We start from the raw sequence: 57,671 nt of genomic DNA on the forward strand, positions 1-57,671 counted from the left end.
GAGAAGGCCGCCGTTGCCGGTATTCGGCCCCAGAATTCGGCCAAGTTCGATGCTGCTGGCCAGCTCATTTTGTGACAACAGCGCCGCCACTGGCCGCACATCGCTCGCAGCACGCAGCTCTGCCGAGACATAGGGACTAGGTGCAGGATTGCGCTGCGCGTTTGCCGGCGCGGCGAATGCCAGCAGAGTCGCCGCCACCAGAGCGGTGGCGGCGAGGCGCGACCCGCGCTTACCGGAAGCGCGCGGCATATTCGTTGAAGTTCGCGAGGAAGGCCTGGCGCAGATCGGCATCGGCCGCTTCACGCTGCTCAGGGGTTTCCGGCGGGAACTGGGTCAGCCCGTTGCCGCCGCGCCCGCGAACCATCTGCGCCTGCGTGACGCCGTTGCGGAAATCCTTGAAGATGAACCGGTTGTTGAGCGAGCGTCCATAAATCGGCCGCTTGAGGTACAGGTTCTGCGTGACGATCAGCTCGGCATAGCAGGCGTGCGTGCTCTGCGTCAGCCGGGTGCGCACCTCGGTGGTGATGTCCCGGTCCGCGATCGGCTGTTCATAGGTGACTTGCGTTCCGGCCGGCAGGTTGAGCGCTGCAACAAGGTCGATCGACTGGAACGCTGCCACCTGGAACTGCGGCCCCAGCGCATCGCGCAGATAGTCCGCGTCGGAGACATTGCGATTGGCGTTGGCGGCAGCATCGGCGACCGCGCCGACCACACCGAATCCAGACAGCCAGCCACTCGACTGGGCCTGACCTTCCAACGTCGGGAACACGCGCAATTCGCATACGGCCGGCGCAGCCGGCTGTGCGGCGGCAGGCGTCGAGACGACCGGCGCGGCGGTCGATTCGGTTACCGCCACGGGCGGCGGTGTCGGCGAGGTATCGACAGGTTGCGCAGCAGCACCGCTGGCCCCAGCCTCTGTCGTTTGTGCATGCAGTGGCATCGCTGCAGCCGTAGCCAACAGAAACACCGCAGAAACTCTGGACATCGACATTGTATGAATGCTCCCCTTTAGACCCTTGGCCCTGCAGAATATCGCTCAGCTTGTGCTGAACTTGCTTCTGCCAACCTGTCGATTGTGATTGCACCGACAATGTTGCGAGACAAGTCGAAATTGCTCGAGTCTCGTCGCGCTTGCTTCCGCCCCCCTCCTGACCTCCACCCCTTGCCCTAGCCCCACCCCCTGCTATAGAGCCGCCCGACCGACGGACCGCCGCGGTGTCCAGTGGGTGGATTGGCGGGCGTGGCGGAATTGGTAGACGCGCTGGTTTTAGGTACCAGTATCGCAAGATGTGGGGGTTCGAGTCCCTTCGCCCGCACCAATCGCCAGCCCGGCTGATGCACCCTACCCGCAAGGGGCGGTCCTGACCCTAGTTTCCCTGCACCTTTGCAGACAGTTTGAAGAAAGCGCCGGATACAGCAATGAAGCATGTCGAGACGTTGAACGATGGCCTGAAGCGCGCCTACACGTTGACCATCACCGCCAAGGATATCGATGCCCGCATCGATAGCGAGCTCAAGGCGATCGCGCCGACCGTGCGCATGCCCGGCTTCCGCCCCGGCAAGGTGCCCGCCAATCTCGTCCGCAAGATGCACGGCCCCGCGCTGGCGCAGGACGCGCTGCAGAAGAGCGTGCAGGAAGGCGTCGATACGCTGATGCGCAAGGAAAAGCTGCGCCCCGCCATGCAGCCCTCGGTCGAGCTGGCCGATGGCTATGAGACGGGCAAGGACGCCGAGGTTAAGGTCGAGCTCGAGGTGCTGCCCGAGTTCACGCTGCCCAGCCTCGACAATCTGACGCTCGAGCGCCTGACCGTGCCCGCTGACGATGCCGCGGTCGACGCACAGATCGAGCGCCTGCTCGGCCAGTCGAAGCGGTTCGAGGATGCCAAGGCCAGCCACAAGGCCAAGACCGGCGATCAGCTGATCATCGATTTCGTCGGCAGCGTCGACGGCCTCGAGTTCGATGGCGGCAAGGGCGAGGACATGGCGGTCGAGCTCGGCTCGGGCATGCTCATCCCCGGCTTCGAAGACCAGCTGGTCGGCGCCAAGACCGGCGAAGAGCGCACCATCGACGTCACCTTCCCGGACGATTATCCGGCCGAGAACCTCAAGGGCAAGGCGGCGCAGTTCGCGATCACCGTCAAGCAGGTCAAGGTCGCCGCCGAAGCCAAGGCCGATGACGATTTCGCCAAGCAGCTCGGTCTGCAGAGCCTCGACCAGCTCAAGGACATCCTGAAGGGCCAGGTCGAGCAGGAACTGAACGGCCTGACGCGCACCCACATGAAGCGCAAGCTGCTCGACCAGCTCGCCGCATCGCATGATTTCCCGGTGCCGCCGACCATGGTCGAAGCCGAATTCGCCCAGATCTGGCAGCAGCTTGAGCAGGAAGCCGCGCGCGAAGCCGATCCCGAAGCCGCCAAGGCGGAGCTGGAGCGGGACCGCGACGATTACCGCAACATCGCCGAGCGCCGCGTGCGCCTCGGCCTGCTGCTCTCGGAAATCGGCCAGGCCAACAATGTCACGGTCAGCCAGGCGGAAATGAACCGCCTGACCGCGCAGGCCGCGCAGCAGTATCGCCCGGAGGACCGCCAGCGCTTCGTCGAATATATCAACAACACCCCGCTCGCCGCGGCCCAGCTGCGCGCGCCGCTGTTCGAGGACAAGGTGGTCGACTTCCTGTTCGACAAGGCGTCGATCACCGACCGCGAAGTGACCCGCGAGGAGCTGGAAGCCGCGATCGAGGCGGAAGACGGCGATGCCGGCCACGTCCATGGCCCGGGCTGCGGCCACGACCATGGCGAAGACAAGCCCAAGGCCAAGAAGCCTGCCGCCAAGAAGGCCAAGGCCGAAGACGCTCCGGCTGCCGAAGCCGAAGCCAAGCCTGCCAAGAAGGCTGCACCGAAAAAGGCCAAGGCCGAAGACGCTCCGGCTGAAGACGCCGCCCCGGCCAAGCCCAAGAAGGCCCCGGCCAAGAAGGCTGCCAAGTAAGTTGGGATTCGATCGCCGCCGGCCGCTGCCAGACAGCGGCCGGCGCTTTTGTATCTCCACAGTCTCTCTGGTTGCCGGCGCCCGGCCCATTGTGCCGTGTGGCGTTGGTGCCGCCTACCGTCGGGCTGCTGGGACCGGCGTGCCATCCGGCCGAATCCCCTCCAGCCAGCGCCGCGTCCGCGGATCCTGCGCCGACTGCAGATCATAGTAGCCGATCATATTGTCGTTGGTGAGCGGACCGGGCCTCGCAAACATTACCCAGCGCTTGCCTGCGGCAAATTCAGGCGGGCCGTAGTCGCAGCTGGTCTGGGGCAGGGGGTAGCGCAAAGTGAAGACGCGTTCGCGGGCAGCCTGCCCGGATCGGTCGATGATGCGAAACCGGGTCACCTCGAAATCGCCGCGGGTCCTGCTACCCAGACTTTCTGCCAGCACGATCTGGTCAGACTCCCATCGTGCCGATTCTTCCGCCAGGAGTGCCGCCCGTCGACGAATCTGACTTCGTTCATACGCTGCCTCATAGGCGCGCTGATGCGCCGTTTGCCACGATGCCAAACGCGTCGCGTAGTCGGCATCACTTTCTCCGGAGTTCCGGCCAGGAGGCGCGACGGAGAGGGTTTCCCAGCTGTTTGGCCAGGAACCGGCTACGATCCGGTCATAGAACGCCTCGGTAGTCTCGCCAGGCATGGGTGTGATCTGGACGGGTGGCGGAGGGACGCAGGCCGCTGCCGGTGTACCCCAAAGCATTGGGCCGGCCAAAATCGCCCCCATTATGGCATGCTTAGCCATGTCTTTGTCTCCTTCTGCCAGACGTCAGCATAAGCGGCCTTCGCCCTCAACTACTCGCGCCTCTCACGCGAAAAGGACAGATGCATACGAAAAACTTGCTGTTTGCTGCGCAACCGGCTGGTTGCGCGCCGCCTTGGATGATAGCCATGTCTCTCTCCGGTCGTTGGCCGGTCGAAACAGGGTGGGGCCATGGGCGACAGCGGATTTCGCGACCTTCTGCCGATGCGCGAGCGGCTGCTCGACATCTTGATCCATCGCATCGGCAAGGACGAGCATGCCGCCAAGCCGCATGACTGGTTCGCCGCCACTGCGCTTGCGGTGCGTGACCAGATCATCGAACAATGGATGCAGTCGACCCGGCAGACCACCGTCGCTGGCGACAAGCGCGTCTATTATCTCAGCCTCGAATTTCTCATCGGCCGCCTGCTGCGCGACGCGATCAGCAACCTTGGCCTCACCCGGGAGGTCGAGCAGGCGCTCGCATCCTATGGTGTCGATCTTGCCGCCATCGAGGAGATCGAGCCCGATGCCGCGCTCGGCAATGGCGGCCTCGGCCGGCTCGCCGCCTGCTTCATGGAAAGCTTGGCTACCCTCGGCATCCCTGCCTATGGCTATGGCATCCGCTATGTGAACGGCATGTTCCGCCAGCATATCGAGGATGGCTGGCAGATCGAGCTGCCCGAAAACTGGCTGGCGCACGGCAACCCGTGGGAGTTCGAGCGGCGCGAATCGAGTTACCGCGTCGGTTTCGGCGGAGAAGTCGTCGGCACCGCCAGCGGCGGGGTGGTGTGGAACCCGGCCGAGCAGGTCGAGGCCATCGCCATGGATACGCCGGTGGTCGGCTGGCGCGGCAAGCGGGTCAACACGCTGCGTCTGTGGACCGCGCTCGCACTCGATCCGATCAGCCTCGATGCCTTCAACGCCGGCGACCATGTCGGCGCGCTGGCTGCACAGGTGCGCGCCGAAAGCCTGGTGCGCGTGCTCTATCCCGCCGATTCCACCGCTGCCGGGCAGGAGCTGCGGCTGCGGCAGGAATATTTCTTCTCCTCCGCCTCGATCCAGGACATCGTCCGCCGCCACGTCCAATATCATGGCGACATCCGCACCTTGCCCGACAAGGTGGCGATCCAGCTCAACGATACCCACCCGGCGGTGTCGGTGGCCGAACTGATGCGGCTGCTGATCGATCATCATGAACTGGATTTCGATGAAGCCTGGGGCATCACCTGCCGCACCTTCGGCTACACCAACCACACGCTGCTGCCAGAGGCGCTGGAAAGCTGGCCGCTGCCGCTGTTCGAGCGGCTGCTGCCGCGCCACATGCAACTGGTCTATGCCATCAACTCGCGTCTGCTGCGCGCCACCCATCGCGTGCGCGGCATCGACGCTGCGGCCATCGCCGCGATTTCGCTGATCGACGAGGGCGGCGAGCGGCGGGTGCGCATGGCCAATCTCGCCTTCGCCGGCGCGCACAGCGTCAACGGCGTCGCCGCGCTGCACACCGATCTGATGAAGCAGACGGTGTTTGCCGATCTCAACCGCTTGTTCCCCGATCGCATCAACAACAAGACCAACGGCGTCACCCCGCGCCGCTGGCTGCACCAGTGCAATCCTGCGCTGACCAGCCTGATCCGCGACGCGATCGGCGACGAATTTCTCGACGATGCCGGCAAGCTCGCCGCTCTCAATGCGCTGGCTGACGATGCCCAGCTCGGCGAGCGGGTGGCGGAAGTGAAACGCGCCAACAAGGTCGCGCTGGTCCGCCACTTACGCGAACAGCTCGGCGTGCGGCTCGATCCCGACGCGCTGTTCGACGTCCAGATCAAGCGCATCCACGAATATAAGCGCCAGCTGCTCAACCTCGTCGAGACAGTCGCGCTCTATGACGAGATCCGCAGCCATCCCGAACGCAACTGGGTGCCGCGCGTCAAGATTTTCGGGGGCAAGGCCGCTTCAAGCTACCACAATGCCAAGCTGATCATCAAACTGGCCAACGACATCGCGCGGCGGGTCAATAGCGACCCGGCGGTCGGCGGACTGCTCAAGGTGGTGTTCGTCCCCAATTATAATGTCAGCATGGCCGAACGGATCATCCCCGCAGCCGATCTCAGCGAGCAGATTTCGACCGCCGGCATGGAAGCCTCGGGCACCGGCAACATGAAGTTCGCATTGAACGGCGCGCTGACCATCGGCACGCTCGATGGCGCCAACATCGAGATCAAGGACCGGGTGGGCGACGAGAATATCGTCATCTTCGGCCTGACCGCGGACGAGGTCGCCGAACGGCGCGCCAATGGCTATACCCCCCGTGCGATCATCGAAAGCTCTCGCGCGCTGCAACAGGCGGTCTCCGGCATCGCGTCCGGCGTCTTCTCGCCCGACGATCCGCACCGCTATGCCGGGCTGATGGGCGGGCTCTACGACCATGACTGGTTCATGGTCGCCGCCGATTTCGAAGCCTATGCCGCGGCGCAGCGCAGCGTCGACGCGCGTTGGCTCGATCAGGCCGGCTGGCGCGCCTCGGCGATCAGGAACATCGCCAATGTCGGATGGTTCTCCTCTGACCGCACAATCGGCGAATATGCGAAAGAGATTTGGGGCGTGATGTGAAAATTCATCGATCGTCATTGCGAGCGGAGCGAAGCAATCCAGGGTTGCGCCGCGCCGCACTGGATTGCTTCGCTCGGCTTGCAATGACGCGTAGCGGCAAATGAAGCCGCCCAAGCGCGCCATCGAAGCCCTGCTGGCAGGCACACACGCCGATCCCTTCTCATTGCTCGGCGTGTTCGATGGGCCCAAGGGCGTCTTTGCCCGCGTTCTCGTCCTCGGCGCAGAGACTGCCGAGGCGCATGATCTGGCGGGCCGGTCGCTCGGCCTGCTCAAGCGCATCGACGATCGCGGCCTGTTCGAAGGCCCGGTCAGCGGACCGCGCCAGCCGGTGCGCTATCGCGCCACTGGCGGCGGCGCGGAATGGTGGGTGGCCGATGCCTACAGTTTCGGGCCGGTGCTGGGTCCGGTGGACGATCTGCTGATCGCAGAGGGCAATCATTTTCGCCTGTTCGACAAACTCGGCGCGCACCTCATCCAGCATGAGGGCGCGGAGGGGGTGCATTTCGCGCTATGGGCACCCAATGCCCGCCGGGTCAGCGTGGTCGGCGATTTCAACGACTGGAACGGCCTGCGCCACCCGATGCGCAAGCGGCTCGACATCGGCGTGTGGGAGATTTTCATCCCCGACATCGGCATCGGCCGCGCCTACAAATATGAGATCGTCGGCCCGGATGGCGTCGTGCTGCCGCTCAAGGCCGATCCCTTCGCCTTTGCCTCCGAACTGCGCCCCGCCACCGCCTCGCTGACCGCGCTGCCCGCTAAACCCGATTGGGGCGATGCCGCGCACCGTGCGCATTGGGCCGGCGTCGATCCGCGGCGTGAGCCGATCAGCATCTATGAAGTTCACCCCGGCTCGTGGGACCGCGACGACAATGGCTGGTTCCTGACGTGGGACGTGCTGGCCGATCGGCTGATCCCCTATGTGGTCGAGATGGGCTTCACCCATATCGAGTTCCTGCCGGTCAGCGAACATCCCTATGACCCGAGCTGGGGGTATCAGACCACCGGCCTTTACGCGCCCTCGGCCCGCTTCGGCGACCCCGCCGGCTTCGCGCGCTTCGTCGATGGCGCGCACCGCGCCGGCATCGGCGTCCTCATCGACTGGGTGCCCGCGCATTTCCCCACCGACGCGCACGGCCTCGCCCGTTTCGATGGCACCGCGCTCTACGAGCATGAGGACCCGCGCCTCGGCTTTCACCCGGACTGGAACACCGCCATCTACAATTTCGGGCGGCGGGAGGTCTCGTCCTTCCTCGTCAACAACGCGCTGTTCTGGGCGGAGCGCTATCATGTCGACGGGCTGCGCGTCGATGCGGTCGCCTCGATGCTCTACCGCGACTACTCGCGCGAGCCGGGCGAATGGATCCCCAATGCCGATGGCGGGCGGGAGAATTGGGAGGCGGTCGAATTCCTCCGCGCGATGAACAGGGCGGTCTATGGATCGCACCCCGGGATCCTTACCGTCGCCGAGGAATCGACCAGTTGGCCCAAGGTGACGCAACCGGTGCACGAAGGCGGGCTCGGCTTCGGCTTCAAATGGAACATGGGGTTCATGAACGACACGCTGCGCTACATGGCGCGCGACCCCATTCACCGCCGCCACCATCATGACGAGATCACCTTCGGCCTGATGTACGCCTTCAGCGAGAATTTCGTGCTGCCGATCAGCCACGACGAGGTGGTGCACGGCAAGGGCTCGATGCTCGGCAAGATGCCGGGCGATGCCTGGCAGAAATTCGCCAATCTGCGCGCCTATTACGGCCTGATGTGGGGCTATCCCGGCAAGAAGCTGCTGTTCATGGGGCAGGAGTTTGCGCAAGGGCGGGAGTGGAGCGAGGAACGCGCGCTCGACTGGCATCAGCGCGGCGACGCAAGCCATGAAGGCGTGCGCAGCCTCGTCCGCGATCTCAACCGCCTCTACCGGCAAAAGCCCGCGCTGCACGCCCGCGATTGCGAGGGCGATGGGTTCGAATGGCTGGTGGTCGACGATGCCGCCCAGTCGGTGTTCGCCTGGCTGCGCAAGGCGCCGGATGCGCGGCCGGTCGCGGTGGTCTGCAACCTGACCCCGGCGGTGCGCGAAGGCTATCGGCTGCCGCTGCCGCATGACGGGCGCTGGGCGGAGATACTGAACAGCGACGCGGCGCTTTATGGTGGCAGCGGCATCGGCAACATGGGTGGAGTCGAGGCGCGGGACGGGGGTGCCGTGATGACGCTGCCGCCGCTCGCCTGTGTGATGTTGGAGTGGGTCGAGTGAGGAAGTGAACTGCACCTTGTGTCATTCCCGCGAAAGCGGGAATCCAGGAGCGACATAGAGCGATGCTTCGTTCCGCCCCTGGATTCCCGCTTTCGCGGGAATGACAAGGAGACGAAGCAATAACGGGAGAGAGCGATGGCAGAACGGACAGGACAGCCGCTGGCGCGTGACGCCATGGCCTATGTGCTTGCGGGCGGGCGCGGCAGCCGGCTCAAGGAACTGACGGACTCGCGCGCCAAGCCGGCGGTCTATTTCGGCGGCAAGACGCGGATCATCGATTTCGCGCTGTCGAACGCAATCAACTCGGGCATCCGCCGCATCGGCGTCGCCACGCAGTACAAGGCGCACAGCCTGATCCGCCATCTGCAGCGCGGCTGGAACTTCCTGCGCCCGGAACGCAACGAAAGCTTCGACATCCTGCCGGCATCGCAGCGCGTGTCTGAATCGCAATGGTATGAAGGAACCGCCGATGCCGTGTTCCAGAATATCGACATCATCGAAAGCTATGCGCCCAAATATATGGTCATCCTGGCCGGCGACCATATCTACAAGATGGACTATGAGCTGATGCTGCAACAGCATGTGCAGCAGGGCGCAGACGTCACCGTCGGTTGCCTCGAAGTGCCCTGTGCCGACGCCACCGGCTTCGGCGTGATGGCGGTGGATGCCGCCGACCGGATCACCGCCTTTGTCGAAAAGCCCGCCAATCCGCCCGCCATCCCCGGCAAGCCTGGCATGTCGCTGGCGTCGATGGGCATCTATGTCTTCAACACCGATTTCCTTGTCGAGCAACTCCGCCGTGACGCCGCCGATCCGGGCAGCAAGCGCGACTTCGGGGGGGACATGATCCCCTATATCGTCAAGCATGGCAAAGCGGTGGCGCACCGCTTCTCCGCCTCCTGCATCCGCGCGGCGCAGGAGATAGAGGAATATTGGCGCGATGTCGGCACCATCGACGCCTATTGGGAAGCCAATATCGACCTCACCGATACCGTGCCCAAGCTCAATCTGTACGACCGCGACTGGCCGATCTGGACCTATTCGGAGATCACCGCGCCGGCCAAGTTCGTGCATGACGAGGACGGCCGGCGTGGCATGGCCATTTCCTCGCTGGTATCGGGCGATTGCATCGTCTCGGGCTCGGCGGTGTCGCGCAGCCTGCTGTTCACCGGGGTCAAGACCGGCAGCTACTCCTCGCTGCACGAAGCGGTGGTGCTCCCCTATTGCAACATCGGCCGCCACGCCCGGCTGCGCAAAGTCGTGGTCGACCGCGGCGTGCGCATTCCCGAAGGGCTGGTGGTGGGTGAGGACCCGGTGCTGGATGCGCAGCGCTTCAATCGCTCGGAGAATGGCGTGTGCCTGATCACCAAGGCGATGATCGACCGGCTGTGAGACGCTTTTTCGTCATTGCGAGCGCAGCGAAGCAATCCAGGGCGGTTCGCGCACACTCTGGATTGCTTCGCTGCGCTCGCAATGACAGCAGCGGCTGTAAGGCGTTCATGCGATGACCCTCTCCGTCCTCTCCGTCGCGTCCGAGGCTGTGCCGCTGATCAAGACCGGCGGCCTCGCCGATGTCGCCGGTGCGCTGCCGACGGCGGTCGCGCCACATGGCATCGGCGCCACCACGCTGCTGCCCGGCTATCCCAAGGTTCTGGCCGGGTTGGGCAAGGGCAGGGCGGTCCACCGCTGGGACAGCCTGCTCGGCACCCCCGCCCGCCTGCTCAAGGGCCATCTCGGCGATCAGCCGCTGTTGGTGCTCGATGCCCCGGCGCTCTACGACCGGCCGGGCGGCCCCTATGCCGATGCCGCGGGCAAGGATTGGGCCGACAATTGGCGTCGCTTTGCCGCACTCGCCAGAGCCGCCGCGGACCTCGCCAGCGGCGCGGTCAAGGGGCAGCGCTTCGATGTTTGCCACGCGCATGACTGGCAGGCGGCGATGGCGCCGGCCTATCTGCGCTATGCACCCGGTCCGGGGCGTGCGGCGCGCAGCATCATCACCATCCACAACATGGCCTTTCAGGGCCAATATGGCGCGGACATTTTCCCCGCACTCGGCCTGCCGGCCAGCGCCTGGGGCATCGACGGCGTCGAATATCATGGCGGCGTCGGCTTCCTCAAAGCCGGCATGGCGGCGGCGGACGCGATCACCACGGTCAGCCCCAGCTATGCCGCGGAAATTGCTACAGCCGAATTCGGCATGGGGCTGGAAGGGCTGGTCCGCGCCCGTGCCGACCGGGTCACCGGCATCGTCAACGGCATCGATCCGGCGGTGTGGAACCCGTCCATCGATGGCGATCTCGCCCAGCGCTTCACCGCCCGCACTCTGGGTAGCCGCGCCGCCAACAGGCGCGCTGTGGAAGCCGCTTTCGGGCTGGAGGCGGGCGACGGGCCGCTGTTCATCGTCGTCAGCCGGCTGACCTGGCAGAAGGGCATGGATCTGCTGCTCGGGGCCATCGATCATCTCGCCGGGCTCGGCGGCCGCCTTGCACTGCTCGGCACCGGCGATGCCGCGCTGGAGGATGGCTTCCGCGCCGCAGCCGCGCGCCATCCTGGCCGCATCGGCGTGCGCATCGGCTATGACGAGGCGCTGTCGCATCTGTTGCAGGGCGGCGGCGATGCCATCCTGATCCCGTCGCGCTTCGAACCCTGCGGCCTGACGCAGCTTTACGGCCTCGCCTACGCCTGTGTGCCGGTCGTCGCGCGTACCGGCGGCCTCGCCGACACGGTGATCGACGCCAATGTCGCCGCGCTGGCCACCGGGGTCGCCACCGGCGTGCAGCACGGGCCGGGCGAGGAGGCGCTGCGCCACGCCATCAGCCGCACCATCGCGCTCCATGCCAATCGGTCGACATGGCGGCGGCTGCAGCGCAACGGCATGGCCGCCGATTTTTCATGGGCCCGCAGCGGCGCAGCCTATGCGGAGCTTTACGCGCAACTGGCAGGACAGGCATGACAGGCATCATCTCGCACCCGACGCAGCCCTTCGAAGGGCAGAAGCCCGGCACCTCGGGCCTGCGCAAGAAAGTCCGGCTGTTCCAGCAGCCGAACTACGCCGAGAATTTCATCCAGTCGGTGTTCGACAGCATCGACGGCAAGGCTGGCGCGACCCTCGTGATCGGCGGAGACGGGCGTTACCACAACCGCACCGTCATCCAGACGGCGATCCGCATGGCCGCGGCGAACGGCTTTGGCCGGGTGCTGGTCGGACAGGGCGGCATCCTCTCCACCCCCGCCGCCAGCCACATCATCCGCCTGCACAAGGCGCTGGGCGGGCTGATCCTGTCCGCCAGCCACAATCCCGGCGGCCCGGACGAGGATTTCGGCATCAAATATAATATCGCCAACGGCGGGCCTTCTCCCGAGGCGGTGACCGAGGCGATCTACCAGCGCACGCTGACCATCGACCGCTGGCTGACCGTCGAGGCCGACGATGTCGATCTCGACAGTATCGGCACCAGCAGCGTCGCCGGGATGACCGTCGAGGTGATCGACGCGGTCGCGGACTATGCCGCGCTGATGGAAAGCCTGTTCGATTTCGGCGCGATCCGCGCGGCGCGGGAGGGCGGCCTCACCATCGCGTTCGATGCGATGCACGCGGTCACCGGGCCCTACGCGACCGAGATACTGGAACGGCGGCTCGGCTTCGCCCCCGGCACGGTGCGCAACGGCGTGCCGCTGGAGGATTTCGGCGGCCATCACCCCGACCCCAATCTGGTCTACGCCAAAACGCTCCATGACGACATGATGGCTGCGGACGCACCCGATTTCGGTGCGGCGTCGGACGGGGACGGGGACCGAAACCTGATCATCGGGCGGCACCGCTTCATCAACCCGTCTGACAGTCTGGCGATGCTCGCCGCCAACGCGCATCTCGCCCCCGCCTACGCCGCCGGGCTCAGCGGCATCGCCCGTTCGATGCCGACCAGCGGCGCGGCGGACCGGGTTGCGACCGCGCTCGGCATCCCGCTGTTCGAGACGCCGACGGGGTGGAAGTTCTTCGGCACCCTGCTCGACGCCGGCATGGCGACCATCTGCGGGGAGGAAAGCGCGGGAACCGGCAGCGATCATGTCCGCGAGAAGGACGGGCTGTGGGCGGTGCTGCTGTGGCTCAACATATTGGCGGTGCGCGGCATTTCCGTCGACGCGCTGGCGCGCGATCACTGGGCCCGGTTCGGCCGCAACTATTACGCCCGCCACGATTATGAGGCGGTCGACAGCGCGCGTGCCGACGCGCTGATGGCGGAACTCAACGCCGCGCTGCCTGCCCTCGCCGGGCAGCGGTTCGGCACGCTCACCGTCGCTGCGGCGGACAATTTCGCCTACACCGATCCGGTCGACCACTCGGTCAGCCGCAACCAGGGCGTGCGCATCCTGTTCGCCTGCGGCTCGCGCATCGTCGTCCGCCTCTCGGGAACCGGAACGCAAGGCGCGACGTTGCGCCTGTATCTGGAGCGTTATGAACCGGCCGACGGTACGCTCGATGCGGAGACGAATGCGATGCTGGCCAGTCTGGTCGAAGCGGCGGAAGCCATAATCGGGATCACCCGGCACACCGGCCGGCAAGCACCAGACGTCGTTACGTGAGCCAGACTTATGGGGCGTCAGCGCATGACGCCGGCGTACGCTTCAGGGTCCGCTCGCCCGAGGCCGACCTCGTCGAACTGTGCCTGTTCGATGGCGACATCGAACAGCGGGTGGCGATGCAACGCGACGGCGAGGACTGGGTCGCCGATGTGCCGGATATCGGCCCCGGGCAGCGCTACGGCTATCGCGCGCATGGCGAGTGGAATCCGGACGCCGGCCGCTGGTTCGATGCCAACAAGCTGCTGGTTGATCCCTATGCCGTCGAACTCGACGGGCCGTTCGCGCACAATCCCAAGCATAGCTGGGAAGGGCAGGACGACACCCACAAGGTGCCGCGCGCCATCGTGCCCGCTGCCATGGTCCACACCCCGCCACCCCCGCTGCAGTTCCAGCGCGGCGGTCTGGTCTATGAGGTCAATGTCCGCGGCTTCACCATGCTGCATCCCGATGTGCCGGTCGAACAGCGCGGCACCATCGCCGCGCTCGCGCACCCCGCGATCATCGCGCACCTCAAGACATTGCATGTCACCGCCATCGAGCTGATGCCGGCCACAGCATGGATCGACGAAGCGCATCTGCCGCCGCTCGGCCTCTCCAACGCCTGGGGCTATAATCCCGTCACCTTCATGGCGCTCGACCCGCGCCTCGCGCCCGGCGGCGTCGCCGAGTTGCGCGACACGGTGACGGCGCTGCACGACGCAGGGATCGGCGTCATCCTCGATCTCGTGTTCAACCATACGGGAGAGAGCGACATCGGCGGGCCGGTGCTGAGCTTGCGCGGGCTCGACAACAAGAGCGCCTATGCCCATGCCGACGATGGTTCGCTGATCAACGACACCGGCTGCGGCAATACCGTGCGCACCGGCCATCCGGCGATCCGCCGGTTGATCCTCGACAGCCTGCGCCATTTCGTCGGCCAGTGCGGCGTCGATGGCTTCCGCTTCGATCTTGCGCCGGTGCTCGCGCGCGATCCCGGCTTCGATCCGGCGGCGCCGATCTTTGCCGACATCGCTGCCGACCCGCTGCTGGCCGACCGCATCATGATCGCGGAACCGTGGGACATCGGCCCCGGCGGCTATCAGCTCGGCAATTTCCCCGCCGACTGGCTCGAATGGAACGACCGCTACCGCGACGACATTCGCCGCTTCTGGAAAGGGGAGGCCGGGGTGGCGGCGCTTGCGACCCGCCTCGCCGGGTCGAGCGACATTTTTGGGCAGCAGACCCGCAGCGTCAATTTCCTCGCCGCGCATGACGGTTTCACGCTGGCCGATACCGTTGCCTATGAAGATCGGCACAATGAGGCCAATGGCGAGGAAAACCGCGATGGGCACAGCGACAACAACAGCTGGAACAATGGCGTCGAGGGGCCGACCGACGACCCGGAAATCCTTTCGCGCCGCCGCGCCGATGTGAAGGCGCTGCTCGGCACGCTGTTCGCGTCGGCCGGGACCATCATGCTGACCGCGGGCGACGAATTCGGCCGCACCCAGCATGGCAACAACAATGCCTATGCGCAGGACAATGCCGATTTCTGGATCGACTGGGCGGGACTAGACGAGGATCTGCTCGCACACACCGCCGCGCTCTCAGCCGCGCGCTCCGGGCGGCTGGAGGCTTTTGCCAGTTTCGATCATGATGCCCGCTGGCTGCGGCTCGATGGGGAGCCGATGCAGGAAAGCGACTGGCAGTCGCCGGATACGCCGGGCTTCGTGCTGGCAACGAAGGGCTATCGTGTGACGGTGGACCGGGCAGCGCGGGTGGTCTGTCTGGACTGAGCGCCCCCGAGGACCGCCGTCATTGCGAGCGTAGCGACGCAATCCAGCGTCGGCGTTAACCGTTCTGGATTGCTTCGCTGCGCTCGCAATGACGAGTAAAGGCAGGCCCTCAGATCCGCTCGATGATGATCGCCGGGGCCATGCCGCCGGCCGCGCACATCGTCACCAGCCCGTAGCGCCCGCCCGAGCGCTCCAGCTCGTCGAGCGCTGTGCCGATCAGGATCGAACCAGTCGCGCCGATGGGATGGCCCAGCGCCATCGCCCCGCCGTTGATGTTGACCTTCTCTCTGTCGAGGTCGAGGTCGCGGATGAACTTCTCGGCGACCACCGAAAACGCCTCATTGATTTCCCAGACGTCGATGTCCTCCTTGGTCAGGCCGGCCTTTTCCAGCACCTTCTTGGCGGCCGGTACCGGCGCGTTGAGCATCAGCGTCGGGCAGTCGCCCTGGTTGGCATAGGCGACGATGCGCGCACGCGGCTTCAGGCCATGCTTGTCGGCATAGTCTTTGGAGGTGATCAGCAGCGCGGCCGCGCCATCGACCACGCCGGACGAGTTGCCGGCATGGTGGAAATGCTGGATCTCGAGATCGGGATAGACGCGGTTGATCTGCTTGCGGAAGGTCGTGCCGCCGATGTCGAAATCGGCAATGCCGGCAAAGCTCGGCTTCAGCGCCGCCAGACCCTCGGCGGTGGTTTCGGGCCGCGGGAATTCCTCGCGATCGAGCGCGACGCTGCCGTCGGTGTTGAGCACCGGCACCACCGACTTGGCGAAGCGGCCTTCCTTGATCGCCCGGTCTGCACGCTGCTGGCTGACCAGCGCCAGGGCGTCCAGCGCCTCGCGGTCGATCCCTTCCATCGTCGCGATGGCATCGCCACACACGCCCTGATGGCTCTGCGGGTGCAGTTCGTCGAGCGCCTCATGGCCCGATCCCATCAGCCGCGGCGGCAGTCCGGCGTTGGCCTGCTCGGCGGCATAGGCGGTGGTATAGCTCATCATCTCCGTCCCGCCGGCGATGACGCAATCTTCCATGCCGGCCATCACCGTCGCCGCAGCGAGGTTGACCGAGGTGATGCCGCCACCGCAGAAACGGTCGAGCGTCGTGCCGCTGGCGCTGATGTCGAAACCGGCGGACAGTGCCGCCATCCGGCCCAGATCGCCGCCCTGCTTGCCGTTCTGCGAGGATGTCGACCAGATGATGTCGTCGACGCTCTTGGTGTCGAGATGGTTGCGCTCGCGCAGCGCCTTGAGCACGGTCGCGGCCAGATGCTGCGGATGCAGGTGGCTCAGCGCGCCCTTGCCGGGCTTGCCCACCCCGCGCGGGGTGCGGACGGCGTCGATGATATAGGCTTCGGGCATCTTCTTCTCCTGAGTTCATCCCGTCATTGCGAGCGTAGCGAAGCAATCCAGTGCTGCGCAGGGCTGCACTGGATTGCTTCGCTACGCTCGCAATGACGATTGAAGGGTTTGGCTAGCATTATCGCGGCGCCATCCGGATCGCGCCATCCAGTCGCACCGCCTGGCCGTTGAAATAGCCGTTGCGGACCATTTCCAGCGCCAGGCTGGCATATTCGCTTGCGCGGCCCAGCCGCTTGGGGAAGGGCACGGACGCTTCCAGGCTTTCCTTGACCTTGGGGTTCATGTTGCCGAGCAGCGGCGTTTCGAACACGCCGGGCATGATCGCGTTGACGCGGATGCCGAGGTCCATCATGTCGCGCGCCATCGGCAGCACCAGCCCGTTGACCCCGGCCTTGGCCGACCCGTAGATCACCTGGCCGATCTGCGCATCCTGCGCGGCCACCGACGCGGTGAAGATGATTACCCCGCGCTCGCCGTCCTCGAGCCCGTCGAGCGTCGCCATCCCCTCGGCGGAGATCGAGCCGATGCGGTAGCTCGCGGTCAGGATGCCGGCGACGCCATAGGCATAATCCTCGGTCGGCGTGCGGCGGAAGCGGCCGGTCTCCTTGTCATATGCCAGCGTCTTGCCGCGCCGCGATGTCATCGCGCAGTGCACGCACACCCGCTCCTGCCCGTGCGCCGCGCGGGCCTTGGCAAAGCCGTCGAGGCAGCTCTGCTCGTCGGTGATGTCGACCCGCACGAACAGCCCGCCGATGCTCGCCGCGACCTCCTCGCCCAGCGCCTCGTTGATGTCGAAGATGGCGACCTTGGCGCCCTGCGCCGCCAGTGCCTCGGCAGTCGCCCGGCCTAGCCCCGATGCGCCGCCGGTGACGACGGCGGCGATGCTGTTGTCGATGTTCATTGCTGTCTCCCGAAATTCTCTTTCGTCATTGCGAGCGTAGCGAAGCAATCCAGGGCGGTTTACGCGACTCTGGATTGCGTCGCTTCGCTCGCAATGACGGTTGGCTGAAACGACATTGCGCTACGCCGGTATCATGTTGAACGGCACGCCCTTGTCCGGCCGATGATCCTGCGGCAGTCCCAGGATGCGCTCGGCAATCGTATTGAGCAGCGTCTCGTCGGACCCGCCGGCGATGCGCCCGGTCGGCGCGTTCAGCCAGCTGAAGGTCCAGTCCTCCTTGCCGAACGCCTGATCGTCATAGGCGATGCCCGCCGCACCCTGCAGGTCGATGGCGAGTTCCGACAGCTTCTGGCGGGATCGCACCGCCACCAGCTTGTTGAGGCTGCCCTCCGGCCCCGGCGCCATCCCGGCCTGCATGAGTCGCATGGCGCGCGCCGTGATCGCGTCGAGCCCGGCGCGCATCGCATAGTTGCGCGCGATCGCGCTGCGGATGCGCCCGTCGGCGATCGCCGGTTTCCCGTTGATGTCGACGTCCTTGGCGAGATCGACGAACAGGTCGAGATGCGGACCGAAGCCGGCGCTGTCGGTGGCGATATAGCGTTCGATCATCAGCGTGGTGATCGACAGGCTGAAGCCTTCGCCGACCTCGCCCATGCGCTGCTCGTCCTCCAGCCGCACATTGTCGAAGAACACTTCGTTGACGTGGCTGTCACCGCCCGCCAGCTTGATCGGGCGAACCTCGACGCCCGGCGCCTTCATGTCGACCCAGAAGAAGGTCAGCCCCTTGTGCTTGGCCACCGTGGGGTCGGTGCGCGCGACGATGATGCCATAGTCGCTGTAGTGCGCCCAGCTGGTCCACACCTTCTGCCCGTTCATCCGCCAGCCGTTGCCATCGACCTCGGCCTTGGTCCGCAAGCCGGCCAGATCGGTGCCGCCCGATGGTTCGGAGAAAAGCTGGCACCAGATTTCCTCGCCCTTCAGCGCCGCGATCACCCGCTCGCGCGCGAATGCCTTGTCGCTGGCATAGCGCATGATCATCGGCACCGGCATGCCCAGCGAGATGCCGAAATAGACGTTCGGCATGCCGAAATGCATTTCCTCGGTGTCGAACAGCAGCTTCTCGATATGGCTCAGCCCCTGGCCGCCGAATTCGACCGGCCAGTTGATGCCGGCATAGCCCGCATCGAACTTGGCGCGCTGGTAGCGGCGACCGAGCGCCAGATCTTCCTCATGGCTAAGCCCGCGCCGCGCCTCGCGGCCGAAGGTGGGGGCTGCGGCTTCGAGCCATGCGCGGGCGCTGGCCGAATAGGTTGCGTGGTCGGTCATGCGCAGCTCCTCCCCGGAACGGGGAGGGGAACCATCCGCAGGATGGTGGAGGGGCAGGGGCTAGGCGCAAAGGCAGCAGCAGGACCCTGCCCCTCCACCACTTCGTGGTTCCCCTCCCCGTCCCGGGGAGGACCTGTCCGCTCGCTCATGCCATTTCTCCCGTGAGTTCATCGACCAGCACATCTTCCCAGAACAGCGCATTGCCCTGTTCGATCGACAGCGTCCGCGCCCGCCGCTGGTGCAGGTGCAGGCCCGCTTCCCAGGTCACGCCGATGCCGCCGTGGAGCTGGATGCAGTCGCGCGCCGCCGTATCATAGGCCTCGCAGGCGGAAAGCCGCGCGGCGGCGGCATGGCGCACCAGTTCGGGCCCCTCGGCGTGGGCGGCAGCATGCAGCGCGTTGGCACGGGCGATCTCGATCAGCCCATAAAGCTCTGCGATGCGGTGCTTGACCGCCTGGAACGCGCCGATTGGCTGGCCGAACGCCTTGCGCGTGTTGGCATAGTCGCGTGTGCGCAGCATCAGCGCCTCCGCGCCGCCGATCTGCTCATGCGCCGTGACGATCGCCTGCCGCGCCAGGATCGCCAGCGCGGCGCCATGCGCATCGGCTGCGGCCAGCGGCGTCGCCGGGGTGTCGGAGAACAGCAGATCGGCGGTGCAGCGGCTGTTGTCGAAGCTCGGGATCACGCGCCGCTCGACCCCGGCAAGGTCGGCCACCACCAGCACCGGCCCGTCCGCACCCTGCGCCCAGACGATGGCGACATCGGCCTTGGCCCCGCCGCTCACGGCCGGCTTGGTGCCGCTCAGCCGTCCGCGCTCGAACCGCGCCTCGGGCCTGCCCGGCAGCGGCGACGGTCCTTCGCTGAACGCGACCGCGCCGATCGCCTCGCCGCTCGCCAGCGGCGCCAGCCAGCGCGCCTGCGTCGCTGCGTCGCCATGCCGCATGATGGCATCGGTCGCGCCATAGCCCGCTGTCAGGAAGGGTGCGCCGGCCAGATTGGCGCCGACGGCCAGCGCCACCTGACCCAGCTCGACCAGACCCAGTCCCAGCCCGCCGGCATCCTCGGGCGCGGCCAGCGCCGTCCAGCCCTGCTCGCGCGCCATCGCCCACCAGCTTTCGTCATAGGCACCGGTGGTTTCGAGCAGGCTGAGCGCCCGCGCCTGATCGGCCCGGGCGTCGGCCACCCGCCGCGATTCGGTAGCGATCGCCTGCTGGTCGTCGTCGAGCAGAATCGACATAGCTTCTCCCAAGTTTTTTTCGTCTGTTATCCCGCCAGTGAACGCGACGTTGACGTAAACGTCAAGTCGTTTCGCGCCATCCTGACGCAAAGCGTCTGTCCAGCGCTTGACCTATGCCGGTCGATGGGCTTTCGCAGAAAAGCCGGGGAGAGCGAGAGCAAGGACGAACGATGGCCAGCATGCGTTTCAGGGGGTTTGGCGGGGTGCGCATCGAAGGCGCAACCACGGGGGAGGACGATGCGCCTCCGCTGCTGCTGATCCACGCGCCCGGCCACACCCGCGGCCAATGGTCGGATGTCGCGGAGCCGCTCGCCATGGCCGGCCGGCGGGTCATGACCATCGATCTGCGCGGCCACGGCATCAGCGAATGGCCCAATGATGGCCGCTATGATTTCGACAGCTATGTCGAAGACGTGAAGGCAGTGCTCGCCCAGCTCGATGTCCGCCCGGTCATCGTCGCCAGCGGCATCGCCGGCTGGATGGCGATGGCGGCGCTGGGGGAGGGCGGCACGCACCTCGCCGCCGGCCTCGTGCTGGTCGGCCTGCCCATGCTCGGCGAAGGCGAGGCCGCCGGATCGCTGGCAGACCGGATGCGCGCCACCGGCGCCGAGCGCATCTCGCCCGACTGGGACCCGCGCGTGCCCGAAACGCTGCATCTGTCGCCGGTGCCCGAACGGCTGCTCGCCTGCGCCGCCCGTATCGCGCTGCCGGTGATCGAGCTTCGCCCCGATGCGCTGCAACCGGCCGGTCTGGACGTCGCCGCAGCGGTTCCCGGCATCGAGCGCGCGGATGTGGCGGAAGTCGGCAGCGACGAATTCAACGCGCTGCTGCTCGATTTCCTCGAACGCCGCGTGCCGCTGGCCGCGCCGGAATTTCGCGAAGGCAGCGACGCGCGCACCTTCCGCGATGCGCTGGGCTGCTTCGCCACCGGCGTCACCATCGTCACCGCGATGAGCGAGGACGGTCAGCCGATCGGCCTCACCGCCAACAGCTTCACCTCGGTCTCGCTCGATCCGCCGCTGCTGCTGGTGTGCATCGCCAACAGCGCCGGCAGCGCCACGGTGCTCGAAAGTGCGGACCGTTTTGCCGTCAACGTGCTGCAGATCGGCCAGCAGCCGACCTCCAACCGGTTCGCCGGCCGCGGGGAGGATCGCTTCGCCGCCACGCCGTGGGAAGCCGGCGAATTCGGCACGCCGCTGCTCACCGGCAGCCTCGCCAGCTTCGAATGCGCCCGCCATGCGGTGCATGAGGGCGGGGACCATTTCATCCTCGTCGGCCGCGTGCTCAAGGCCCGCTTCGAGCCGCGCCGCGACCCGCTGCTCTACTTCCGCGGCAAGTACCGGCGGCTGCATTTTGCCTGAGCGTTGATCGAAGTTATGGACAGGCGGGGCGTGAGAACATAAAATGAACGCATGGCCCGCCTCTCCACCACCGAAAAGCTCGAAATCCTTGCCGATGCTGCAAAATATGACGCCTCCTGCGCGTCGTCCGGCGGCGCCAAACGCCATTCGCGCGATGGCAAGGGGCTGGGCTCGACCACCGGCTCGGGCATCTGCCACGCCTATGCGCCGGACGGCCGGTGCATTTCGCTGCTCAAGCTGCTGCTGACCAACAGCTGCATCTTCGACTGCCATTATTGCATCAACCGCAGGAGCAGCAACGTCCGCCGCGCGCGCTTCACCCCTGAGGAGGTGGTCGGCCTCACGCTCGATTTCTACCGCCGCAACTATATCGAGGGGCTGTTCCTCTCCTCAGGCATCATCCGCTCGTCGGACTATACGATGGAGCAGCTGGTGCGGGTGGCGCGGTCGCTGCGCGTCGAGCATGGCTTTCGCGGTTACATCCACCTCAAGACCATCCCCGATGCCGACCCGGAACTGATCCGGCAGGCCGGGCTGTTCGCCGACCGCATCTCGATCAATGTCGAGCTGCCGACCGTCGCCGGGCTCACCCGCCTCGCGCCCGACAAATCGGCCCGGCGCATCGACAGCGCGATGGCGGACATGCGCGACGCCATCGTCGATACCGCCGACGCCCGCCGTCGCTATCGCCATGCCCCGCGCTTCGCCCCCGCCGGCCAGTCGACGCAGATGATCGTCGGCGCCGATGCCGCGACCGATACCGACATCATCGCGCGCGCCGATGGTCTCTACGGCCGGCACAGCCTGCGCCGCGTCTATTACAGCGCCTTCTCGCCCATCCCAGACGCCAGCGCGATCCTGCCCTTGAAATCGCCGCCGCTGGTGCGCGAGCATCGCCTCTACCAGTCGGACTGGATGCTGCGCTTCTACGGCTTCACTCCCCAGGAGATCGGCGCGGCGGCAGACGAAGGCGGCATGCTCCCGCTCGATATCGACCCCAAGCTCGCCTGGGCGCTGCGCCACCGCGATCGCTTCCCGGTCGATGTCAACCGCGCGCCCAAGGAGATGCTGCTGCGCGTTCCCGGTCTCGGCACCCGTGCCGTGGCGGGCATACTCAAGGCACGCCGCCACCGCCGGCTCGATCTCGCCGATGTCGGCCGCATCTCGCGCAGCATCACCAAGCTCAGGCCGTTTCTGGTGACCAGCGACTGGCGGCCGGTGCTGCTCAGCGATCGGCAGGACATCGACGCCTTCGTCCGCCCCCGCGCGGAACAACTGGACCTGTTCGCCGCTTGATCTCGCGCCATGCTGTCGATCACGCTCGATACTGCCGATGATTTCGAAGGGTGGCGCCATGCCGTCCGCCGCCTTGTCGCCGTCGCGGTCGATCCGGCCAAGGTCGCCTGGCACGTCGCGGGGGAGGGCAGGGAGCTGTTCGCCGACACGGCCGATCTGCCGGCCGATACGGGTGCGCTCGCCGTCCCGCGGGCCTTCCTGCCGCTCGCGCGCACCGCGCTGCTCCACCGCGATCCCGAGCGTTTTGCGCTGCTCCACCGGTTGCTGGTCGATCTCGCCAGCCGCCGCCGCCGGCTCGATGACAAGGCCGATCCGCTCGTCGCGCGGGTCGAAGGCATGGCCAAGGCCGTGCGGCGGGACATCCACAAGATGCGCGCCTTCGTGCGTTTCCGCAAAGTCGAGGAGGGGGATCGCTATGTCGCTTTCTTCGAGCCGGACCATCATATCGTCCGCACCAACGCCGCCTTCTTCGTCGATCGCTTCGCATCGATGCGCTGGTCGATCCTCACCCCGGCGCTGTCGATCCACTGGGACGGCGATGCCCTGAGCGAAGGCCCCGGCGCGGTGCGCGGCGATGCGCCCGATGGCGATCCGTTCGAGGATGCGTGGAAGCGCTATTACGCCAGCATCTTCAACCCGGCCCGGCTGAAAACCGGCGCGATGCTCAAGGAGATGCCAAAGAAATACTGGCACAACATGCCGGAAACCGCGCTGGTCGGGGCGCTGGTCGCCGGTGCCCAGGCCAGAAGCGCGGCGATGATCGCCGCGGCGCCGCGTCCCGCCAAGATCGAGCGGCTGGACGCCAGCGCACGTGCCGGTACCTTGTTCGCGCCCGGTCCCGAACTGTCAGGTACCGCGCGGGCGCCGGTGGACGGGGCGCATGATCGATGGGCGGTCCTGCGCAGCGAGGCGCACCGCTGCAAGCGCTGTCCGCTGTTCGGCGATGCCACTCAGATGGTGTTCGGCGAAGGCCCGCTCGACGCGCCGCTGATGCTGGTCGGTGAACAGCCGGGCGACCAGGAGGATCTGGCAGGACGGCCATTCGTCGGCCCTGCCGGCCAATTGCTCGACGAAGCGCTGGCGCAGGCGGGCATCGATCGCGACAGCATCTACCTCACCAACGCGGTCAAGCATTTCAAATTCACCATGCAGGGCAAGCGCCGCCTGCACCAGTCGCCTACCGCAGGCGAAATCGACGCCTGTCGCTGGTGGCTCGACCGCGAGCGGGCGCTTGTCCGCCCGCGCCTGACGCTGGCGCTCGGGGCAAGCGCGGCGCGCGGCCTGTTCGGCAAGACCATGGCCGTCGGTCGCTCGCGCGGCCGGACGCTGGTTGCACCCGACGGCAGCGCCGCCCGCATCACCGTACATCCCAGCTACCTGCTGCGCCTGCCCGATCGCGCCAAGGCCGAGGAGGAGAAGCAGCGGTTCGTCGAAGACCTGCACGCCGCCTGGATCGCCGCACAGCCTTCCTGAACGATCGTTCATACTGTGTTGCTGACATACAACACTTTCCGAAAATGTCACGTGCATGAACTTTTGTTCAGGAACCAGGCAGGGTCGCTCGGGTTAGATGCTGCTGTCCGCGGGGCACAGGCAGTTCAATGGCTGGCCGGCGCGGGCATCAGCAAAAGCAGAAGGATTTCTCCATGACCAAGCTTTCTCTCCTCGCCGCCTCGGCCGTTGCCGCACTTACCTTCGCGACCGGCGCGCAGGCGCAGGATACCGCTCCGACGGCAGAACCCTACATCGGCCTGTCGGGCGGCTATCACAATCTCGGCGTCTCGGGCGTAAGCGATGATGATGGCGCCATCTACGGTGTCGTCGCCGGCGTCGACTTCCCGGTTGCCGAATCGCTGAAGCTGGGCATCGAAGGCAACTTCCACCTCGGCACCAACGCCATCGACAGCGATTATGGCGTCGCCGCCCGCCTCGGCTTCCCGGTCGGTGAAACCAGCCAGCTGTTCGTCAAGGGCGGCTACCAGTGGGTCAACATCGATCTGGGTAATTTCGTTACTCCGGCGGTTGTCGGCCTCGATGACACCGACGGCGACTATCTGGTCGGTGTCGGTGGCGAGTTCGGCCTGGGCGAAGGCCCGGCCCGCCTGCGCGTCGGTGTCGATACCATTTCGTTCGACACCGTCCGCGCAACCGCTGGCGTCGTCTTCAAGTTCTGATCGTCGCTCCGACGATCCGATCTGACGCAGAAGGGGGCGGTGCATCGGCATCGCCCCCTTTTTCGTGTCCGCGTTCGCCGTCGCCCCGGCACGCTAACGCACCCTGACGTGACGTTGGTCACGTGGCGACCATGGCCTTTCCGTGTCATCCTTCGGGCTTCTGGCCGGGGACGGGGAGGGCAGGCGCATGGCAGGGGCAAGAACCGCGGTGCTGATGGTGCACGGCATGGGCAACCAGCGCCCGCTCGCCACCGTGCGCGCGATCGTCAAGGCGCTGTACGGCGATGTCGAACCGCAGCCTGGCGACTCGATCCCGCGCCGCTGGTGGACCAAGCTCGATCGCGATGTCGGGGATATCGACCTGCCGGTCATCGTCACCGCTACGGTCGGCTCGGTCGACGCCAATGGCAAGCCCGATACCCGCGTGATCGATTTTCACGAATGCTATTGGGCCTCGGAAATGGCCGAATCGCGCCTCGCGGCAGTGCCGATGTGGCTGTTCGAACTGGTCCGCAAGGGGCCGTCGGGCATGCAACGCAGCATCCGCGCCCTCTGGTTCATCTTCGGCGGTCTGCTCGCCTTCTGGATCCTGTGCGGCAGCCTCGCGCTGCTTACCCTGCTCCTCGACTGGGTCGGTGAATTACCCACGGGCACCATGGCGGTCGCCTTGCCCTGGGGCGCGGCGGCCCTGCTCTGTTTTTTCACCATGGGCTGGCGCGGCCTCGCGCTGCTGGCGCTTGTCTCCGGGGTGCTTGCCCTTGCCGGGCTGCCGGGGTTGCAGGGCGGTGTTGCCGATCCGGGCAAATGGCCGATGGCGCTCGGCGCGCCCGGCTGGCTGATCGTCGCGCTGGCCGGCCTCGCGCTGTTCGTTCTGCTCAACTGGTTCTTCCTGCTGACCGTCGCCGGTGACGCGGCCCGCTACCTGCGCGCAGCCCCCAGCAACATCGCGGTACGCCGCAGCATCTGCTCGAACGGGGCGGAAATGCTCCGCCGTCTCCACGCCCAGCGCTGGGGCAAGCAGCCCAAATATGACCGCATCATCGTCGTCGCCCACTCGCTCGGCACGGTCGTCGCCTATGATATGCTCCGCGCCTATTGGGGCCAGGTTGCGCCGCTGCTGGGGGATCCGCACGCGCTGGGTCAGGACGCGGTGGTGCAGGACAATTTCGGCGTCACCACTGCGGGCCCCGACGAGCCGGTGCCGCCCCCGCCCGCATGGACGGCCCCGCAGCGCAGCGCCTGGCGCAACCGCGGCCGCGCGCTCATCCGCGCGCTCGATGCCAAGGCGCTTGCCCGGGAAAACTGGTTCGAGGGCGATCTGCCGCCGCGCTGGATCGTCACCGATTTCGTCACGCTCGGCAGCCCGCTGTCGCAGGCCGATTTCCTGCTGGCGGAAGGTTCCGGCGGCGCGGCGCTCGCCGCAAGCTTCGCCCGCAAGACCGGCGAACGCGAATTCCCGACCTGCCCGCCCGCCGCGTCGCAGGACCATAATCTGAGCTATGGCGCACCGGGCCGGCGAATGTTCCATCATGGCGCGCTGTTCGGCCTTACCCGCTGGACCAACCTCTTCTTCCCCGTCCGCGCCATTATCTGGGGGGATCTGGTTGGCGGGCCGATGCAGCGGCTGTTCGGTCAGGGCGTGGAGGATGTGCCCGTCTCCGGCGCGCCGCTCGGCAATATCATCGCGCACACCGCCTATTGGGAGAGCGATCAGCCGCGCGTAGTGCCCGATGAAAAGGGGCAGAAGCGCACCCTCTATTACCCCCTCGACCGAACCGACATGGCCGACCATCTCAACGCGCTGCGCCATGCCGTCAATCTGCGCGACGTCGCCGAAAGCATGCCACCCACGCAGCAAGGATGACAGCGCCGGGCCCCGCAGCTATGCGGCCTGCACCATGGCTCCCCGCTTCGACTTCACTCTCCACGCCACCGATGGCGCGGCCCGCACCGGCAGCATTGCCATGCAGCGCGGCACCATCCGCACGCCCGCCTTCATGCCGGTCGGCACCGCCGCCACGGTCAAGGCGATGCGCCCGGCGGAAGTGCGCGCCACCGGCGCGGACATCATCCTCGGCAACACCTATCATCTGATGTTGCGCCCTTCGGCGGAGCGGATGGACCGGCTCGGCGGCCTGCATCGGTTCATGGGCTGGGACCGGCCGATCCTCACCGACAGCGGCGGCTATCAGGTGATGAGCCTCTCGGCGCTGACCAAGCAGAGCGAGGAGGGCGTTGCCTTCAAATCGCACCTCGATGGCTCGCGCCACATGCTCACGCCCGAACGCTCGATGGAAATCCAGCGCCTGCTCGGGTCGGATATCGTCATGGCCTTCGACGAATGCCCGCCGAGCGGCGTCGACCGGGATCGCGCCGCCGCCAGCATGGAGCGCTCGATGCGCTGGGCGCGCCGCTCGCGCGACGGGTTCGACAGCGGCACCGACCACGCCGCCCGCGCCGCGCTGTTCGGTATCCAGCAGGGCAGCCTCGATGAGGACCTGCGGCTGCGCTCGGCCCAGGCGCTCATCGACATCGGCTTCGATGGCTATGCTGTCGGCGGCCTCGCGGTGGGGGAGGGGCAGGAGGCGATGTTCGGCGTGCTCGATTATGCGCCCGGCCAACTGCCTGCGGACAAGCCCCGCTACCTGATGGGCGTCGGCAAGCCCGACGATCTGGTCGGCGCGGTCGAACGCGGCATCGACATGTTCGATTGCGTGCTGCCCACCCGCTCGGGCCGCAACGGCCAGGCGTTCACCTGGTCCGGCCCGATCAACATCCGCAATGCGCGCTTCGCCGAAGACCAGGGCCCGCTTGACGCGCGCTGCGATTGTCCGGTCTGCGCGACATGGAGCCGCGCCTATCTCCACCATCTGGTGCGCTCGGGCGAAATGCTGGGGGCGATGCTGATGACCCAGCACAACCTCCATTTCTACCAGGCACTGATGGCCGCGATGCGTGCCGCGATAGCGGAAGGCCGCTTTGCCGCCTTCGTCGCTGCGTTCAGGACGGACTATCTGGCTCGGGGATGAAACCCGCCGGCGGCAGTACCGGCACGTCGATGCTGTAACGCCCCAGCGTCTCGTCGATCTGCAGCGGCTGGCGCAACTGGCGGGAGAGGCCGCCCAGCACCCGCTCATAGCTGGCAAAGCGCTTCCCGGCCCTGTCCGCACAGCTGACCAGCCCCGCGCTGCGCACCGACAGTGTCGCAAGCTGCGCGGATCGGCGATGCAGGTCGATCGCGATCGGTGCCGTGGGGTCGCACAGGCAGGCCAGTTCGATCAGCTCGGTGACCAGGAATGCCACCGGCAGCGCCACATCCTGATCGGCCTGCGCGGTATCGACCGCGACATCGACCCGCACCTGCCCGAATTCGGATGACAGCCCGTGGCGCAGGCCGACGGACAATTCGCCCAGCATCGTGCCGAGCGCGATGCCCTTTATGTCTTCGATGTCGGCGTGGAGATGGCGGTGCACCACCGCCAGCGCATCGACCCGGCGCTGGATGCCACGATAGGCCGCGGTTTCCAGCGGCGTCTGCGCATCGCGGCTGTGCAGGCTGATCAGGCTGGCAATGATCTGCAGGTTGTTCTTGACCCGGTGGTGCACTTCGCGGGTCAGCGCCCGCTGCGTGTCCAGCGATGCATCGAGCGCCGCGCGGTCCGCCGCTACGCTTTGGGTCAGCCGCTCGAAGGAGCTCTGCAAGCCATCCACTTCCCCCGCCGCGAACAGCCCATGGCCCTGCGGCGCCAGCGTGTCGCCCGGCTGGTAGCGCAGCATCGCCCGGCTCAGCTTTTGGATCGGCGTCAGCAGCAGCCGGTCGACGACCAGCCAGCTCAGCAGCGCTGCGAGCAGCCACATGCCCAGCGGCGTGACCAGGCCGATGATCTCGGGGCCATTCAGCCAGGAGCGGGAGGCGGCAAGCTGCAGGTCGAGCCCGGTCTGGCCGATCGGCGCCTCCGCCTGCATCAGCAGCGCCTGGGAGACGTCGCCGACGGTATCGCTGTAGACATGCTGGACGGTGCGCCCCGCCAGCACCACGCGATGCGGCGGCAGCCGGTTGCTTTCGCCGATGATGCGCTCGAACAGGGTCAGCGGATAGACCAGCACCGCCATGCCGTCGGTGCCGACCGGCGCCAGCGCATAGATCAGCCGCTGGTTGCGCTCGTCGAGCACGGCCTTGCCGGTGGACAGCCCGGCGGCCTCGACCAGCGACGGCACGCCGCTCGTGCACAGGTCGCTGCCGGTCGACGCGCCGATGATCTGCGCCGATGGATTGTCCCCGCCACCGGGAAATTCGGTCGCCGCCGCGGTGCAGGCCGCCGCAATCGCATCGGCGCGCTTTTCTTCGGCGGACCTGGCTGCCGGTTCGGCATTGACGGCATCGGGCATCTCGATGCCGCTGGGCTCGCTGCGCACCTGCCGCCGCGTTACCGCCTGCAATGTCTGGATCAGGCGGGTGGAATCGGCATCGAGAAGCCGGGTCACCCTCTGCGCGGTTTCGTTCACCGCGACCTGCAGCAGCATCTCGCGCTCGACGTCGCTGGTGCCGATGGTGCGCGTCGCCGCGCCGAAGGCGATGGCGCCAAGCGGGGCAAGCGCAATGGTCAGCACCACGAACAGCAGCTTGCCGGTCGACCAGCGCCGGCTGACGCGCGCACCGGCCAGCGCCGCAGCGTCGCCGGCCAGGGCCGGCTGAGACGGAATGGGCGGGGGCGACTGCGTCGGCAAGGTGGTGGGCTGGGTCAAAACATGGGCGACAGGCTCGGCTCAGTCGAGCTTGCGCAGCAGGTCCATCAGCATGTCCGGTATCTCCTCCTTGAGCGTGCTTTCGTACGCCTGTCGAAGGGATTGGGAGAGATTGTCGGCGTCGAGCCCGGTGTCGCCGTCCGGGGACTCGCCATTCGGCGCGTCAGGTTCCGGGCAGGCCTCGGGCTTGGTGCTGGCGGACTTCGGCTGGCCGGAGGATGGGTCGCGATCGATGCTCAATGCCTCTATTCCCCTGTCGGCAACGCCGTCGCTGACATGCGATGCCGCGCTATAGCCAACGGGTATGTCTTCGGAAACGACGAAATTCGGGCCGTGCATCCTCTGGTCCCTGACGGCTGCAATTGCTACTGGATGCTCGAACATACAGTGATGTGAATTGTTCCACCGTCGCGGTGCAGCCCGCAAATTTTTTTCGGCTCTGCCCACCATTGTCATTGTGCGGCTGGAACCAAAGGTGCGATGCTGGGTTTAGGACCAGCGGATTACCGCGCAGGACCAACAGCAGGATCAGATAATGTCGCTAGGCCAATCGCTTGCCCCGCATCTCCCCTTTCTCCGCCGTTATGCCCGCGCGCTGACTGGGTCTCAGGCCAGCGGCGATGCCCATGTCCGTGCCACGCTTCAGTCGATCGTCGACGCGCCGGAAGACTTCCCGGCGGGCGATCCGCGTCGTGGGCTCTATCGCCAGTTCCATGCCATCTGGAATTCGACGCATGTCGGCGATGGCCTGTCGAGCGTGGTTGCCGATGTCGGCGATGAAGAAGCCATCGCCCGCGCCCGTCTCGCCGCGATCACCCCGCTGTCGCGCCAGGCGCTGCTGCTCAACGCGCTCGAAGGCTTCTCGAACGCCGACATCGCCGTGATCGTCGATGTCGATGCCGATGAGGTCGACGGCCTCGTCAACGATGCACTCGCCGAGATCGACCGCCAGACCCGCTGCCGCGTGCTGATCATCGAAGACGAGCCGATCATCGCCATGGATATCGAATCGATCGTGCGCGATCTCGGCCATGACGTCGTCGGTATCGCCGTCACCCGTGACGAGGCGGTCTCCATGGCCGCCGATACCGAGCCGGGCCTGGTGCTGGCCGACATCCAGCTTGCCGACGACAGCTCGGGCATCGATGCCGTCTCCGACATTCTCTCGGTCACCGACGTGCCGGTGATCTTCATCACCGCCTTCCCGGAGCGGTTGCTGACCGGTCAGCGGCCAGAGCCCGCCTTCCTCATCACCAAGCCCTTCCAGCAGTCGACCCTGAAGGCCAGCATCGCGCAGGCGCTGTTCTTCGATACCTCGACGGTACCGGCGCTGTAAGCCACTGTTTTCCTTCTTGCTGCTTACCCCCTTGAGCAGCAGGCAACCAGCGAATGACGATCGTGACGGATAGAAAAGCCTCCAGCGGTGATTCCGCTGATGCACAAGCTGCGACTGCAGCCGCCGCCGCCCCGTCTGCGGACCGGGCCGACGATGACGCGGTGCCCGACGCGTGGCTCGACGACGATGCATTCCGTGCCGAGCTCGGTGCGGTCATCCCGCACCTGCGCGCCTTCGGCCGCTCGCTGTCGGGTTCGCGCGACCTTGCGGACGATCTGGTGCAGGAAACGCTGCTCAAGGCATGGAACGCCCGCCGCCGCTTTCAGGCCGGCACCAACATGCGCGCCTGGACCTTCATCATCCTGCGCAACGTCTTCCTCTCGCAGATGCGGCGCAACCGTTTCCGTGGCGAGTGGGACGATCTGGTCGCCGATCGCGTGCTCGCGGCCCCCGCGTCGCAGGATCGCAATGTCGAACTCGCCGATCTCCACCGCGCCATGCAGCAACTGCCCCCGGCGCAGCGCGAAGCGCTGGTGCTGATCGGCGCGGGCGGCTTTGCCTATGAGGAAGCGGCGGAAATCTGCGGTGTCGCTGTCGGCACCATCAAGAGCCGGGTGGCACGCGGGCGCACCGCGCTCGAGGAAATCATCGCCAGCGGCTCGCTGCCGTCGCGGCTCAGCGGTGATCTCGGTGGGTCGGAAGCGATGGCCGAGATCATGAGCGAGGTAGAGGCGATCAGCGACCGCTGACCGCCGCGCACCGCGCGCTCCTCAACGCCTTCCACCCTTGCCTCGCACGCCATTTGGCGGCACCCCGCTGGGGCATGACAGTCGATGGCCCTGCACGGCGCTCAGCCGCCCTCGCGCGTGCAATCGCCAACGCGCCGTTCCTGGCCATGCTCGCCGAGCGGCGCAGCGTCCTCACCGGCCAATTTGTCGCAGGGGGCGTCGACGCTGCATGGCCGGCGCTAACGCCGTTCGATGCCGCCGGGGACGTCGAGAGCCTGCTGCGCCGCCGCCGCAACGATCTGGCGCTGCTGCTCGCGCTCGCCGACCTGTCGGGCGAGCAGGATTTCGAGTCGACCGTCGGAAGGCTCAGCGCCTTCGCCGATGCCGCATGCGATGCCGCGCTGGCGCAGGCCTTTGCCGAACGCGCGCCGGGAGAGCCGGTGCGCGGCTTTGCGGTCATTGCCCTCGGCAAACAGGGCAGCAGCGAGCTCAACTATTCGTCGGACATCGATCCGATCCTGATCTTCGATCCCGCCACCCTGCCGCGCCGCGAGCGCGACGATCCGGTCGACGCCGCGGTGCGCATCGCCCGCCGCTGGGTCGATCTGCTCGCCGCCCGCACTGGCGACGGCTATGTGCTGCGCGTCGATCTCAGGCTGCGCCCCTCGCCCGAGGCCACGCCGATCGCACTGCCGGTCGATGCTGCCATCTCTTATTATGAGTCGCAGGCAGAGGCTTGGGAACAGGCCGCTTTCATCCGCGCCCGCGTCTGCGCGGGGGATCGGGCGCTCGGCGCGCATTTCCTCGCCTCCATCCAGCCCTTCATCTGGCGGCGCAGCCTCGACTTCGGCCAGATCCGCCGCATCGGGGATATCTCGCAGCGCATCCGCAGCGCCTACGCCGCGGGCCAGGCGTTCGGACCGGGCTATGATCTCAAGCGCGGTCGCGGCGGCATCCGCGAGGTCGAGTTTTTCGCGCAGGTGCAGCAGTTGATCCACGGCGGCCGCGATCCGCACCTGCGCGCGCCCGCCACGCTCGACGCGCTCGCGGCGCTTGCCGATGCCGGCCATGTCCCTCCCGCCGTCGCCACGCAGATGCAGGGGCACTACCGTACCCTGCGCACCATCGAGCATCGCCTGCAGATGATCGACGACCAGCAGACGCACAGCCTGCCGCAGCGCAGCGACGCGCTCGACGCCGTCGCCCGCCTGCACGGCCTTGACGATGGCGCCGCGCTGCTGGCGCTGCTCGATCCGGTGGTCGCCGATGTCGGCGCCCAGTTCGACAGGCTGATCGGCAGCACCGGTGCGGCCGTCGCCCCGCACTGGCCGCAGGCGCCCGATGCGCTGGCCGAGCGGCTGCATGCCGCCGGTTTTGCCGAGCCCGCCGACGCGCTGCGCCGGATCGAGGAGTGGCGCAGCGGCAGCATGCGCGTGCTGCGCAGTCCCGCCGCGCGCGAGGCGCTCGAACAGGTGCTGCCGGCGCTCATTCCCGCCCTTGGCCGCGCGGCCGATCCGCACGCCGCGCTGGCGCGCTTCGATCGGCTGATCGCCGGTCTGCCCAGCGCCATCAACTTCTTCCACCTGCTCGCTGCCCGCCCGCAACTGCTCGCCACGCTGGTCGCCGTGCTCGCCCACGCCCCGGCGCTCGCCACCGATCTCGCAGCCCGGCCCGATCTCATCGACGGGCTGATCGACGCCAGCGTGTTTGCAGAACCCGCCGCGCCGGTCGCGCTGGCGCGGCGGATGGCGGCCGGCCCGGCCGATTACGAACGCGGGCTCGATCATGTCCGCCGCGTCGTCGGGGAACATCGCTTTGCGCTGGGCGTGCAACTGGTCGAAGGCGCACGCGATGCGCTGATGGTCTCGCGCGGCTATGCCGACATCGCCGACGCTGCGGTCGACCGGCTGGCCGCCGCCACCATCGCCGGGTTCGAAACCGTGCATGGCCGCATCGCCGGCAGCGAGCTGCTCATCCTCGCGCTGGGCCGCCTCGGGGGCAGGGCGCTGACCCACGCCTCGGATCTCGATCTCATCCTGCTGTTCACGGGGGATATCCACGCCGAATCCGACGGCCCCCGCCCGCTCGGCGCGACCACCTATTTCAACCGCCTCGGCCAGCGCGTCATCGCCGCCCTGTCGGTGCCCACCGCCGCTGGCGGGCTGTACGAGGTCGATGTGCGGCTGCGTCCGCAGGGCAATCAGGGCCCGCTCGTCGCCAGTCTCGATGCGTTCGATCGCTACCAGCGCGAGGAAGCCTGGACGTGGGAGCATATGGCGCTGACCCGCGCCCGCCCGCTGTTCGGCTCCCCGCCCGCGCGGGACCGGTTGCATGGCATCATCGACGCGGTGCTGCGCCAGCCGCGCGATGCCGCCGTCACCCTCTCAGACATCGTCAAGATGCGCGCCGACATGGCCGCGCACAAGCCGGCCAGGGGGCCGCTCGACGTCAAGCTGGTCGATGGCGGCCTCGTCGACTGCGAATTCGCCATCCACAGCCGCCAGCTGCTGCACCGCACCGGCTTCGATCCGCGCCTCAATGTCGCGCTGCGCCAGCTCGTCGCCGCCGGCCTCGCGCCCGCGTCGATCCCGCCCGCGATGGACCTGATGGGGCGGATGCTGGTCGCGCTGCGGCTGATGGCGCCGCAGTCGGAGCCCGCGGATGACGAGACCCGCGCCCGCATCGCCCATGTCTGCGGCCATGGCGACGCCGGCTGGGATGGGCTGCTTGCGGCCTATGCCGATGCGCGGCAGGAGGTGGCGGCGTGGTGGTCCGTGATTCGCAAAGGAGAAGCCTGATGCTCAACGAAGGCGACATGATCCCGTCCTCCCCGCTGGTCCTTGCCGATGGCAGCGCGGTCGATCTCGCCACGCTCACCGGCGCGCCATTGGTGGTCTATTTCTACCCCAAGGCCGACACCCCCGGCTGCACCAACGAAGCCAAGGATTTCAGCGCCCTGAACACCGAATTTGCCGCACTCGGCGCTAGAATTGTCGGCGTCTCCAAGGACAAGCCGGCCAAGCTCGCCAAATTTGCGGAAAAATACGGCCTCACCGTCACGCTCGCCTCGGATGCCGATGGCAGCGTCATCGAGGATTGGGGGCTGTGGGTCGAAAAATCCATGTATGGCAAAAGCTACATGGGCATCGAACGCGCCACCCTGCTGTTCGACGCCACCGGCGCCTGCGCGCGCATCTGGCACAATGTGAAGGTCAAGGGCCACGCCGCCGAAGTCCTCGCCGCCGCCCAGGCGCTCTGACCGCCGCTGCCAAAGCCGTCACCCAAACCCGTAGCCCTGAGCCCGTCGAAGGGCGCCTCTCGGCGAGGCGTGCTTCGACAAGCTCGGCACTGCGGCTCATTCCAGACACGACAAGCCCTAAAAGCTCACCCGCGCCGTCACCCGCACATCGCGGCCGGCCAGCGGCACGAAGTCCTTGGTAAAGCTGGCGTGCCGCCGCGCATCGACGTCGAACAGGTTGTTGGCCGATGCGGTTAGCGTCAGCCCGCCGTTGCGGCCCAGCGGCTTCCATGACGCGGCCAGGTTGACCAGCGTGAAGCCGTCGGTGGCGGTTTCGAAATCGGCGATGCGGGTCTGGTCGTCCGCCCATTCCACCTCGCCGCGCAGGCTCAGCACGTCGTTGGCGAGCTCGAGGCCGCCACGCAGCCTGAGCGGCGGGATGCGGGGCAGGTCGCCGCCATTGCCGCTAAGCTCGGCGCGCACCACGTCCGCCACGCCCTCGGCGGTCAGGGTGAAGCCGCCGAACTGCGCGACCGGCGCGGTCAGTTCCAGCTCGGCGCCATAATAGCGGGCATCGCGCTGGAAATACTGGAACACCGGCAGATCGTCTTCCTCTTCGCCGGTCGGCGTTTCAAAGATGAAGCCGTCGAACCAGCTGATGAAGCCCGACAGGTTGGCGCGCACGCCGCCCACCTGTAGCCGCGCATAGGCTTCGACATTCCACGCCTTTTCCAGGCCGAAGTCGGGGTCGCCGATTTCATATTGCGATGTGGCGATGTGCGGCCCGTCGGAGAAAAGCTCCTCCGCGGCCGGCGCGCGCGCGGTGCGCGACACGGTCACGCCCACCTTGCTGGTGTCGTCGCTGCCCAGCGTGTGGCTGATACCGATCGCGCCCGACAGTGCGTCGAAATTGCGCTCGATGCCCAGCACGGTCGATCCGACGCTGGTCGTCTCATAGCGCGCCGACGCCTCGATGCCGATCGCGCCCAATGTGAACTCCTGCAGCGTGAACAGCGCAAACTGCTCGGTGTCATTCTGCGGCACGAACGCCTCGGCGCCGATCGCATTGAAATCGCGGTGGGAAAATTGCACGCCGCTCGCGCCGCGCCAGCCGCCCTTGTCGGATTGCACCAGCTCGGCACGCGCCTCCAGCCCCTGGTTGAGGAAGCGGGTGCCCACCTCGTCGCCCTCGAACTCGATATGCTCATAGTCGGCAAAGCCGCCACGGACGCGCAGCGTCTCGAAAAAGCCGTCGCCCAGCGCCACTTCGCCGCGGAAGTCGGCGCGCCACTGGGTCAGCCCGATGGTCACCGGCGCTTCTTCCTCGGCATCGCCGCCGCCGTCCTCGCCATGATGATGGCCCGCGCCCGGGCGCTCGGGCACGCCATAATTGCTGTCGAAATAGCTGACCGAAACGCCCAGTGATCCGCCGTCGGTGATCCACGCCAGCCCGGTGGCGGCAGACCAGGTCTCGGTCGCGCTGTTGGGCAGGCGCCCGCGCTGGTTCGCGGCTTCCTCCAGCTCGTCGGCTTCCTCGGTCTCGCCCGCGGCACGCTCCTCGGCGGCATCGGCCAGCAGATCGGCGCGCAGCCCCGGCGCGATCTGGAACCCGCCGATGCGGATATCGTCGCTGCGGCCATAGGCACCGTCCGCGTGGATAACCAGGTTGGCGGTCAGCGGCACGTCGATCGACAGCGCGCCCGATCGCTCGTCGGCGGCGCTGCCATAGGTGGCGAGTCCGTCGATATGCACCGCCTCGTCCGGCACGCTGCGCGGAATGCGGCGGTCGAAGATGTTGACCGCGCCGCCGCTGGCCGACGATCCGAACAGCAGGCTCGCCGGTCCGCGGATGATCTCCACGCGCTCGGCGGTCAGCGTGTCGAAGGCGACCGCATGGTCGGCGCTGGTGTTGGAGGCGTCGATCGAGCCGATGCCGTCGATCAGCACGCGCACCCGCTCGCCCTGGAAGCCGCGGATTACCGGGCGTGAGGCGCCGGGGGTAAAGCTGGTCGCCGAAACCCCGGGCTGCCGCGCCAGCGTGTCGCCGATCTGGGTACGGATATCGCGCGCCAGCTCGTCGCCCTGCACCACGCCCACCGTGCCGAACAGGTCGAGGCTGCGGACATAGGGCGCGGTGACGATTATGCTGTCGTCGGTGGTATGGACATCGTCATCATCCGCCGGCGCATTCTGCACCGGTGCGGGCGCCGTCTGGGCACTGGCGAGCGCGGGCAGGGCAAGTGCGGAAGAGGCAAGCGCGGTATGGGCAAACAGCAGGGAAAGACGCACGAATTCACTCCGGGAGAGACGAGTTTGCGCCGCGAGTAATGATATAAGATAACATTGGCAACCCATTCCGTCGCTCTACCGCCGCAATCCACCGCAGCCCGGCCAAGGAGACAGCACCGATCGCCCCTCGCTTTCCTGTGCGAGAGGGAACCCGAACTCCAAACCCGAACCCGTAGCCCTGAGCCTGTCGAAGGGCGCTTCTCAACATTGCAAAAGGCCCTCCAACAAGCTCAGGGTTACGACCCAACTTGGTCAGACAGCCTCCCAGCCGCGATCGCGCACCTGGCCGATGGGACGGAAATAGTTCACGCAGAGGCGCAGAGGCGCAGAGTGGAGAGGGTTCACGCGGAGACGCGGAGACGCGGAGGCGTGGGGGAAGAAAAGGGTTCACACAGAGGCACAGAGGAAGAAAACCGCAGAGATCGCAGAGAAGCCATGCGGCGAAGCCGCCTCAATCCCTCAACCCCGCAGTCCAATCCGACCGGGCAAAAGACAAACCGCTTCGCGGATCAGCGCAAATCCTCTGCGCCCTCTGCGCCCTCTGCGCCTCTGCGCGAACCCTATTCTTTCTCTTCTCCGCGCCTCCGCGCCTCTGCGTGAAATATTCCTGCTCCCCCCTCCGCGTCTCCGCGTCTCCGCGTGAACCAGAAAATCTCACACAAAGGCACAAAGGCACAAAGATCCGGCAGTCTGGCAATGCCAGCCTCGCCAACGACCGCAGCCCCTCCCGCACCGCCGACCGGAAACACCGTTCCGCGGCACAGCCCCGCTTCGTGCCTTCGTGCCTTTGTGTGAGATGAAGCAACACAGCGCCAAGCCTCAATCGGCACGCCCATCTTGACAAGATGAACCAAATCGGTTATACGCACCGACGCGTCCACCGGGTTTAGCGGCCCGGTCAGGCGCACAGGCCCGTCACAGCGGACCCTGCCGTCTCGCCGTGGCTGTCTTTGTCTTGGCCTTTCCCGTTCGCAGGCGAACGCGGCAGGTCTTGGCCTTTCCCGTTCGCAAGCGAACGCGGCAGGGCTGACTCCGCCTCCCGGCTCAGGGAGATGCGGCCCGCGCCCTCCCGGTTCGAAGAGGAGGGGGCAGGAGGACAGCGCGGAGCAAAGGGACTTGCCGGCTGCGCGCCCGAAAGGGGGCAAGGCGACCAGAGGCACAGGTGGGCCAGAAGCTGTGGCGGGGCGGCCGGTGCGGAATCGTTCGAAGGCCTCGGGCGGGACCAAACCACAAGCGCTGCAGCGGGAGACGCGGCCTCGAACCGGCTCCACATCTGAAGCAGTCGTCATCAACCGGTAAGTTGGTCCGGCTCATGGCGAATAGGATGGGGCGTGCTCCGGAAAGCCTCTTTCAGTCCGGCACGTGACCGTTGGCGCACCCTTCAAGGGCGTTCGTACACGCGCCCGAGCATAACCGTTACCCGTCCACCCCTTGCGAGCGTCAAGGCTAGGACGCACCGGCCGTAAACCCTGTTCAAGGGACGACCGACCCGAGACACCACATCCCGCAGCGTGGCATACACGGCTGCGCCATCGGCGCATCCAGATCCTCCCCGGCACGGGGAGGGGAACCACCCGCTGCACTACCGCTTGCGGTAGGGGAAGCACGAAGGGGCGGGTGGTCGAGGGGCCGGCGCGGCGTCATCCAGGTCCTCCCCGGCACGGGGAGGGGGACCACCCGCAGGGTGGGGGAGGGGCCGGCGCGGCGTTACGTGACGGCGAACTGCAGCCCCGGCACAGCGAGCTCCAGCGTCGAGCCAAACAAAAAGGCCGCGCCCCCCTCGGGAGCGCGGCCTTTTCGATGTCGGCAAGACCGGGCTGCCTCAGGCAGCGTCGTCCTGCTCGGCAGTGGCTTCGGCCTGGGTTTCCAGGAATTCCTCCGCCGCAGCAGCGGCTTCGGCTTCTTCCTCGGCAAACTGCTGGTCGATGACGTTGATGCCCTGCGCCTGCAGCTCGGCCTCGTCGGGCGAGCGCGCGACGTTGACCGAGACGGTCACCGCCACTTCGGGGTGCAGGTTGACGCGCACGTCGACCAGACCGAGCGACTTGATCGGACGTTCCAGCACCACCATCGCCTTGGAAACGGCGGTGTGGCCGGCTTCGTGCAGCGCTTCGACGATGTCGCGGACGCTGACCGAACCATAGAGCTGGCCGGCGTTCGACGCCTGGCGGATCAGCACCACCTTGGCGCCTTCGACCGTGCCGGCGATCTTCTGCGCATCGTCGCGGCGGGCCGCGTTGTCAGCTTCGATTCGGGCGCGGTTGGCTTCGAACACCTTCAGGTTGGCGGCGTTGCTGCGCAGCGCCTTCTTGTTCGGCAACAGGAAGTTACGGGCATAGCCGTCCTTCACCGAGACGACATCGCCGATGCCGCCCAGCTTGTCGATGCGTTCAAGCAGGATGATTTCCATGTCGGGCTCTCCTTACTTGACGATGAAGGGCAGCAGACCAATGTGGCGGGCGCGCTTGATCGCCTGCGCCAGCTCGCGCTGCTTCTTGGTGGATACCGCGGTGATGCGGCTGGGCATGATCTTGCCACGCTCGGACAGGAAGCCCGACAGCAGGCGCACGTCCTTGTAATCGATGCGCGGCGCGTCCTTGGCGGAGAAGGGGCAGGTCTTGCGGCGGCGGAAAAATGCGCGTGCCATGATTATTCGCCTCCCTCTTCGCGGTCGCGGCGGCCACGGCCACCACGGTCGCCCTTGCGCATCATCACCGACGGGCCGTCTTCATGTTCGTCGACGCGGATGGTGATGTAGCGGATGATGTCTTCGTTGATCGACGCCTGACGCTCGATTTCGGCAACGGTGTCGCCCGGCGCATCCATCGCCAGCAGCACGAAATGCGCTTTGCGATTCTTTTCGATCTTGTAGGCGAGTTGCTTGAGACCCCAGGTCTCGGTGCGCACGACCTTGCCGCCGCGCTCTTCCACAATGCCCGTCGCTCCCTCGGCCAGCGCATCGACCTGCGCCTGGCTGAGATCCTGACGCGCGAGGAAGACATGCTCGTAAAGAGCCATCTTGTTTATCCTTGCGTTGGCCGATCGCTGGCGCGGGCACCATGCCCGAACCCCTCCGGCTGTCGTCTGGGTCTTCTGATTCCGCCACGATCCAACGTGCGGAAGCGGGCGCCTATACAGATCGACTGCCGAAAAGCAAGGGTTGAGGTCGCAGGCGAGGTCGCATGCCGGTCGACGGTAAAAATGCAATTGAACATGTAAAATGCTTTTCAAAGTTTCTGCCAATGATAGTCTTCGACAGTTTCGGGATGGTCACAATCTGGAAGAGGGAAGCAACAATGAAAAAACTGATGATTGCCAGCGCTGTCGGTGTCGTCGGGCTCGCCGGCCTCGCCATTGCTGCGGCAGGCGGCATTGCCGGTGACGGCGGCACCGGCTGGCTTGTCCAATTGCCCGGTACCAGTGCCAAAAATTCCGGCGGCGCATCCGCGGCCAGCAGGGCCACGCTTGCCGTCGCAGCCGACTCAGCACCAGGGCAAGCCATTGCCGACAGCTATATCTGCGTGTTCCGCCCCGGGTCCGTCGGTCGCGGTGCGGCACAAAGCGAGGCCAATCGTTCGGCCCAGGCTGGCGGCGGCTCCGTGCGCCACGTCTATTCGGTCGCGTTGCAGGGCTTTGCCGTCAATGCCTCGGCCCAAGGCATCGAAAGAATGCGTGCGCACAATCCGAACATCGCGTTTTGCGAGCAGGATCAGGTCGCAGGGCTGATCTTCCCGGTCGAGGCGGCGGCCCGGCCGGGCGGGGGCGGTGGCGGCACGCAGCCTGCACAGACCATTCCGGCGGGCATTACCCGCGTCGGGGGCGGCGTCGCCGGGGCGACCGGGACGGCATGGGTCATCGACACGGGGATCGATCTCGACCATCCCGATCTCAACGTCGATGTTGCGCGCAGCCGCAATTTCGTCTCGCGCGAAACCTCGCCTGAAGATCTGAACGGCCATGGCACGCACGTCGCTGGCACCATCGCCGCGCGCGACAACAGCATCGGTGTCGTCGGCGTTGCGCCTGGCGCAACCGTCGTCGCGGTGCGCGTGCTCAACCGGCGTGGCACAGGGTCCTATGCGGATATCATTGCCGCGGTCGATTATGTCGCAGCCAATGGCCGCGCGGGCGATGTCGCCAACATGAGCCTCGGCGGCGGCACGTCGGCGGCGCTGGATACTGCCGTGGTCAATGCCGCCAGCCGTGGCATCGTCTTTGCTCTTGCGGCGGGCAACGAAGCACGGGACGCCAATCTGTCGTCCCCGGGCCGGGTCAATGGCGCCAATATCTATACCGTCTCGGCAGTCGACCGGAACGACGTCTGGGCCAGCTTCTCCAACTTCAACAATCCGCCGGTCGACTATGCGGAGCCGGGCGTGTCGGTCCTCTCGACATCGCTCAACGGCGGCTATGAGACGATGTCGGGAACGTCGATGGCGACCCCGCACCTTGCTGGTCTGTTCCTGCTCGGCCCGGTCCGCAATGGTGGCACCGCGATCAACGATCCCGATGGTCAGCCGGACGTCATTGGCGTGCGTTGATCCGCGTTCTATATTCGGACGGAGGGGGCGGCATCGATTGCCGCCCCTTTTTGCGTGCGCCCAGTCAGCGCAGCAGCCCGGCGGCAAACTCGGTCAGCGTATCGTCGCGTGCGCCCAGCACGATGATGCGGTCCCCGGCGCGCGCCGCCGCCAGCATCGCGTCGCCGCAGGCGGCGCGGCTGGGCAGATGCATGGCATCGCCACCCTGCGCCACGATGTCGGCCACCAGCGTCTCGCTGCCGACGCTGCGGTCCACCGTCCCGCCGAAATAGACGGGGTCGCACACCCACAGCCTGTCGCCGTCGCGCATCCCCCGGGCAAAGCTGGTCGCCAGTTCCTTGCCCATCTGCCGCAAGGGGCCATAGCCATGCGGCTGGAAAAAGATCAGCGCCCTGCCCGGCTGAGTCGCCACGGCGGCAAGCGTTGCCGCGACCTTGTCCGGGTTATGCGCGAAATCGTCGATCACCGTGACGCCGCGCGCGCTGCCGACCACTTCATAGCGCCGCGCCAATCCGGCGAAATCGGCAAGCGCCACCACGCTTTCCGCCACCGGCACGCCCGCCGCCTGGGCCGCGGCGATGGCGGCGAGGGCATTGGCGACATTGTGCCGCCCGGCCATGCGGATGAAGGCACCGTGGCTCGATCCATTGGCGTGCACCGTGAAATGGCTGCCGAACGGCTCGGCACGAAAATCGCTCGCCCGCACCTGCGCTCTCAGGGCGAAGCCAAAGGTCACCGCCCGCCCGCCAAGCAGCGGCGCACTCTCCGCATCGTCGGCATTGACCACCGCCACGCCAGCCTTGCGCGTGAAATCGCCGAACAGCCCGTGCAGCTCGGCCAGGCTCTTGTGGTCCAGGCTGATGTTGGTGACCACCGCGACCGTGGGATTGTAGAGCGCGATCGATCCGTCGCTCTCGTCCACCTCGCTGACATAGCAGCCCGCGCCGCCCGGCAGCGCGCTGGCATAGGGATTGTCCGGGCCGGAGAAGTTGCGCATCACCGCGCCGTTCATCACCGTTGGCGCGCGGCCGGCCCGGTGCAGGATCCAGCCGATCATGCCTGTCACCGTCGACTTGCCACTGGTCCCGGCCACCCCGATGCGGTCGCTCGCCGCATTGAACAGCGCGGAGTTGAGCTCCGCCCGCGTCATCCGCGCCGCGCCCAGCGCCTTGGCCCGGGCGACGTCGGGCACGCTGTCCTCTATAGCGGCGGAGGCGACCAGTATCTGCTGCGCGGAGTCGAGGCCGCTGCCGTCCTGCGCGAACAGCCGTACGCCCTGCCGCTCCAGCCAGCCGAACTTGTCGCCGGTCCGCCCCTGGTCGAGGCTGCGGTCGCTGCCCCACACCTCTGCCCCGCGCGCCCGGGCGATCATCGCCAGCGGCAGCATCCCGGATCCGCCGATACCGCAGAAGAAATAGCGTTTTGCCTCACTCATGCCGCCCCGCTATGGGTTTTTGCCTGAGTGCGCAATTGCGCTGCCTTCTACGAGCTCAGCTTGAGTGCAAACGCCGTCAAAGAGATAGCTCATATGCTATTCGTGAAGCGATGGCTCGCTAGTTAAACGTGTCGGCCAAGCCATCGCCGCCTTGTGCAGATAGTTCTCTGGCATCGCGGATTGGCCAGCGCACGAACGCCAAAATCCACAAGGCGACCATTCCGGCCAACGGAAAAATCCCAACAGCCGCCCACAACGGTGAAAACCCAAGTCGATGCAATGCGCGCATAATCACCAGAAGTTGCGCGATCCACAGCACCCAAAAAACAAGCTGTACGCTCATCGCCGCCCCCACTGATTGTCGCGGGCGTCTGGTATCGGCCATTTTGCGAAGGCGATGATGAGGATGGCAACAACAGGAATTGCCCCGGCCAATGCCACCCATCGAGAGAAGCCAAGTCGACGCAAAATGATGCCTAACGGCACGGCCCAAAGTGCCATGGATGCTGCAATGATGACCCAATGGATCGCGGATGCTGCCATTGCCGGTCACTAGCATGATCGCGCAGAAAATAAATTGGGGAATTACACCAAGGCTGTTAACGGCAAAAGCACTCACCCTGAGCCTGCCGAAGGGTGACGAATTGGAGCGGGGAAGTGGCTGTGACAACAAGAATCGGCATCGTCGCCCCTTCGGTCTATCTGCTGCCCAGCCATTATGAGCGCGCCAACGCGATGGTCGCGGCGCACTTCCCCGATGTCGAGCTGGTCTGGCATCCGCAGGTGTTCGCGCGCGCGCCCAATGAGGTCGGCGGCGAAACCGGCTTCGTCCTGTCGGACACCACCCATGTTCCCGATGCCGCGATGCATGGCCATTTCGCCGGGTCGGACGCGCAGCGCGCCGCCGCCTTTGTCGAAATGGCCAATCGGGAGGATATCGACGCGATCTGGTTCGCGCGCGGCGGCTATGGCGCGGGTCGCATCGCGCAGGATGTGCTGCCGCTGCTGGGCCCGGCGGCGCGCGCCAAGACCTATATGGGCTACAGCGATGCCAGCTACATGCTGGCGCTGCTCTATCGCGCCGGCTTCCCGCACCTCTGCCATGGCCCGATGGTCATCGACGGATCGGAGGAAGCGCGGATGCGCGCCGTCGCCTGGCTCGCACGCAAGGACCCGCGCAGCCTGGAGCCGGGCTTGAGGGCAGGGGAGCGCTATGCCGCCTTCAACCTGATCAGTGCGGCGATGATGGTCGGCACGCCGCTGTGGCCGGACCTTTCGGGCCATGTACTGATGGTCGAGGAAGTCGGCGAATATCTCTACGCCGTCGACCGCTGCTTCTTCGCGCTCACCACCGCCCAATGGCGCAGCCCGCCCGCCGAGATCCGGCTGGGGCAGGTTACCGATATCAAGGAAAACGACCGCCCCTACGGCAAGGACGAAGTCGGCATCGCCCAGGACTGGTGCGCCCGAGCCAACATCCGCTACGGCGGCCGCGCCGAAATCGGCCACTATGCGGGCAACAAGGTCGTGCCGTTCGGGCGGTTTGGCGGGTAATTTCCGAACACAGTGCACGCGGAGACGCGGAGACGCGGAGGGGCTTTGATCGAGCGGGCGGTTGATGACATCAGCGCGGACGTGCTTGACCTCGCGTTGCGGATCCATCGCGATCTGGGTCCGGGCTTGCTTGAAAGCGTCTACGAAACGGTTTTGGCGGGTAAGCTGGTCGGGCTTGGCTATCTGGTCGAACGTCAGAAGTCTGTCGACATCATCTTTGAAGGTCAGCGTTTCGACGGTGCCTTCCGCGCCGATCTGATTGTCAACCAGACCTTGATCGTGGAAATCAAATCGGTCGAAAGGTTATCCGCCTCCCACGCGAAGCAGTTGCTCACTTACCTCCGTCTGATGCACAAGCCGGTCGGGCTGTTGATCAACTTCGGTGGTGCGACGCTAAGGGAAGGTGTGAAGCGCATCGTCAACGGCCATAAACCCTCCGCGTCTCCGCGTCTCCGCGTGAACAATGCAGACATTTGAACCCAACAGGAAATCAGCATGAGAGCTTTCATCTTCCCCGGCCAAGGCAGCCAATCCGTCGGCATGGGCGTGGCGCTTGCCGCGGCGAGCCCCGTCGCCCGCGAGGTGTTTCAGGAGGTCGACGATGCGCTCGGCCAGCATCTGTTCGCGCTGATGCGCGAAGGGCCGGAGGCCGACCTTACCCTGACGGAGAACGCCCAGCCCGCGATCATGGCCAACGCCATCGCCACGCTGCGCGTGCTCGAAAAGGAAGGCAATGTCCGCCTGTCGGACAAGTGCGCCTTCGTCGCCGGCCACAGCCTCGGCGAATATAGTGCGCTGTGCGCTGCCGGTGCCTTCGACCTCGCCACCACCGCCCGCCTGCTCAAGCTGCGCGGGACAGCGATGCAGGCCGCGGTGCCGGTCGGCGTCGGCGCGATGGCGGCGCTGCTCGGCGCGGATATCGAAAAGGCGCAAGGCTTGTGCGATGCTGCCGTCGCCAGCGTTCACGCTGGGGGAAGACAAGACGAAGACTCAGGGGAAACGCTGACCGTCGCCAATGACAATGACCCGTCGCAGGTCGTCATCTCCGGCCACACCGCCGCCGTCGAGCGCGCCATCGCGCTGACCAAGGAACATGGCATCAAGCGCGGCATCCTGCTCCCCGTCTCCGCCCCGTTCCACTGCCCGCTGATGCAGCCCGCCGCCGATGCGATGGCTGAGGCGCTCAAGGCGCACCCGCCCACCGCCCCGCTCGTCCCCCTCTACGCCAACGTCACCGCCGCCCCGGTGGCCGACGCCGCCACCATCGCCGCGCAACTGGTCGAGCAAGTCACCGGCCGCGTCCGCTGGCGGGAAAGCGTCGCCAATATGGCAGAGGCCGGCGTCGCCCACTTCGTCGAATTCGGCGGCAAGGTGCTGACCCCGATGGTCAAGCGCATCGTGCCGGATGCGAATGCGACCAGCGTGGTGACGATGGACGATATCGAGGGGCTGCTGAGGGAGTTGTAAGGTTCTTCGCAGACGAAGCAACATTCTCTATTGTATCGATTATGATATAGAGTAACATTGCGGCGAGGGAGGTAGGCCATGCGGGACTGGGTGCGGTGGTGGTCGACTGGTCAATGGTTGCTGGTGGCGGTCCTGCTGACATCGCCTTTATGGCTTGGCAGTAACCAAGCGCCTTTTGCACGACAAGTCGCGCCAGGCTCGACGATGCGCGCTTTTGCCTCCGCCGCTGAGCTTGAAGCGGTACTGGCGTCAGCGAGGGTGCGTTATGATCAGCCGGCTGTCGCCGAAGAAGCGGCGGCTGATTCGCTCAACGCACTTCCCATGCTGGCCGAGCCCGCAGCAGTACCGGCACCGGAACTGGCGTCTGAACGCGCAGGCGAACCCGCCGCAGATTCCGTCACCAATGTGCAGACAGCAGGTGTCGATGAGGGTGGCATCGTCAAACGCAGCGGCGATCTGTTGGTGGTGCTCCGCCGAGGGCGATTATTCACGGTCTCGCTGGCAGACGGCCGGCTGCGGACTGTTGACAAGATCAACGCCTATCCCGGCACGCTGGGCACAAGCTCGGACTTTGCCGATGCATGGTACGACGAGATGCTGGTCAGCGGCAATCTCGTCGTGGTCATCGGCTACAGCTATGCGCGCCAAGGCACAGAAATCAGTCGCTTTCGACTGAACCGCGATGGCCGGCTGAGCTATCGTGACACGCACCACATCCGCTCGGCTGATTATTATTCGGGCCGCAACTATGCCTCGCGTCTGATCGGTAATCGCTTGATCGTCTATTCGCCATTGCCGGTCGGCGGGCGCAAGCTGGAGGACGATCTCCCGGCGATTGCTAGGTGGACAGGCAGCGCAGAGAAGCAGCGCTTCGTACCATATGCCGATCATGGCGATGTCTATATGGCCGACCCGTTCTGGTCGGGAGGGCCCGATGATGTCGAGACGCTCCATACGGTCTCCACATGCGACCTGACGGCCGAGAATTTGGATTGTTCGGCGACTGTGGTTTTGGGCGGCTGGTCGCGCACCTTCTATGTCTCGGCAGATGCGGTCTACATCTGGACCGATTGGGCTGATGATGCTGATGACAACCGTGCAATGCTCTATCGCATGCCGCTTGCGGGCGGAAAGCCGCAAGCTGTAATCGTTGCCGGTAGCCCGATCGATCAATTCTCTCTGCTGCAGCGCGGAGGTTATTTGCATGTGCTGACCGCATCCTTTGGGGGCGGTGATGCGATGTTCGCCCCAGAATTTGCAGATAGCGGCGCGTTGGCGCTGTTGCGGCTTCCGTTGTCGCAATTCGGCTCAGGGAGCAGTGCTGCTAGCGCCGACCTTTACCAAGATGTGCCCGATCTTGACGGGTTCGGACTGCAGAATCGCTTTGTCGGCGATTATCTGGTTTATGCTACCGCGAGCCACGCTCGGGATGGCGAAGGCACTCAGGCGGCATACGTCGTCCCGCTTGCCGGAGGCGCGGTCGCCAAGCTCGAACCGGGCCATCGGGTGACACGTATCGACCGCATGGGTGCGGACGCGATCTTGATCGGGCAGAACACCAACCGGTCGCTTGCATTCACATCAGTGCGCCTTGATGCAAACCCGAGCATCGTCAATCGCTTTGCCCTGCCCGGCGCGGGTGAAGGCGAAAACCGCAGCCACGCCTTCTTCTACCGGCCCGACACAGACTCTGCCGATGGGGCTTCGGGCCTGTTGGGGCTACCGGTGACGCGGCAGAGCGATGGCAATGGGCCGCACTTTCTGCGTAGCGGAGGGTCAATCCTGTTTCTGCGCCGCGCCAACCGTCGCCTCACCAATGCTGGCGAACTGGATGCCGGACCGGGCATGGCTGCTTCGGACGATCACTGCCTTGCCTCTTGTGTTGACTGGTATGGCAATGCCCGCCCTATTTTTGTCGGCTCTCGCATCTTTGCGTTGTTGGGCTATGAACTGGTCGAGGGCACGATGAGCGACGGTCGCATCCGCGAGGTGCGGCGGGTCAACTTTACGCCGCGCCGACGGGATCTGCGGCAGGCCCCGGGACAGACTGAGGAATAAACATGTTCGACCTAACAGGCATGACCGCGCTGGTGACCGGCGCTTCGGGGGGAATCGGCTCGGCTATCGCGCGCGCGCTGGCGGGGCAGGGGGCGCGGCTGGCGCTGTCGGGCAGCAATGCGGAGAAACTTGCGGCGTTCGCGGCGGAGCTTGGCGGCGATCATGTCCAGCTCGTCTGCAACCTCTCCGATCCTGCCGCTGTCGATGGCCTCGTCCCGCAGGCGGTCGAGGCGCTCGGCGGCAAGCTCGACATCCTCGTCAACAATGCCGGCGTCACGCGCGACAATCTGGCGATGCGGATGAAGGACGATGAGTGGGACCAGGTGATCCGCATCAATCTGGAGGCCGCCTTCCGCCTGTGCCGCGCCGCCGCCAAGCCGATGATGAAGGCGCGCTTCGGCCGCATCGTCTCGATCACCAGCGTCGTCGGCGTGACCGGCAATCCGGGGCAGGCCAATTATGCCGCGTCCAAGGCGGGAATCATCGGCATGTCCAAGGCGCTGGCGCAGGAATTGGCGACGCGCGGCATCACGGTGAATTGCGTCGCCCCCGGCTTCATCGCCTCGGCCATGACCGACGCGCTGCCCGATGCGCAGAAGGACGCGCTCAACGCCCGCATCCCTGCCGGCAAGATGGGTGAGGGCACGGATATCGGCGCGGCGGTGGCCTATCTCGCCAGCCGGGAGGCCGGCTATGTCACCGGCCAGACGCTGCACGTGAACGGCGGGATGGCGATGATATGAGGCACGTCTGGCGCATGCCTGCCGCGAGCCTGCTGGCGGCATGGGCACTTGCAGCGGCTGCCCCCGCCACCGCTGCCGAAGGCGTCGATTGCGTGGTCGATCTGCTCAACGACGGGCAGCGTGCCGAATTCTACGACGCCTATCGTGCCGACCGTCCGCCATCGGAATCGCTGCAGGCGGCCCTGCGCGCCGCGTTGCAGGCGTGCACCGATGCGCATGGCTGGAACGATGCGGCGCAGCAGGCGGCGCGGCGCTACAGCGTGGCGCGGCTGCTTTACGATCAGTTGATTGCCAATGCCCCGTTCAGCACCGACGAGCTGACCAGGCTCGCGACCGCCTTCGACGCCGTCGACGATGAGACCGCGCAGCGTTGGGTGGAGCAGGGCATCGCCGAAGCGGATGTCGGTCGCCTGTCGGCCCTGCTCGCGCAGGCCGGCGTCACCGTTGATGAGCGCAATGGCGAATTCGTCGGGGAATTCTTCGCCGCGCGCTATACCGCCATCCGCACCCGCGCCGCTTTTGCGAGCTTGTGACCACGCAGTTTCGCTCCCCCCTTGCGCCGCTCCGCGCCGCCCTCTAGTGCAGCGCCTTAACCGCCGTTCATAATGCCAAAGGAAGAATCTCCATGAGCGACACCGCAGACCGCGTGAAGAAAATCGTCGTCGAGCATCTCGGCGTCGAAGCCGACAAGGTCACCGAAGATGCGAGCTTCATCGACGATCTGGGTGCCGACAGCCTCGATATCGTCGAGCTGGTGATGGCCTTCGAAGAAGAATTCGGCGTTGAAATTCCTGACGATGCTGCCGAAAAGATCGGCACGGTCAAGGATGCCATCAGCTTCATCGACGAGCATAGCGCCTGATTTCACGCTGGCAGCGCCATCGCGCTGCCACTGAGACAGTGGGGCTTCCCGGTTGCAGCGGTCGCACGCTGGTAAACCGGGAAGCCCTTGCTATTTATACGCCAGCGCCCGGCACGTATGGGGCGACAGGGAAAGAGCAAGGGAAGGAATTTGCCGATGCGGCGTGTCGTCGTCACAGGTCTGGGGCTGGTTACACCGCTTGGGGCGGATGTGGAGACGGCCTGGTCGAACCTGCTCGCCGGCAAATCGGGCGCGGGGCGGATTACCCGTTTCGATGCGGAAGCCGGCGGGCAGAAATGCCTGATCGCCTGTGAGGTCAAGCCGGCCGATCACCCCTATGGCTTCGATCCCAACAAGCGCGTCGATCACAAGGTGCAGCGCCAGGTCGATCCCTTCATCATCTATGGCATCGACGCCGCCGGCCAGGCGCTGGAGGATGCCGGCCTCACCGAGATGAGCGAGGCCGACAAGCTGCGCACCGGCTGCTCGATCGGCTCGGGCATCGGCGGCCTGCCGGGCATCGAAGAGGAATCGGTCAACCTGCATGAGCGCGGCCCCGGCCGTGTCTCGCCGCACTTCGTGCATGGCCGCCTGATCAATCTCATCACCGGGCAGGTGCAGATCAAATATGGCCTCAAGGGCCCCAATCATTCGGTGGTCACCGCCTGCTCCACCGGCGCGCATTCGATCGGCGACGCCGCGCGCATGATCCGCGACGACGATGCCGACATCATGCTCGCCGGTGGCGCCGAATCGACCGTCAATCCCCTCGGCATCGCCGGCTTCGCGCAGGCGCGCGCGCTCAACATGAGCTACAATGACCGTCCCGAACAGGCCAGCCGCCCCTATGACAAGGACCGCGACGGGTTCGTCATGGGCGAAGGCGCAGGCGTGGTGGTGCTCGAGGAATATGAGCATGCCAAGGCGCGCGGCGCGAAAATCTATGCCGAAGTGGTCGGCTATGGCCTGTCGGGCGACGCCTATCACGTCACCGCTCCGCATCCTGATGGCGATGGCGCCTACCGGTCGATGGAGATGGCGCTGAAGAAGGCGGGGATGACCCCATCCGACATCGATTACATCAACGCCCATGGCACCTCGACCATGGCCGACACCATCGAGCTCGCCGCGGTCAAGCGCCTGTTCGGCAATGCCATCGCCACCGTCTCGATGTCGTCGACCAAGTCGGCCATCGGCCATCTGCTGGGCGGCGCCGGCGCGGTCGAGACGATCTTCTGCATCCTCGCCATCCGCGACCAGATCGTCCCGCCGACACTCAACCTCGACAATCCCGACGAAGGGACCGAGGGTGTCGATCTGGTGCCGCACACCGCGCGCAAGCGCACCGTGCGCGCCGCGCTCAACAACAGCTTCGGCTTCGGCGGCACCAACGCCAGCGTCATCGTCAAGGCGATCGAGGACTGACACAGACAAAGGAAAGCCGCTTGTCCTGAGCTTGTCGAAGGGCTGCCCTTTTCTTCGCAGCGGCGCAGAAGGAAGAGCAGCCCTTCGAAGGCCAGGGTGAGCGGGTTTGGGACAACCAATGGTGCGCGCGCTTCTCACCCTTCTGCTCGCTCTCCTCCTCGCTGCCTGTTCGGGCGGCGCGCCGCGCGATGCCAGCTTCGTCATCCCGGAAGGGGCGAGCGTCGCCCGCGCGGCGCAGATCATGGAGGAGGCCGGCGCCGTCGAAAGCGCCGAAGGCTTCCTGCGCCACGCCCGCCTGTTCGGCTCGGACGATCCGATCAAGCCCGGCGAATATGAAGTCGAGGCGGGGGACAGCAACGCCGACGTGCTGGCGCTGCTGCAGTCGGGCCGCACCCGCCAGCGCTTCGTCACCATCCCCGAAGGCATGCCCTCGATCCTGGTCTACGAACGGCTGATGGCCAACCCGCACCTGACCGGCAGCATCGACGTGCCGGCGGAGGGCAGCGTGCTGCCCGATACCTACGCCATCCAGCGCGGGGAGCCGCGCGCCGCCGTGCTGGCACGGATGCAGGCGGCGATGGACCGCGCCTTTGCCGAGGCCTGGGAGGATCGCAGCGCCCGCGCTTTCCCCACCAACCGCATGCAGACGATGGCGCTTGCTTCGATCATCGAAAAGGAAACCGCCAAGCCGTCGGAACGCCGCACGGTGGCCGGGGTCTACACCAACCGGCTGCGCGTCGGCATGCGGCTGCAGGCCGATCCGACCATCATCTACCCCATCACCCGGGGCAAGCCGCTCGGCCGCCGCATCCGCCGGTCGGAAATCGATGCGGTCAACGATTACAACACCTACAGCCGCGCTGGCCTGCCGGTCGGACCGATCGCCAACCCGGGCCGCGAATCGATCCGCGCCGCGCTCGATCCCGCCAACACCGACTATCTCTATTTCGTGGCGGACGGCAGCGGCGGCCATGTCTTCGCCCGCACGCTGGACGAGCATAACGCCAACGTCCGCCGCTGGCGGCAGATCCGCGCCGAACGCGGAATCTGACTGCCCGTTCGGTGCCTTTGGGGTTGTCAGCTCAGCCAACCCTTGGCTTTGGCGTTGCGTGCCAGCGCCCATAGCGCGATCTGGATGCCCAATATGGCAATCGTCAGCCCCCAGTCGGCGCCGCCGAATTGGCTGACCAGCCCGCTCAGTGCCAGCGGCCAGGCATAGGTACCAAGCGTTGCCAGCATCGCGACCAACAAGATGGGTACGGCCAGCGCCTTGCGCATCAGTAGCATTAGTGTGCCGATCAGCCCGCCCCATACGGCAATTGCGAATAGCGCCGTCGCCCACGTCGGGCGCCCGGTGATCAGCTGCTGGTTCAGGTCCGGCAGCGTCGCCAGAGTCGCCGCGTCCATCCGCATTTCGCTGACATAGGCAAAACAGCCAAACGCCATCCACAGCAAGCCAAGCGCTGCGGCAATCATGAACCAGGTCGGTGCCTTGGTCATCATCCTGTCTCCCCCCACGGCTTTTCAACCTTCCAAAGCATGCGCCTCTGCGCCGGGATAGGCAACAGGCGCAGCGCTGCGCTTGACGCTCGCCGCCGCCTTGCCCAGTCGTCTGGCATGAGCACTGCAGCGCCGCCCTCTAACGCCCCCGTTCCCAACACGCCCGTCATTGTCACCGCGCTGATGGGGCAGGCCGACTTTGCCTGGGCCAACGACCTGCGCCGCACCCACTTCCCACCCGAACGCAACCATGTGCCTGCCCACATCAGCCTGTTCCATCACCTCCCGCCGGCCCGCCTTCCCGAGCTGATGCACCTGCTGCGGGATATTGCCGCCGCCGCGCCCCCGCCGGCGCGGCTGGCCGATGTGCTGCTGCTCGGTCGCGGCGTTGCCTTGCGCGTCGATTCGCCCGAACTCCTCGCCATGCGCGAGCATATCGCCTGGCATTTCGAAGCCGACCTGATCCCGCAGGACCAGGGCACGCCGCGCCTCCACATCACCATCCAGAACAAGGTCGAACCGGCAGCCGCAAAGGCGCTGCACGCGGCCCTCTCTGCCACATTCCGGCCGCGCCCGCTGGCGATTGCGGGGCTTGCAGCCTGGCATTATCTGGGCGGGCCATGGCAACGCGCTGGACAGGTCAAGTTCCGTGGAGCCCGCCGATGACATCCGCCAACACAGCCGCTTGACCGCACCGCGCACGCTACTTATAGCCCCCCGCCTGACGCCGCTCCGCGGTGCAGCGCCTTGGTAGGGCGGAGTAGCTCAGCTGGTTAGAGCGGTGGAATCATAATCCATAGGTCGGGGGTTCAAGTCCCTCCTCCGCTACCATCTCTCCGATGTTTTGCAGTAGGTTCCGGCCCCACGCCGGCACATCCGCTCTTGCGGGCGTGCACCAGGCGCGGCACGGCAGACGTGCGCCACGCCAGCGGCGCTGCAGCGAAAGGGAGGGGCTCTTGGCCGACGATCATGAGGAAATCCGCGCATCGGTCCGTCGGCTATGTGCGGAATTTCCTGGCAGCTACTGGCAGGCCAAGGATCGCGATCGCGCCTATCCCGGCGAATTCGTCCAGGCACTGACCGACGCCGGTTTCCTCTCCGTGCTGATACCGGAGGCCTATGGCGGTTCCGGGCTGGGTTTGGGCGCGGCGACCGCGATCCTCGAGGAAATCCACCGCGCGGGATGCAACGGCGGCGCCTGCCATGCGCAAATGTATGTGATGGGCACCCTGCTCAAGCATGGCAGCGCGGCGCAGAAGGCCGAGTGGCTGCCGCAGATTGCTTCCGGCGCCATCCGCCTGCAGGCGTTCGGCGTGACCGAGCCGACCAGCGGCACGGACACCACCCGCATCGCCACCTTCGCCCGTCGCGATGGCGATGACTTTCTTGTCAGCGGCCAGAAAATCTGGATCAGCCGTGCGGAATACAGCGATCTCATGGTCCTGCTGGTGCGCACTACCCCGCGCGAGGACTGCGCCCGGCCATCCGAGGGGATGAGCGTGCTGCTGGTCGACATGCGCCATGCGGTCGGCAACGGCCTGACCATCCGCCCGATCCGCACCATGCTCAACCATGCCACCACAGAGCTGTTCTTCGACGATCTGCGCGTGCCGGCATCGCATCTTATCGGGCAGGAAGGGCAGGGGTTCCGCTACATTCTCGACGGCATGAATGCGGAGCGCATCCTCATCGCCAGCGAATGTATCGGCGACGGCCGCTTCTTCGTCGATCGTGCCAGCGCCTATGCCGGGCAGCGCAGCGTCTTCGGGCGGCCGATCGGGGTCAACCAGGGCGTGCAGTTCCCCATCGCCCGCGCCCACGTTCAGCTCTCCGCGGCCGCGCTGATGGTCGACAAGGCCGCTGCGCTGTTCGACGGCGGAGAGGCGTGCGGCACCGAAGCCAATATGGCCAAGATGCTGGCCTCCGAAGCAAGCTGGGCGGCGGCAGACATGTGCATCCAGACCTACGGCGGCTTCGGCTTTGCCGAGGAATATGACATCGAACGCAAATTCCGCGAAACGCGGCTGTATCAGGTGGCGCCGATCAGCACCAACCTCATCCTCAGCCATGTCGCCACCCACGCGCTCGGATTGCCCAAGTCCTTCTAGACCGCTGTCCGTGCGGACGGGTCATCGTCATTGTGCATGGGTCGCTGCCGCTGATACACAGGCGCGGGGCCAAAGCGGGCGCTCTGACGCACAGGCCGGACGGGCGCGCTTTTGGGCCACTCCGGCGAGACGCCGCAGGATGAGGGGGGATCGGACCATGATGCCGCACCGCGAAAGACACCTCGTCGCCCGTATCGGCTGGCTGCGCGCGGCGGTGCTGGGCGCAAATGATGGCATCGTGTCCACGGCCAGCCTGCTGCTGGGTGTCGCTGCCGCGGGCGGAAATCGCTCCGCCCTTTTGGTCGCCGGCGTTGCCGGGCTCGTCGCCGGAGCGATGTCGATGGCTGCGGGCGAATATGTGTCGGTCAGTTCGCAAGCCGACACTGAGCGCGCCGACATCGCGCGCGAGCGCGAGGAGCTGTCGACCCAGCCCGAAACCGAACTCGCCGAACTCGCCGCCATCTACGAATCGCGCGGCGTCGATGCCGCCACCGCGCTGACCGTGGCCCGGCAGATGACCGCGTTCGACGCGATCGGTACCCACGCGCGGGACGAGTTGCACATCAGCGGCGCTACCAGCGCCAAGCCGGTGCTGGCCGCCCTGTCGTCGGCCGCGGCGTTCACCGTCGGCGCCGCCCTGCCACTGTTGCTCGCCGCCATTCTGCCAACCGCCTGGCTGGTCACCGGCCAGGCCGCCGGCTCCATCCTGTTCCTCGCCATCCTCGGCGCCGTTGGCGCCGTGGCTGGCGGCGCCAACCCCGTGCGACCAGTGGCACGCGTCGTCTTCTGGGGCGCTCTGGCCATGGCCCTCACCGCCGGAATCGGAAGCCTGGTGGGCACAGCCGTCTGACCAAGGCCAGGCGCCGCCGACAGCAGATTATCGTCGAGAGGGGCCGGCTCACTGCCGGGCGGGTACTTCCAGCCGCCGCTGGAAAAAATGGTGCCAGAAGAGGACTCGCATCGAATAATGTTTTCTGTGTTATAACAGCAACATAGGCGATGTGGTTTTTGCGAAGGCCCGCAGAAAAGCCCGCATTTCAATGTGGTCTAGAGGTTCGAGTCCAATTCAGGGACTCGAAACTTACAAGAATGGCGGATTTCCGCCATTTCCATACCGTGAACAAAAGCAGAAAATTGGACGCTTCAGGGACCGAAAGGCCCGCAAAAACTCGTTCCTGCAACGTTCCAACTTGCCTCTCGCAATCTCGCACGATCCTCATCAGCGCGAGGTTTACGCGGTCTGTTGATGTGATCGCAGGCTTGCACGTCACCAGTTCGTTTTTCCATCTTAAGGCGTGAAGATGCCCGCCGGCTCCGCATAGCTCTTAATCGTGCGCTCGGGCCGCTCATGCCAGCCGATGTTGAACGCCCAGTAGGTCGGGAAGAAGTAGAGCGTCGAGTAAGGCAGGTTCTCATGCACCCAGCGCGCAAGGAGCCGCCAATCGCCGGGCTCCCGATGTTTCGCCCAGAAACTGGGTACGACAACGCAAGCCATCGCCCCCATGTAGCCGTCAGCGTCGAGGCGATCCCAGATGTGCCCTGCGTAATTGCTCTCATTCGAGGCGCAGGTGTAGCCGGCTTTCTTCTTGCGCTGCATGTCGTTGCAGAACCCGTTCACTTCGCACGAGCGGTAGGCGGAGCGGATGGCGATCCGCCCCCAGTGATCCTGTAGCGGCTCGAGCAAATCCTCGCAGAGCCGCTTGCCGGCTTTAATGGCCAGCTCTGGGTCATCGGGCGCGTTGTTCAGCCCGTGAATCATGGCGACTTCCGAATAGAGCATGTCGCGCATGAAGAAGGATTTCGACAGCTGTACCCGCCCCAGTTCTGTGAGCGAAGGAACGTTGCGTGCCGTCCCGAGCCGCTTAACCCGGCCACCGGATGACTCCGCTACCCATCCGATCCTCAGTGCGACACCATCGCAGACTTTTGTCGGACTGATTGTGCCGACTGCCGCCTCTGGAAAACCCATGGCATCCGCAAAGGCCCGGTAATCGTCAAACCAGGAGCGTTTGGGGCAAAAGCTCTGAACGATCATCGCTGCATCGCGCGCGCAATAGCGTTGGGCTTCGATGACTGCGGAGGCCGTGCGGTGGATGAGTTGGTAACGGATTGTCCCGACTGCCGCCGGATCGAGATCGAGAATCCGGCATAGCCTCTCCAGGCGTGCCGGGCGCGCGGTCGCATCCCCTTTTGCCTCTGAAAGCCACTCCTGGACTGTTGGGCCGAAAGTCTCGTCCACTTTCGCCTCGACGGCCAGAACGCCAAGACGCCCATCAAGCCGAAGGATTGCCATGAGGTCGGTCTGGCTCGGTCGCTGACCATCACCAAGGTCGACCGGGCGCTCTAAAAACGCATCGACCAATGTAGCTCCCTTGAACGCGGGGTCATGATCGAGAGCCGATTGCACTGAAGGCGGAAGCCCGTTCGCAGAAAACCAGAGATCAGCCACCGATTTGGCAGAACGACCAGGCTGCCAATGCGTTGGAGATCCGAGGTGATGGATCACGTCTTCGGGTCGCAATACCGGGACATGCAGGCGGCGGATGGTCGATGCACTTTTCATGGCGCCGAGCTTCTTTTCTTCCAGCATCATGTCAACATCAGATAATAAGCACCGCGGTCATACGACGAGCTCGCCTTGAGATGTTAAGAGATCCAAAAGGCCAGCGTGCCACATAGAATGTCGCACGATATCGGAATTGAAGATATCCTCTGCGTGCAGGACCACGAACGTAAAATAGGGCCATGACACGATCTCTGCACGCCGACTTGGCGGAACGCTATTTTCTTGAGGACCTCCCCGGCGCCACTCAACTGGGCGCCCGGTTGAACGGGATTCTCTTGAAGATTGATGCAGGCGAGCAGATGACCGCGCTACAGCGGCAGTTTCTCGCCACGACCGGCCTGCATGCACTCGTCACCTTGGCCGACGGTAAGACAAACCTGGGAGAGTTTCGGGCCGCGGCCAAGCAGGAGCAGGCAGCGCGCATCGAGG

48 protein-coding genes and 2 tRNA genes (2 of these 50 only partly in view) are annotated in these 57,671 nt (G+C 66.0%); 33 read left to right on the forward strand and 17 right to left on the reverse strand.

Features of this window, described 5'->3' with window-relative positions:
• A protein-coding gene (locus tag AC0QC4_RS15135) for a hypothetical protein (protein ID WP_483660752.1) crosses the window boundary here: on the reverse strand, positions 1-249 show its start. 705 nt of this gene lie to the left of the window's left edge; 249 of the gene's 954 nt are visible here — the first part of the coding sequence; it begins with the start codon at positions 247-249; its stop codon lies off the left edge, out of view.
• Positions 230-940: a hypothetical protein gene (locus AC0QC4_RS15140; RefSeq protein ID WP_483660753.1), complete on the reverse strand. Its 711-nt coding sequence runs from the start codon at positions 938-940 to the stop codon at positions 230-232. Before AC0QC4_RS15140 ends, AC0QC4_RS15135 begins: the two co-directional genes overlap by 20 nt.
• Before the next feature lie 294 nt (positions 941-1,234).
• Here AC0QC4_RS15140 and AC0QC4_RS15145 point away from each other — a divergent pair.
• Positions 1,235-1,319 (forward strand) — tRNA-Leu (locus AC0QC4_RS15145).
• A 100-nt stretch (positions 1,320-1,419) separates the two neighbouring features.
• Positions 1,420-2,985 carry a trigger factor gene (tig, locus tag AC0QC4_RS15150; RefSeq protein WP_483660754.1) on the forward strand — a complete coding sequence of 522 codons (1,566 nt, stop codon included), beginning with the start codon at positions 1,420-1,422 and terminating at the stop codon, positions 2,983-2,985.
• Positions 2,986-3,099: 114 nt separating this feature from the next.
• Here tig and AC0QC4_RS15155 read toward each other — a convergent pair whose 3' ends face one another.
• Positions 3,100-3,771, reverse strand: a complete 672-nt coding sequence (locus AC0QC4_RS15155) for a hypothetical protein (RefSeq protein ID WP_483660756.1) — start codon at positions 3,769-3,771, stop codon at positions 3,100-3,102.
• A 189-nt stretch (positions 3,772-3,960) separates the two neighbouring features.
• Between AC0QC4_RS15155 and AC0QC4_RS15160 the strand changes: the two genes are divergently transcribed.
• The 6 genes from AC0QC4_RS15160 (at position 3,961) to glgX (ending at position 14,994) form a co-directional block, all read left to right on the forward strand.
• On the forward strand, positions 3,961-6,381 hold the full coding sequence (locus AC0QC4_RS15160) for a glycogen/starch/alpha-glucan phosphorylase (RefSeq protein ID WP_483660757.1): 2,421 nt from the start codon (positions 3,961-3,963) through the stop codon (positions 6,379-6,381).
• Positions 6,382-6,481: 100 nt separating this feature from the next.
• A complete protein-coding gene (glgB, locus tag AC0QC4_RS15165; protein ID WP_483660758.1) occupies positions 6,482-8,635 on the forward strand; it encodes a 1,4-alpha-glucan branching protein GlgB in 2,154 nt (717 codons plus the stop codon).
• Between the two features lie 135 nt (positions 8,636-8,770).
• Positions 8,771-10,027: a glucose-1-phosphate adenylyltransferase gene (gene glgC / locus AC0QC4_RS15170; RefSeq protein ID WP_483660760.1), complete on the forward strand. Its 1,257-nt coding sequence runs from the start codon at positions 8,771-8,773 to the stop codon at positions 10,025-10,027.
• A 112-nt stretch (positions 10,028-10,139) separates the two neighbouring features.
• On the forward strand, positions 10,140-11,588 hold the full coding sequence (gene glgA / locus AC0QC4_RS15175; RefSeq protein ID WP_483660761.1) for a glycogen synthase GlgA: 1,449 nt from the start codon (positions 10,140-10,142) through the stop codon (positions 11,586-11,588).
• A complete protein-coding gene (locus tag AC0QC4_RS15180) occupies positions 11,585-13,219 on the forward strand; it encodes an alpha-D-glucose phosphate-specific phosphoglucomutase (protein ID WP_483660762.1) in 1,635 nt (544 codons plus the stop codon). The genes glgA and AC0QC4_RS15180 overlap by 4 nt, the downstream gene beginning before the upstream one ends.
• A complete protein-coding gene (gene glgX, locus AC0QC4_RS15185; protein WP_483660764.1) occupies positions 13,216-14,994 on the forward strand; it encodes a glycogen debranching protein GlgX in 1,779 nt (592 codons plus the stop codon). The genes AC0QC4_RS15180 and glgX overlap by 4 nt, the downstream gene beginning before the upstream one ends.
• Before the next feature lie 109 nt (positions 14,995-15,103).
• Here glgX and AC0QC4_RS15190 read toward each other — a convergent pair whose 3' ends face one another.
• From AC0QC4_RS15190 to AC0QC4_RS15205, 4 genes are all read right to left on the reverse strand, one after another.
• Positions 15,104-16,351 (reverse strand): acetyl-CoA C-acetyltransferase, encoded by a 1,248-nt coding sequence (locus AC0QC4_RS15190; protein WP_483660765.1) that lies wholly within the window; start codon positions 16,349-16,351, stop codon positions 15,104-15,106.
• Between the two features lie 118 nt (positions 16,352-16,469).
• Positions 16,470-17,252 carry an SDR family NAD(P)-dependent oxidoreductase gene (locus AC0QC4_RS15195; protein ID WP_483660766.1) on the reverse strand — a complete coding sequence of 261 codons (783 nt, stop codon included), beginning with the start codon at positions 17,250-17,252 and terminating at the stop codon, positions 16,470-16,472.
• A 120-nt stretch (positions 17,253-17,372) separates the two neighbouring features.
• Entirely contained in the window at positions 17,373-18,578 is a 1,206-nt protein-coding gene (locus AC0QC4_RS15200) for an acyl-CoA dehydrogenase family protein (RefSeq protein WP_483660768.1), read from the reverse strand.
• A 145-nt stretch (positions 18,579-18,723) separates the two neighbouring features.
• Positions 18,724-19,815 carry an acyl-CoA dehydrogenase family protein gene (locus AC0QC4_RS15205; protein ID WP_483660770.1) on the reverse strand — a complete coding sequence of 364 codons (1,092 nt, stop codon included), beginning with the start codon at positions 19,813-19,815 and terminating at the stop codon, positions 18,724-18,726.
• Positions 19,816-19,985: 170 nt separating this feature from the next.
• Between AC0QC4_RS15205 and AC0QC4_RS15210 the strand changes: the two genes are divergently transcribed.
• The 6 genes from AC0QC4_RS15210 (at position 19,986) to tgt (ending at position 27,675) form a co-directional block, all read left to right on the forward strand.
• Complete coding sequence (locus AC0QC4_RS15210; protein WP_483660771.1) at positions 19,986-21,176, forward strand: alpha/beta fold hydrolase; 1,191 nt, start codon at positions 19,986-19,988, stop codon at positions 21,174-21,176.
• A gap of 51 nt (positions 21,177-21,227) precedes the next feature.
• The gene (locus tag AC0QC4_RS15215) at positions 21,228-22,472 is read left to right on the forward strand and encodes a putative DNA modification/repair radical SAM protein (RefSeq protein ID WP_483660773.1); all 1,245 of its coding nucleotides are present in this window, start codon (positions 21,228-21,230) and stop codon (positions 22,470-22,472) included.
• 9 nt (positions 22,473-22,481) lie between these two features.
• Positions 22,482-23,945: a UdgX family uracil-DNA binding protein gene (locus AC0QC4_RS15220; RefSeq protein ID WP_483660774.1), complete on the forward strand. Its 1,464-nt coding sequence runs from the start codon at positions 22,482-22,484 to the stop codon at positions 23,943-23,945.
• Between the two features lie 173 nt (positions 23,946-24,118).
• The gene (locus AC0QC4_RS15225; RefSeq protein WP_483660776.1) at positions 24,119-24,646 is read left to right on the forward strand and encodes an outer membrane beta-barrel protein; all 528 of its coding nucleotides are present in this window, start codon (positions 24,119-24,121) and stop codon (positions 24,644-24,646) included.
• A gap of 187 nt (positions 24,647-24,833) precedes the next feature.
• A complete protein-coding gene (locus AC0QC4_RS15230; RefSeq protein WP_483660778.1) occupies positions 24,834-26,510 on the forward strand; it encodes a hypothetical protein in 1,677 nt (558 codons plus the stop codon).
• A 34-nt stretch (positions 26,511-26,544) separates the two neighbouring features.
• Positions 26,545-27,675, forward strand: coding sequence for a tRNA guanosine(34) transglycosylase Tgt (tgt, locus tag AC0QC4_RS15235; protein WP_483660780.1), 1,131 nt, complete (start codon positions 26,545-26,547; stop codon positions 27,673-27,675).
• Here the strand turns inward: tgt and AC0QC4_RS15240 are convergent.
• Positions 27,647-29,392 (reverse strand): sensor histidine kinase, encoded by a 1,746-nt coding sequence (locus AC0QC4_RS15240; protein ID WP_483660782.1) that lies wholly within the window; start codon positions 29,390-29,392, stop codon positions 27,647-27,649. The genes tgt and AC0QC4_RS15240 overlap by 29 nt on opposite strands.
• 21 nt (positions 29,393-29,413) lie before the next feature.
• Positions 29,414-29,731: a NepR family anti-sigma factor gene (locus tag AC0QC4_RS15245; RefSeq protein WP_483660783.1), complete on the reverse strand. Its 318-nt coding sequence runs from the start codon at positions 29,729-29,731 to the stop codon at positions 29,414-29,416.
• 196 nt (positions 29,732-29,927) lie between these two features.
• On the opposite strand from AC0QC4_RS15245, the gene AC0QC4_RS15250 reads away from it, so the two are divergent.
• The 4 genes from AC0QC4_RS15250 to AC0QC4_RS15265 all read left to right on the forward strand — a co-directional run bounded on the left by AC0QC4_RS15250 (position 29,928) and on the right by AC0QC4_RS15265 (position 34,715).
• Positions 29,928-30,728, forward strand: a complete 801-nt coding sequence (locus AC0QC4_RS15250; RefSeq protein ID WP_483660786.1) for a response regulator — start codon at positions 29,928-29,930, stop codon at positions 30,726-30,728.
• A 53-nt stretch (positions 30,729-30,781) separates the two neighbouring features.
• On the forward strand, positions 30,782-31,477 hold the full coding sequence (locus tag AC0QC4_RS15255) for a sigma-70 family RNA polymerase sigma factor (RefSeq protein WP_483660789.1): 696 nt from the start codon (positions 30,782-30,784) through the stop codon (positions 31,475-31,477).
• 74 nt (positions 31,478-31,551) lie between these two features.
• The gene (locus AC0QC4_RS15260; RefSeq protein ID WP_483660791.1) at positions 31,552-34,254 is read left to right on the forward strand and encodes a bifunctional [glutamine synthetase] adenylyltransferase/[glutamine synthetase]-adenylyl-L-tyrosine phosphorylase; all 2,703 of its coding nucleotides are present in this window, start codon (positions 31,552-31,554) and stop codon (positions 34,252-34,254) included.
• Complete coding sequence (locus tag AC0QC4_RS15265; protein WP_483660794.1) at positions 34,254-34,715, forward strand: peroxiredoxin; 462 nt, start codon at positions 34,254-34,256, stop codon at positions 34,713-34,715. The genes AC0QC4_RS15260 and AC0QC4_RS15265 overlap by 1 nt, the downstream gene beginning before the upstream one ends.
• A 117-nt stretch (positions 34,716-34,832) precedes the next feature.
• On the opposite strand, the gene AC0QC4_RS15270 is transcribed toward AC0QC4_RS15265, so the two are convergent.
• From AC0QC4_RS15270 to rpsF, 4 genes are all read right to left on the reverse strand, one after another.
• Positions 34,833-36,983, reverse strand: coding sequence for a TonB-dependent receptor (locus AC0QC4_RS15270; protein WP_483660796.1), 2,151 nt, complete (start codon positions 36,981-36,983; stop codon positions 34,833-34,835).
• A 1,822-nt stretch (positions 36,984-38,805) separates the two neighbouring features.
• Positions 38,806-39,393 carry a 50S ribosomal protein L9 gene (gene rplI / locus AC0QC4_RS15275; RefSeq protein ID WP_483660797.1) on the reverse strand — a complete coding sequence of 196 codons (588 nt, stop codon included), beginning with the start codon at positions 39,391-39,393 and terminating at the stop codon, positions 38,806-38,808.
• Positions 39,394-39,405: 12 nt separating this feature from the next.
• A complete protein-coding gene (gene rpsR, locus AC0QC4_RS15280) occupies positions 39,406-39,630 on the reverse strand; it encodes a 30S ribosomal protein S18 (protein ID WP_483660799.1) in 225 nt (74 codons plus the stop codon).
• A gap of 2 nt (positions 39,631-39,632) precedes the next feature.
• Positions 39,633-40,001, reverse strand: a complete 369-nt coding sequence (gene rpsF, locus AC0QC4_RS15285; protein ID WP_483660801.1) for a 30S ribosomal protein S6 — start codon at positions 39,999-40,001, stop codon at positions 39,633-39,635.
• Between the two features lie 278 nt (positions 40,002-40,279).
• Between rpsF and AC0QC4_RS15290 the strand changes: the two genes are divergently transcribed.
• On the forward strand, positions 40,280-41,524 hold the full coding sequence (locus AC0QC4_RS15290) for a S8 family serine peptidase (RefSeq protein ID WP_483660803.1): 1,245 nt from the start codon (positions 40,280-40,282) through the stop codon (positions 41,522-41,524).
• Positions 41,525-41,588: 64 nt separating this feature from the next.
• Here AC0QC4_RS15290 and AC0QC4_RS15295 read toward each other — a convergent pair whose 3' ends face one another.
• Both AC0QC4_RS15295 and AC0QC4_RS15300 read right to left on the reverse strand, forming a co-directional pair.
• A complete protein-coding gene (locus tag AC0QC4_RS15295) occupies positions 41,589-42,959 on the reverse strand; it encodes a Mur ligase family protein (RefSeq protein ID WP_483660805.1) in 1,371 nt (456 codons plus the stop codon).
• A gap of 118 nt (positions 42,960-43,077) precedes the next feature.
• Positions 43,078-43,578, reverse strand: coding sequence for a hypothetical protein (locus AC0QC4_RS15300; protein ID WP_483660807.1), 501 nt, complete (start codon positions 43,576-43,578; stop codon positions 43,078-43,080).
• 44 nt (positions 43,579-43,622) lie between these two features.
• On the opposite strand from AC0QC4_RS15300, the gene AC0QC4_RS15305 reads away from it, so the two are divergent.
• The 9 genes from AC0QC4_RS15305 to mltG all read left to right on the forward strand — a co-directional run bounded on the left by AC0QC4_RS15305 (position 43,623) and on the right by mltG (position 52,119).
• On the forward strand, positions 43,623-44,513 hold the full coding sequence (locus AC0QC4_RS15305; protein ID WP_483660809.1) for an LD-carboxypeptidase: 891 nt from the start codon (positions 43,623-43,625) through the stop codon (positions 44,511-44,513).
• Positions 44,514-44,558: 45 nt separating this feature from the next.
• Positions 44,559-44,990, forward strand: coding sequence for a GxxExxY protein (locus tag AC0QC4_RS15310; protein ID WP_483660811.1), 432 nt, complete (start codon positions 44,559-44,561; stop codon positions 44,988-44,990).
• Between the two features lie 18 nt (positions 44,991-45,008).
• The gene (gene fabD / locus AC0QC4_RS15315) at positions 45,009-45,980 is read left to right on the forward strand and encodes an ACP S-malonyltransferase (RefSeq protein ID WP_483660813.1); all 972 of its coding nucleotides are present in this window, start codon (positions 45,009-45,011) and stop codon (positions 45,978-45,980) included.
• A 78-nt stretch (positions 45,981-46,058) separates the two neighbouring features.
• Positions 46,059-48,038 (forward strand): beta-propeller domain-containing protein, encoded by a 1,980-nt coding sequence (locus AC0QC4_RS15320; RefSeq protein WP_483660815.1) that lies wholly within the window; start codon positions 46,059-46,061, stop codon positions 48,036-48,038.
• Between the two features lie 2 nt (positions 48,039-48,040).
• The gene (gene fabG, locus AC0QC4_RS15325) at positions 48,041-48,781 is read left to right on the forward strand and encodes a 3-oxoacyl-[acyl-carrier-protein] reductase (protein ID WP_483660817.1); all 741 of its coding nucleotides are present in this window, start codon (positions 48,041-48,043) and stop codon (positions 48,779-48,781) included.
• Between the two features lie 14 nt (positions 48,782-48,795).
• A complete protein-coding gene (locus AC0QC4_RS15330; protein ID WP_483660819.1) occupies positions 48,796-49,314 on the forward strand; it encodes a hypothetical protein in 519 nt (172 codons plus the stop codon).
• A 92-nt stretch (positions 49,315-49,406) separates the two neighbouring features.
• Entirely contained in the window at positions 49,407-49,643 is a 237-nt protein-coding gene (locus AC0QC4_RS15335; RefSeq protein ID WP_483660821.1) for an acyl carrier protein, read from the forward strand.
• Positions 49,644-49,799: 156 nt separating this feature from the next.
• Positions 49,800-51,068: a beta-ketoacyl-ACP synthase II gene (fabF, locus tag AC0QC4_RS15340; protein WP_483660823.1), complete on the forward strand. Its 1,269-nt coding sequence runs from the start codon at positions 49,800-49,802 to the stop codon at positions 51,066-51,068.
• A gap of 118 nt (positions 51,069-51,186) precedes the next feature.
• Complete coding sequence (gene mltG / locus AC0QC4_RS15345) at positions 51,187-52,119, forward strand: endolytic transglycosylase MltG (protein ID WP_483660825.1); 933 nt, start codon at positions 51,187-51,189, stop codon at positions 52,117-52,119.
• Positions 52,120-52,145: 26 nt separating this feature from the next.
• On the opposite strand, the gene AC0QC4_RS15350 is transcribed toward mltG, so the two are convergent.
• Positions 52,146-52,568, reverse strand: coding sequence for a hypothetical protein (locus tag AC0QC4_RS15350; protein ID WP_483660827.1), 423 nt, complete (start codon positions 52,566-52,568; stop codon positions 52,146-52,148).
• A 117-nt stretch (positions 52,569-52,685) separates the two neighbouring features.
• Between AC0QC4_RS15350 and AC0QC4_RS15355 the strand changes: the two genes are divergently transcribed.
• From AC0QC4_RS15355 to AC0QC4_RS15370, 4 genes are all read left to right on the forward strand, one after another.
• The gene (locus AC0QC4_RS15355; protein ID WP_483660829.1) at positions 52,686-53,234 is read left to right on the forward strand and encodes a 2'-5' RNA ligase family protein; all 549 of its coding nucleotides are present in this window, start codon (positions 52,686-52,688) and stop codon (positions 53,232-53,234) included.
• A gap of 88 nt (positions 53,235-53,322) precedes the next feature.
• Positions 53,323-53,399: transfer RNA gene (locus AC0QC4_RS15360), tRNA-Met, on the forward strand.
• A 125-nt stretch (positions 53,400-53,524) separates the two neighbouring features.
• Complete coding sequence (locus tag AC0QC4_RS15365) at positions 53,525-54,676, forward strand: acyl-CoA dehydrogenase family protein (RefSeq protein WP_483660831.1); 1,152 nt, start codon at positions 53,525-53,527, stop codon at positions 54,674-54,676.
• 157 nt (positions 54,677-54,833) lie between these two features.
• Complete coding sequence (locus AC0QC4_RS15370) at positions 54,834-55,526, forward strand: VIT1/CCC1 transporter family protein (protein WP_483660834.1); 693 nt, start codon at positions 54,834-54,836, stop codon at positions 55,524-55,526.
• A 438-nt stretch (positions 55,527-55,964) separates the two neighbouring features.
• Here AC0QC4_RS15370 and AC0QC4_RS15375 read toward each other — a convergent pair whose 3' ends face one another.
• Positions 55,965-57,269 (reverse strand): DUF6946 family protein, encoded by a 1,305-nt coding sequence (locus tag AC0QC4_RS15375; RefSeq protein WP_483660836.1) that lies wholly within the window; start codon positions 57,267-57,269, stop codon positions 55,965-55,967.
• A gap of 152 nt (positions 57,270-57,421) precedes the next feature.
• On the opposite strand from AC0QC4_RS15375, the gene AC0QC4_RS15380 reads away from it, so the two are divergent.
• Positions 57,422-57,671: part of a hypothetical protein coding region (locus AC0QC4_RS15380; protein WP_483660838.1), annotated on the forward strand (this coding region is incomplete at its 3' end). 85 nt of the annotated region lie beyond the right edge of the window; the window shows 250 of its 335 annotated nt.

Source organism: Sphingomonas sp. jy18 (genome assembly GCF_056931895.1).

Bases quoted from the DNA above. Each gene is read 5' to 3' on its own strand.
- AC0QC4_RS15140 (WP_483660753.1), bottom strand. From the start codon at position 940: ATGCCACTGCATGCACAAACGACAGAGGCTGGGGCCAGCGGTGCTGCT.
- tig (WP_483660754.1), top strand. From the start codon at position 1,420: ATGAAGCATGTCGAGACGTTGAACGATGGCCTGAAGCGCGCCTACACG.
- AC0QC4_RS15155 (WP_483660756.1), bottom strand. From the start codon at position 3,771: ATGGCTAAGCATGCCATAATGGGGGCGATTTTGGCCGGCCCAATGCTT.
- AC0QC4_RS15160 (WP_483660757.1), top strand. From the start codon at position 3,961: ATGGGCGACAGCGGATTTCGCGACCTTCTGCCGATGCGCGAGCGGCTG.
- glgB (WP_483660758.1), top strand. From the start codon at position 6,482: ATGAAGCCGCCCAAGCGCGCCATCGAAGCCCTGCTGGCAGGCACACAC.
- glgC (WP_483660760.1), top strand. From the start codon at position 8,771: ATGGCAGAACGGACAGGACAGCCGCTGGCGCGTGACGCCATGGCCTAT.
- glgA (WP_483660761.1), top strand. From the start codon at position 10,140: ATGACCCTCTCCGTCCTCTCCGTCGCGTCCGAGGCTGTGCCGCTGATC.
- AC0QC4_RS15180 (WP_483660762.1), top strand. From the start codon at position 11,585: ATGACAGGCATCATCTCGCACCCGACGCAGCCCTTCGAAGGGCAGAAG.
- AC0QC4_RS15190 (WP_483660765.1), bottom strand. From the start codon at position 16,351: ATGCCCGAAGCCTATATCATCGACGCCGTCCGCACCCCGCGCGGGGTG.
- AC0QC4_RS15195 (WP_483660766.1), bottom strand. From the start codon at position 17,252: ATGAACATCGACAACAGCATCGCCGCCGTCGTCACCGGCGGCGCATCG.
- AC0QC4_RS15200 (WP_483660768.1), bottom strand. From the start codon at position 18,578: ATGACCGACCACGCAACCTATTCGGCCAGCGCCCGCGCATGGCTCGAA.
- AC0QC4_RS15205 (WP_483660770.1), bottom strand. From the start codon at position 19,815: ATGTCGATTCTGCTCGACGACGACCAGCAGGCGATCGCTACCGAATCG.
- AC0QC4_RS15210 (WP_483660771.1), top strand. From the start codon at position 19,986: ATGGCCAGCATGCGTTTCAGGGGGTTTGGCGGGGTGCGCATCGAAGGC.
- AC0QC4_RS15215 (WP_483660773.1), top strand. From the start codon at position 21,228: ATGGCCCGCCTCTCCACCACCGAAAAGCTCGAAATCCTTGCCGATGCT.
- AC0QC4_RS15220 (WP_483660774.1), top strand. From the start codon at position 22,482: ATGCTGTCGATCACGCTCGATACTGCCGATGATTTCGAAGGGTGGCGC.
- AC0QC4_RS15225 (WP_483660776.1), top strand. From the start codon at position 24,119: ATGACCAAGCTTTCTCTCCTCGCCGCCTCGGCCGTTGCCGCACTTACC.
- AC0QC4_RS15230 (WP_483660778.1), top strand. From the start codon at position 24,834: ATGGCAGGGGCAAGAACCGCGGTGCTGATGGTGCACGGCATGGGCAAC.
- tgt (WP_483660780.1), top strand. From the start codon at position 26,545: ATGGCTCCCCGCTTCGACTTCACTCTCCACGCCACCGATGGCGCGGCC.
- AC0QC4_RS15245 (WP_483660783.1), bottom strand. From the start codon at position 29,731: ATGCACGGCCCGAATTTCGTCGTTTCCGAAGACATACCCGTTGGCTAT.
- AC0QC4_RS15250 (WP_483660786.1), top strand. From the start codon at position 29,928: ATGTCGCTAGGCCAATCGCTTGCCCCGCATCTCCCCTTTCTCCGCCGT.
- AC0QC4_RS15255 (WP_483660789.1), top strand. From the start codon at position 30,782: ATGACGATCGTGACGGATAGAAAAGCCTCCAGCGGTGATTCCGCTGAT.
- AC0QC4_RS15260 (WP_483660791.1), top strand. From the start codon at position 31,552: ATGACAGTCGATGGCCCTGCACGGCGCTCAGCCGCCCTCGCGCGTGCA.
- AC0QC4_RS15265 (WP_483660794.1), top strand. From the start codon at position 34,254: ATGCTCAACGAAGGCGACATGATCCCGTCCTCCCCGCTGGTCCTTGCC.
- rplI (WP_483660797.1), bottom strand. From the start codon at position 39,393: ATGGAAATCATCCTGCTTGAACGCATCGACAAGCTGGGCGGCATCGGC.
- rpsR (WP_483660799.1), bottom strand. From the start codon at position 39,630: ATGGCACGCGCATTTTTCCGCCGCCGCAAGACCTGCCCCTTCTCCGCC.
- rpsF (WP_483660801.1), bottom strand. From the start codon at position 40,001: ATGGCTCTTTACGAGCATGTCTTCCTCGCGCGTCAGGATCTCAGCCAG.
- AC0QC4_RS15290 (WP_483660803.1), top strand. From the start codon at position 40,280: ATGAAAAAACTGATGATTGCCAGCGCTGTCGGTGTCGTCGGGCTCGCC.
- AC0QC4_RS15295 (WP_483660805.1), bottom strand. From the start codon at position 42,959: ATGAGTGAGGCAAAACGCTATTTCTTCTGCGGTATCGGCGGATCCGGG.
- fabD (WP_483660813.1), top strand. From the start codon at position 45,009: ATGAGAGCTTTCATCTTCCCCGGCCAAGGCAGCCAATCCGTCGGCATG.
- AC0QC4_RS15320 (WP_483660815.1), top strand. From the start codon at position 46,059: ATGCGGGACTGGGTGCGGTGGTGGTCGACTGGTCAATGGTTGCTGGTG.
- fabG (WP_483660817.1), top strand. From the start codon at position 48,041: ATGTTCGACCTAACAGGCATGACCGCGCTGGTGACCGGCGCTTCGGGG.
- AC0QC4_RS15330 (WP_483660819.1), top strand. From the start codon at position 48,796: ATGCCTGCCGCGAGCCTGCTGGCGGCATGGGCACTTGCAGCGGCTGCC.
- AC0QC4_RS15335 (WP_483660821.1), top strand. From the start codon at position 49,407: ATGAGCGACACCGCAGACCGCGTGAAGAAAATCGTCGTCGAGCATCTC.
- fabF (WP_483660823.1), top strand. From the start codon at position 49,800: ATGCGGCGTGTCGTCGTCACAGGTCTGGGGCTGGTTACACCGCTTGGG.
- mltG (WP_483660825.1), top strand. From the start codon at position 51,187: ATGGTGCGCGCGCTTCTCACCCTTCTGCTCGCTCTCCTCCTCGCTGCC.
- AC0QC4_RS15350 (WP_483660827.1), bottom strand. From the start codon at position 52,568: ATGACCAAGGCACCGACCTGGTTCATGATTGCCGCAGCGCTTGGCTTG.
- AC0QC4_RS15355 (WP_483660829.1), top strand. From the start codon at position 52,686: ATGAGCACTGCAGCGCCGCCCTCTAACGCCCCCGTTCCCAACACGCCC.
- AC0QC4_RS15370 (WP_483660834.1), top strand. From the start codon at position 54,834: ATGATGCCGCACCGCGAAAGACACCTCGTCGCCCGTATCGGCTGGCTG.
- AC0QC4_RS15375 (WP_483660836.1), bottom strand. From the start codon at position 57,269: ATGATGCTGGAAGAAAAGAAGCTCGGCGCCATGAAAAGTGCATCGACC.